This is a genomic window from Enterococcus sp. DIV1767 (assembly GCF_050542585.1).
Lineage (GTDB): Bacteria > Bacillota > Bacilli > Lactobacillales > Enterococcaceae > Enterococcus_D > Enterococcus_D innesii.
In genome coordinates, this window is record NZ_CP172936.1 from 57,672 (window position 1) to 115,342 (window position 57,671).

Here is a 57,671-nt window from a genome sequence, read left to right on the forward strand (position 1 = left end):
CCGCCGACGGTTCACGTTTGCGGGATACGCAATGCGGTCTTTTTGCTATCGGGAAAGTCTTACGCCGTTTCAAGGTACCCTTCACCTATGTCAAAAATTCTGATATTGATTCACCGGAATTTGCCCGCGGCTTGCAAGACTTTATCAAAGTCTGCAATGTCGTCAAGACCTTCAAACAAACACGAATCTTGCAAGTTGGCCCGCGCCCCTTTGATTTTTGGACCGTGATCTGCAACGAAGGCGAACTATTGGAGCGTTTCAATATCTCGCTATCACCAGTACCGATTCAAGAAGTGGTGCAGGAAATCAAGAAAGTCAAAGAACAGCAGCCAGATAAATTGCAAGTAGTCATTGATTATTTTGAAACCAATACGGAAGTCCAAATTTCGGCGAGAGATTTGGAGATGGTGGCAGCCCTCAAAGTGGCTTTGCAAAACTTATGTGAAAGCTACGGCTGCAATGCAGGGGTCATCCAGTGTTGGACGGCCTTACAAGACGAAATCGGTATTTTACCGTATGCCTCCTTGTCGCTGTTACAAGAAGAAGGCTTACCTTTTGTCTGTGAGACGGATGTCCATGGGGCGATCTCGGAACTGTTGGTCGAAGCCGCTTCGTTGGGGGAACACCGAGCAATCTTTGCGGATGTCAACTGCCGCCATCCAGAGAACGAGAATGGCGAATTGCTGCAGCACTTAGGGGTTTTTGCTTATTCCACCGCAGAGACCAAACCGATCTTGCCGCAACGACATTTTGTTTTTGACTATCCAGGATCAGTCGCTTTTCGGGCAATCAAAGACGAGTATACGCTGTGTCGCTTTGATGGGGACAACGGCGAGTACTCACTGCTGATGGGCACTGGTAAAGGGATTGATGGACCATACAATCAAGGGACCTATCTCTATCTGGAATTTGCGAATTTGAATCGCTTGGAATTCAAACTCGTTGAGGGCCCTTATATTCATCACGTTGCGGCGGTCAGAAAAAATGTGGTGCCGATCTTGTACGAAGCATGCAAATACATCGGTGTGCAGCCAGATTTTTATGATCCAATCGAAGAAGACGTCAAAGCATACTTGAGAGGGGATCAATCATGGAAATAAACGAGCTGGAAATGAAGGCTTTAACGATTCGAAAATCCGTGTTAGAGCTGATCTATCAAGCAAAAACGGGTCATACTGGTTCGGATCTTTCTTGTACCGATATTTTAGTGGCCTTGTATTATCGGATAATGAATGTCGATGCGAAAGACCCCAAAAAGCAAGATCGTGACCAGTATATCCAAAGTAAAGGACATGCGGCAGAAGTACTATGGGCCGTTTTAGCGGACAAAGGTTTTTTGCCGAAAGAAGAATTAGCCACCTTTTCGCAATTTGGTTCACGACTGATCGGTCATCCAAACAATAAAGTAGCTGGTGTTGAGATGAATACTGGTTCGCTAGGTCACGGCTTACCTGTCGCAGTAGGGATCGCCTTGGCAGGCAAACTGGATCACCGCACGTATCAAACCTATACGTTGTTGGGAGATGGCGAATTAGCAGAAGGCTCGGTATGGGAAGGAGCCATGGCGGCTGCCAACTACCAGCTGGACAATTTGACCGCCATCATTGATCGCAACGGCTTGCAGATCACTGGAGCCTCGGAAGATGTGATGGCCGTGGAGCCGCTAGATGAAAAATGGCGTGCCTTTGGTTGGGATGTGCATATCGTTGATGGCAATGATATGGCTGCCTTGGTGGCTGCATTAGAAAAACCGCATCAGCCCAATCAACCGAAGCTGATCATTGCTAAAACCATCAAAGGCAAAGGCTATTCTGCAGCCGAAAATCAAGCGCAATGGCATCATAAAGTGCCGACGGCAGAAGAGCTTGCACAAGCCATTGCCGAACTTGATCAGCAAATGGAGGTTTTGACTCATGGGAAAAAATAATATTGCCAATCGCCAAGCGATGTGCGACGTATTGATTGAAGAAGGAAAAAAGAATCCTGCGATCACGGTGTTGACCAGTGATTCTCGTGGTTCCGCTTCGTTGGCACCTTTTGCCAAGGAATTACCGACACAATTGGTGGAAGTAGGGATCGCAGAGCAAAACATCGTCAGTATTGCGGCTGGCTTAGCCCATATGGGCAAACGCCCTTTCGTTGCCTCTCCAGCTTGTTTTCTCAGCATGCGCAGTATCGAGCAGATCAAAGTCGATGTCGCGTATTCGAATAAAAATGTCAAACTCGTAGGCATCAGCGGCGGTGTCAGTTATGGGGCATTAGGCATGAGTCATCATTCCTTGCAAGACATCGCAGTGGCACGAGCGATCCCTAATTTGCAAGTGCTGTTGCCAGCAGATCGCTTTGAAACGATCCAAATGTTTAAAGCCTTAGCGGCATCAAATGAACCAGCCTATATCCGTCTCGGTCGCAATCCTGTTGAAGATTGTTATGATTCTGCAGATTATCCTTTTGAGATCGGCAAAGCCATTGAGCTGAGAAGCGGTCAAGATGTCGCATTGATCGCCACCGGCGAAACCGTGCGCCAAGCGTTGGATGCTGCTGAGCTATTGGAAAAACAAGGCATCACTGCTACCGTTTTAAATGTTCATTCCTTGAAGCCCTTTGATTCAGAAGCGGTCAAACGAGTAGCGAAAGAAACAGGCACCGTGATCACTGTGGAAGAACACAGCCGATACAACGGCTTAGGAGCTGCCGTGGCGGAAACGCTGGCAGAAGAAACGGGCATTCGACAAAAAATCATTGCTTTTCCGGATGAAGCCTTGATTACTGGTTCTTCGGCAGAACTGTTTGCCCATTATGGATTAGACGGTGCCTCCATAGCGAAAACAGCGGTTGCGTTTCTAGGAGCTTAAGATGGACAAGACCTATCAGCTTGTTTTAGATCAGAGTACATCCGGTACCAAGCTCTTACTGTTTCAAGAAGGGAAAATCCTGCAGCGTTACGATAAAAGACATCGCCAAATTTATCCAAAAGTCGGGTGGGTCGAACATGATCCCCTCGAGATTTGGCAAAATGTCCAAGAATTGCTGGCACAAGTGTTTCAAGACCAAGCGATCACTGCAGATCAAATCGTTTCCTTGTCATTGACCAATCAGCGAGAAACGATCGTTGCTTGGGATCGATTGACTGGCAATCCCCTGTACAATGCGATCGTGTGGCAATGCAACCGCAGCGCCGCGATTTGTGAAGAATTGACGGCACAAGGCTGGGAAAGGACGATCAATCAAAAGACCGGTTTGCGCTTAGACCCGTATTTTTCTGGCACCAAAGTGAAATGGTTGGCCCAAGAATTATCGGCCATCAAGGAAAAGTCGGGGACTGGCGAATTGGCGATCGGTACGATGGACAGTTGGCTCCTGTGGAATTTAACGCAAGGGACAGTATTTGCGACAGAAGCCAGCAACGCTTGCCGAACATTGTTTTACAATATTGAAGAGGGCCGTTGGGATGCAGAGCTCGTCAAACTTTTTGGCATCCATTTAGCAGACTTGCCAGCGATCCAACCTGCTGATACGGTTTTCGGTAACTATCACGGAATCCCTATCAAAGGAATCTTAGCCGATTCACAAGCGGCATTATTCGGGGAAGGTTGTCAAAGCCTAGGGGATGTAAAAATCACGATGGGCACCGGTTGTTCGATCATGATGCAAGTGCAGCAGGAGCAGACGTTGCGGGATCGCCGCATTTTGACGACGGTCGGCTGGCAAACTAGCCAGGAAACAGCGTTTGCGCTAGAAGGCATCATCCGTTCCTGTGGTGACGCCATCAACTGGTTCAGTGAGCAAGTGGCTCCGCTGCCAGATGTAGCTGAGATCTGTCAAGAAGTGCTGACCAGTGACAGTCAAGAAGACATCTATTTTATCCCAGCATTGCAAGGAATGGGTGCCCCATTTTGGGATAATACGATGACTGCCAGTTTTGTCGGCATGAAACGCACAACGACGACTCATGAGCTGTTGAAAGCCGTGTTAGAAAGCATCATTTTTCAAATCAAAGCAGTGATCGATGTGATGGAAGAAGTCGCTGAACGACTGATCAATCAGGTAATGATCGATGGCGGTGTTTCGAAAAACCGCGCCTTGATGAGCTTATTAGCGACTTTGATCAATAAACCCGTCATCGTCAGCGAAGTCGAAGAATTTTCCGCCATCGGCACGATGCTTGTTGCCAATCCAACCATGAATGAACCAGCTATTCAACAAACCACGATCGTTCCGCAAGCCGAACAGGCCGTGATCCGTTTGAAATATGAAAAATGGAAACGGTTCATTGAGAAGTCAGCTGCTTTTGGTGAAGGATAAAGGAGGAACTATATGGAGACCCAACGAATCCAATTGAATCAAACGGCTTACGTGGATACCTATTTATTGCACCAATCCAAAGAGTACAATGTCGGCAAGAAACGACCGCTAGTGATCGTCTGTCCAGGCGGCGGCTACGCATTTACCAGTGATCGAGAGGCGGAAGTCATTGCCTTGAAATTCAATAGTATCGGGCTAAATAGCGTTGTATTATGGTACACCACCGGTGACCAAGTGAAAAACGTTCCCCACAATGCCTTGATGGAAGCCGCCCAAACCGTCAAAACCATTCGTGAGCATGCTCAAGAATGGTTGGTGGATGAGGAGCAAATCATCGTTTGCGGTTTTTCAGCAGGCGGACATCTAGCGTTGCAGTTAGCGACGAGCTGGCACGATGCTGAGCTGGCAGAAGCATTGGGCGTCAGCAGTGACTTACTGAAAGTGAATTTGGCGATCGCTGGCTACCCATTGGTTTATCAAGAGCATGCCTTTCCAATCGATGAGCTAGGCTTTGCCGCTCGTCTGATCGAAACACCTTTAACTGCCAACGAACGCTTTTTTGGGAGTAAACAACCGACGGAAGAAGCCATTCAATCCATGAACATTTTGCATCATGTCGATCAGTGGACACCTCCGATGTTTCTCTGGCATACGACGGAAGACGTCTTAGTCGATGTGGCACACTCGTTGAAGCTGGCGGTCAAATTAAGAGAAGCAGAGATTCCATTTGAACTGCATATTTTTGAAAAAGGCGAACACGGACTGGCATTAGCGGATCGAACAACGGCACGCAAGCCAAGTCACCTCAATACCCATGTCGCCAAATGGTTTGAGCTGTGCGAAGGCTGGCTCAGCAGTTATATTGATTAAAAAACCGCCAGTGCACAACTTGTGCCGATGAAAGGAGAGCACCACCGTGAAAATCACCGTAAGCCAAAACAAACGCACCTTATTGCGAGACGGCCAGCATTTCTTTTATTTAGCCGATACTTGCTGGAGTGCCTTTACTAGTATTCAAGAAAATGACTGGATCACCTACTTAGACAAACGCAAAGAGCAGGGATTCAACACCCTTCAAATCAATGTGTTACCGCAATGGGATCGCAGCCGCGGTCAATTTGACTGCTTGCCGTTTCCCCTTGATGCGGGCGTCTTTGATTTTACGGTTTGGGAGGATGCCTATTTCGAACGGGCTCAGCGTCTTTGTAAAATTGCCGATGAGAAAGGCTTTACTTTAGCATTGGTTGTCTTGTGGTCAAACTATGTCGCCGGCACGTGGGCTAGCCAGTTGGACAAAGAACGCAACGTGTTGCCGGGGGATTGCCGCCAGGCCTACTATCAAAAAGTGATTAAGACGTTTGATGTCTTCCATCCGATCTACTTTATTGGTGGCGATACGGATTTCCCAACACAGCCAACCATCGATACGTATCTAGAAGCCTTTGTTTTCTTTGAAAAGCATTCGCCCAATACCCTGAAAACGATTCATATCAAGGGACGTTTTGAAGAAATCCCTGAACCTATTGTCGAACATTTGGACTTATTTTTATATCAATCAGGTCATAACAGCGCCTTTTTGAATATGCCTTATTATTTGGCAGAGCGTTTTTATCAACGAGAACCGCAACTGCCGATCATCAACTCAGAACCTTGCTATGAACAAATGGGCTATGCCCGTCACGTATACGGTCGATTTGGTCAAAAAGATGTCCGCAAAGCAGCATGGCAATCGTTGTTAGCCGGCGGCTCGGCTGGGATCACGTACGGTGCTCACGGCATCTGGAGTTGGCAAACCCCGACGGCAACCTTTGCGGAAGAAATCGGGGAAGCATTTGATCGTCCGATGATTTGGCCAGAAGCTTTGTCTTTTCCTGGGGCAGATGACTATGGCTTTATCAAGCAATTATTTGAATTATTAAATATTCAGGAGCTTGTGCCTTGCCAAGAGCGCTTGATCGATGCAGATGAACAGATTCGTATGGCAGCTATCGCAGAAAGGAAGGATGCCTTGCTTTACTTGCCAAGCAATACAACAGTTCGCCTGCAAGGAGATCTTTCTACAGCGACCGTCACATTGATCGATTTGAATACCAATCGTTTCTTGAAACCAAAACTGACAGTTACCGATGGTATCACTGTTTTCCATCCCCACAATTGTCACGAAGACGTATTGTTCGTCATCCAAATAAAGGAGTGAAAAGAAAATGGATAAATATATGGATAAGGTATTAGTATTTGCAGATAAAATCTCCAACAATCGGTATTTAAAGGCAATTTCAAACGGGTTGATGGCGACGCTGCCGATCAATATTATTGGTTCGATCGCCTTATTGTTAGCAGTTTTGCCGATTCAAGGATGGACAGACTTTATCAATTCGATCAATATTGGCGGCTATTTTTCCGTCGGTTACAGTATGACCGTCGGGGTTATCTCAGTGTACGCTTCCTTTCTGGTCGGTCACCGTTTAGCGACAGAATTTAAGCAATCGGCGGTTCCTGCCGGCATCGTTTCACTGTTTGCTTTTTTGATGATGACGCCAATGGTCACCTTGGAGGAAACAACGACCCTCGACATGAGCAAACTCGGCGCTCAAGGCTTGTTTACCGCTATGATCTGCGGCTTAGTCTTTGCTCGTTTGTACTGCTTTATTTTAGAAAAAAATATCGCCATCAAAATGCCAGCAGGCGTGCCACAATTTGTGACGGATACCTTCGCCGGTTTGATTCCAGCAATTATTTCTGGGTTTACCGCGATCGTCATTAGCTGGGCATTCAGTTTTACTTCTTATGGCTCATTCTCAGATTTCATCTATCAAATCTTGGCAATGCCGCTGCAAAGCTTGTCTTCTAGTGTAGGTTCGTTGTTATTTATTGTACTGATCCAAATGGTGCTGTGGTTCTTCGGTATCCATGGTTCGTTGGTGGTGGGTAGCTTTGTCACCGCTTTGTACTTACCAATGGATGTGGAAAATATGGATGCTTTAGCTAGCGGTGTTGCGCGTTCCGAACTGCCGAATATTTTGAGCAAGTCGTTTTATGATTTGTTTGCTGGTATTGGTGGGGCTGGAGGAACATTGTCATTGATTATCGTTATTTTGCTGTTGGCGAAATCCAAACAATCACGGACAGTCGCTAACCTGAGTGCCGTTCCTGGATTGTTCACCATTAATGAGCCGGTGATTTTTGGCTTACCGCTGATTTTGAATCCAATCATGGCGATTCCGTTCATATTAACACCATTGGTTCAAGTGCTTGTAGCATACCTAGCGATCTGGAGTGGGATCGTCCCACGACTTAGTGGCGTACAAGTTCCCTTTGGCACACCGATTTTTCTAAATGGGTTTCTAGCTGGAGGCTGGCAGGTCGCAGTTTTACAAGTCGTTTGCGTTTTGGCAGGCTGCTTGCTGTACATTCCTTTTGTCAAAATATTAGATAAAGGAAAATTAAAAACAGAAGCAGAAGCAGCGCAAGCAGAGGTTCAAACTGAAAGTATCGATCCAGCTGGAAAAACCGTCTGACTTCAGGGGAACAATGCGTAAAAGGCAGGACCTTGTTCTTCTTCAACAAGGGACAAGGTGAATTTTTGCACACTTGATTTCTTAAGACGGTGAATCCAGTCAATGATCGGCCATTCCCGAAAGCAGATAGGCTCTGATTGATCTACTTAGTAATCGAATGGTTCGGGGAAACGCCGATGATCCCAATGCAAATGTGACACCAAGAGATTTTCTGATTTTTGATTTTACTCAGTGTGGGTCTTTTAAAAAAAGACCAGCTGCTCCCCCACAATTGCTATCAAGACGTTTTATTTCTCGGACACAGATCAAAAAGGAGTGTATTATATGACTTTCGCAGAGAAGTTCACCGAAAAAGGCCAGTACTATGCAAGTAAGATTCAGCAAAATAAGTATATGCAAGCAATCTCTAATGGATTGATGTCGCTATTGCCGATCATGATCATCGGCGCATTCAGTACACTGTTGTCTTCCATGCAAATCGAAGTCTATCAATCAATGATTGCCCCGTTTCGCGATATTATCGCCTTACCGGCACAATTTACGACAAATGCATTAGCTATTTATGCCGCTTTTTCCATCGCTTACAAATTGGCAGGCTTGTATGGAAAAGAAGGCTTGATCCCTGGTTTTGTTTCCTTATTTTCCTTTTTAGTCTTAACACCAATCAGTGTTTTTGAAGATGGAGAGCTTGTGATCAATGCCTTGACCTTTGACTGGCTAGGGGCTAGAGGGTTGTTTGCGGCGATGATCGTGGGTGTCTTAACTGCCCGTTTGTATGTGTTTTTTGTCGATAAAAACTTGGTTATCACGATGCCGGAGGGTGTACCACCAACGATTGCCAAAACATTTTCGGGACTGGTTCCAGCAGTGTTAGTAGCAGTCTTATTTACGATAACAGCCGGTTTGTGGAAGATGACGGAATTCGGTAGTTTCCATCAATTTGTATACACGATTCTACAAATTCCACTGCAAAGTCTTGGAGGTTCGATCTGGTCTCTTTGTATTGCATTATTGCTGATGCAACTACTTTGGGTGTTTGGCATTCATGGCGCAGCAGTCGTTTTTGGTATTATTCAGCCAATAATGACGGTACTTAGTCTAGAAAATTTAGCTGCTTATGAAGCGGGAGAACCTATGCCCAATATAGTAACTGGTGCATTTTGGCACATCTATGCCAACTTTTCAGCGATGCTTGGTTTAATTGTTGTCCTGTTGTTTTTATCAAAAAGCAAACAATTTAAAACGATTGGTAAATTAGGAGCGCCAGGGGCAGTTTTTGGGATTCATGAGCCACTAATTTTCGGATTGCCTATCGTGATGAACCCGATTCTGGCGATCCCCTACATTTTAAGCCCAGTTGTGTGTGTTATTTTAGGCTATATCTTAACCATCACGAATATTTTACCGATTCCTATCGGGATGCAAGTGCCTTTTGGAGCTCCAGTTGTTCTTTCGGGAGTTTTACAAGGAAGTTGGAAATTTGCAGCGGCTCAATTATTGATGATTCCTTTGTGTGCCTTGATCTATTACCCATTTGTCCGCATTTTGGATAAGAAAAATGCCGAACAAGAATTGGCGCAAGAAACGCAAGAAAAAGCAGCAGAACAAAGCATGGATCGAGTGATTTCTTGATGGTTGAAGATCAAAGGGAGTTGCTTAAACGTATAGAAAGGGTCAACAGTAACTGTTAGGAAATTGTTTAATGGCTACTCATAAAAAACTCTTTAAAAGAAGCTAATTTGACAGGATTTACTGGTTAAATTTCCCCTTTTTTTAAAAGATCGCTGGTTAAAAGAAACCGATTTTATGATGACAAGCCAATGAGTTAGTGCTATAGTTAAAGAAAGAAAACCCACGTGGATTGTTACTGACTCGATCAGGCAAGACCTAAATAAGAAAGCGCTCTTCTCGTTTTAGCAGCGGCTCTTATTTAGGTTTTTTGTTTTTTATCGGGGATTTTTCAGTAATCAGCTAGGTAGGTTTATCAAAAGAAAACAAAAGGAGAACGAGCAAATGGCAAAATTTCCAGAAAATTTCTTATGGGGCGGCGCGACCGCAGCGAATCAATTAGAAGGGGCGTTTGATCGCGATGGCAAAGGCTTGTCAGTGGCGGATGCAATGCCTGGCGGCAAACAGCGTTTAGCGATTTTAGGCAGTGATACGTTTGATTGGACGATCGATGAGGACAAATACACCTACCCAAATCATCGCGGGATCGACCATTATGACCGTTTCAAAGAAGACATTGCGTTGTTTGCAGAGATGGGCTTCAAGAGCTATCGTTTTTCTATCGCTTGGACACGTATCTTTCCAAAAGGCGATGAAACGACACCAAACGAAGCTGGGCTAGCATTTTACGATGCGCTGATCGATGAATGTTTGAAATACGGGATCGAGCCAGTGGTTACGATCTCTCACTATGAAATGCCCTTGCATTTAGCCAAAGAATACGGTGGCTGGAAAAATCGAGCATTGATCGATTTCTATGAACGTTTTGCAAAAGTCGTCTTGGAACGGTTCCACAGCAAAGTCAAATACTGGATGACCTTCAATGAGATCAACTCTGCGTTCCATTTCTCCGCATTGAGTCAAGGAATGGTCAACAGCACGGGTGCCAGCGACTTTACAAACGTGATCCAAGCGTGGCACAACCAATTTGTTGCCAGCAGTAAAGCAGTCAAAATCGGCCATGAATTAAACCCAGAGTTACAGATCGGTTGTATGATCATTTATGCAACGACTTACAGCATTGATGCGAACCCGGTCAACCAAGTGGCGACGATGATCCATAATCAAGCCTTCAACTACTACTGTGCCGACGTGCAAGTACGTGGAAAATACCCATCTTTTACGGATCGTTTGTACAAAGAACACGGCGTCAATAAAGAGGATCTTGAGATTACCGAAGAAGACTTAGCCTTGATTGCTGAACATACTGTTGACTATGTTGGCTTCAGCTACTACATGTCTTCTGCCGTGGATATCACCACAGAAGAAGCCGATGAAGTGCAAGGAAACTTGTTGGGTGGTGTCCGCAATCCATTCTTAGAAGCAAGTGAATGGGGCTGGCAAATCGACCCAGAAGGGCTGCGCATCGCGTTGAATGAACTGTATGATCGTTACCAAAAACCGTTGTTTATCGTGGAAAACGGCTTAGGAGCCATTGATACCTTTAACGAAGAAGGTAAGATCGAAGATGACTATCGTATCGATTACTTGCGCCGCCACATTGAAGCAATGGGGGAAGCGATTGCTGATGGCGTAGACTTGATCGGTTATACGCCATGGGGCTGTATCGACCTTGTCAGTGCTTCAACAGGCGAAATGAGCAAACGCTATGGCTTCATCTATGTTGACTTTGATGACGAAGGCAATGGCACGATGGATCGTTCCAAGAAAAAATCCTTTGATTGGTACAAACAAGTCATTGCAACAAACGGAGAAGAGTTGGCCTAAGTGTTTCGTTAGACTCACGGATGACACAGGATCCGTTATAAAAGAAAACCGATCGACGGTGCGCCTATACAGGTGCATCGTTGATCGGTTTTTTGGTGATATTTGGTTTAACGGGTACGTTCATAGCTGTCTCGTAACAAAGATTGGAGTTGTTTTTCTGATACAGAGCCATCTAGTAATGCGGTGAGCCAATGGTTTTTATTCATGTGATAAGCGGGTAAATAACCGCGACTTTGATTGATGATCGAAACCATTTCGGGCGCTGCTTTGACATCTAAAATCTCGATCATTCCTGTTCCTTCCAGGCCTAATTTCTGCTTTTCTACAGTCATCAGCAAGCCAAACCATTTGCCGTTTTTGCGGTGTCGCAAGACTTGGTACTCAGGAAACTTTGCAAACGGATGGTCGACCTGAACATCATTGAAGGTCTGAGCGAAGGCGATCAGACGGTTTTTAAGATCCATGGGTATCCCTGCCTTTTTATTCAATCAAGTCCAGTATACCGTATTTTTGTCGATATTTCGCTGGAAAAGGAGAGTAATAAATAAGGCAAAGTAGCAGGCGGTTTATTTTCTCAATTTGACACTCAGCTTTCGGCATTACTTGTCATTACATTCGATTACAATATAATGTTCTTACAGAGTAATTACAAAAACAGAGAGAGGAGTGCAACGATGATTACGAAAACAAGAAAACAAGGGAATTCCATTATGTTGACGGTACCCAAAGACTTTGGTATTCCCAATGGTGTGGAAGTAGAAGCAAAGCTAGTAGAAAATGGAATCTTGTATGAATTTATTGAACCGGTAAAACCATTCGATGATTTCAGTGAAGATATCTTGACTGATATTATTAATGAGGGATACGAACACGAAGATATTTTATCCGAATTTAAAGCGCGTAAGAGTAAGCTGATTTCTTCATTTAAGACAATTGCAAAGGATACTGCTACCGACGGGAAAGCAATGACGAAAGAGGAGTTGGCAACTGAAGTTGGCTTATGAGGTGATTCCAGTCTTGTTATGTGGCACCCATGAGAATTTTTATGAACAGTTAAAGCAGTTAATGAAATAACTGGGGACCTGAATCGAAGAGTTGCGCGTAGGCGGACTCTTTTTTTGATTTCTATTAAAAGGTACGATAAGTGAAAGGTTCTAAGAAATGGATGCCTATGCTAAGATAGAAGAAACCGGCAGCGTAAATAAGCAAGTGAGGTGGTCGCTATGAAAACGACAAGTCAAGTATACATTCGTTTAAATGAACATCTATTTAAATGTAAAAAATACGATTTGAATTTTTTGATAACAAAACTTTTAATTGAGCGAATCGATGAATTTCCTGCAATCTATATTGAAGAAATCGCCTATGCTGCACAGACGACCCCTGCCAGTATCACTAAATATTGTAAGAAACTTGGTTATGCTAGTTTTAAAGAAATGCGTAATGACCTCACGATTTATTTTGAACAAGAATACCATTTGGCGAATACGATGTTTGAAGGGATGCTAGCGAATCTCGATACAAAGAGTGAAGTATCTGAAATGGTTGACCAATTTTTAGCCCGAGAGTACATGGTCCAAAAACAGATTTTTGACCAATTTGATCAACACCAATGCACACGGATCGCAGAAGAAATGAAACGAAAAAAACGAGTGGCGATCTTGGGTAACAGCTATTCTTTTTCGGTTGTTAATCTCCTGCGGGAACTGCTTAGTCAAATGGGCTATATCGTTTTTGAAGTGAACCGTAATGCGGAAGACCAGCTGATTGATCAAGTATTGCGGGAAACAGATATTTGTTTTGTGATCAATCTAACAGGCAGCTGGATCGATAAAAAGGCCTACTTGCTTGAAAAAACGGCCTGTCAGAAAGTTTTATTGACGTTCAGCGAGCAAGCCGCTCAAAGCAATCTGTTTGAAGAGTGTGTCTTGTTTAAAGAGGTCGTTCCATTGATGTCGTCTAATTATTACTCGCAAAAAGTGCTTCATCTATGGATGATTTTTATGATTATGAATATGAGAAAAGAGTAAACGTAAAAAGCTATTTTCCATTTTTGGAAAATAGCTTTTATTGTTTCCTTATGAGAAAGCGCTTATATTCAAGTTAAGATATATCTTAAAAAATTTAGGAGGATTTACTGATGGATAAATTAATGCAATTTATTGAAACCAAAGTGATGCCGCCAATGATGAAACTTTCTAATCAACGTCACTTGAGTGCTGTTCGCGATGGATTGATCGCAACGATTCCAATCACAGTGATTGGATCGATCTTTTTGTTGATTCCATACATTCCATGGCCTCAATCCTATGTATCGTTTATGGGCAATCATCCCGACTTAGTGGCAAAACTGATTATTCCCTTCAATATGAGTATGGGACTGCTTTCGATCTATGCAGCTTTTGGCATCGGCGCACGATTAGCGCAAAGCTACCAACTGGATAGTTTGGCAGGGGGCGTTTCTGCAATTTTTACCTTTTTTACTACATTGACCTTCACTTCTTTAGATGAAGGAACGTTTATCTCTACGCAATATCTTGGAGGAGAAGGCATGTTCGCCAGTATTTTGACCGCTATATTAGCAGTCGAGTGCATGCGCCTTTGTAAAAAATACAATATTGGGTTTAAACTGCCCGAGCAAGTCCCTACGAATGTCAGCAGCAGTTTTGAAGTGATTATTCCCGTGTTTTTTTCAATGACGATCGTTTGGATCATTGTTCACTTGATCGGCTTTGATATCAATGCCCTGATTGCAAGTTTGATCACGCCATTGTTAAGTGTTTCTTCCAACTCGTTAGCAGCACCATTGGTCTATGTAGGATTGACTTGTATCATGTGGCTATTTGGGATTCATCCGCAAATATTAGCGACGGTGATGTTGCCGATCTGGCTAGTCAATTCTGAAGCAAACATGGCAGCAGCACAAGCCGGACAAGCGATTCCCAATCTGGGGGTACAGCCGTTTATCTTTACTTTCTTATGGATCGGCGGTGGCGGAGGAACCTTAGCACTTTGCGCAATGATGTGTTTCTCCAAATCAAAATTTTTAAAACAGCTTGGTCGTCTCAGCTTTATTCCTGGGGTCTTCAACATCAATGAGCCGTTGTTGTTTGGGTTGCCGATCGTTTTAAATCCAGCACTGGCGATTCCCTTTGTCGTGGCACCAATCGTGACCACTTTCGTGACTTATTTCGCCTTTGTGTCCAATCTTGTTCCCGGAATGGCGTATCCATTAGCGGCTGTGTGGACGGTTCCGAGTATTTTTTCGGCAGTGATCGCAACAGCCAGCATTCGTGGTGCTGTCTTAGTAGTGGTGAACTTCTTGATTTATTTGGGCATTTATTATCCTTTCTTCAAGGCCTATGAGCGCAAATTAGTGCTTGAAGAAGGTCAAACCGAAGCATAAGTCTAAGAGGCGAGCAATCAAATTTTGAGAAGAGGAGCAATGACATGAAGAAAAATAAGAAGCAATTTCCTGCCGATTTTTATTGGGGAGGTGCAGTTGCCGCAAATCAATTAGAAGGGGCCTATCTTGAAGGGGGAAAAGGCTGGAGCGTGGCAGACATCAATCGCTTTCGTGATGATATCGATATAAAAAAGAAAAGCAACAAAGAAATAACGACGGCAGACGTAGAATTTGCTTTAAATGATCAAGAAGGGCGTTACCCGAAACGGGATGGGATCGATTTTTACCATACATTTCGTGAGGATCTGGCACTCTTGGCAGAAACAGGCATGAATTCGTTTCGAACATCTATTAGCTGGGCGAGGATTTTTCCAAAGGGAGACGAGCAAACGCCTAACGAAGAAGGGTTGCGCTTTTATGACGAATTGATCGATTGTATCCTTGAAAACGGCATGGAACCCTTGATCACCTTGTCTCATTATGAAATGCCGATCCATTTAGCGATGGCTTATGACGGCTGGTCAAATCGTAAACTGATTGATTTCTTTGTTCATTTCGCGCAGGTCGTATTCAAACGGTATCAAGGGAAGGTCAAATATTGGATCTTAGTCAACCAGATGAACTTGATTACTCACGAATCGTTTAACCACCTTGGTATTCCCGCTGACCGAGTCGACAATCTGAAGCAAGCTAAGTACCAAGGGGTTCACAATGAATTGGTAGCATGTGCGAGAGCGATCAAAGTAGGGAAAGAAATTGATCCTTCTTTTCAAATTGGGATGATGTCTTATTATGGCAATGTTTATCCAGCTACTTGTAAACCGTTGGATGTTCTGAGTGCTCTCAAAAATAATCAAATGGAATATTATTATTCAGATGTACTTGCGCGGGGAACTTATCCGAATTATGCCTATCGCTTTTTTGAAGAAAACGGCATCGAGATTCAATTTGGGGAAAACGATGAAGCGGACTTCAAGCATACGGTCGATTTTGTTTCTTTCTCCTATTACTACACGCGGATCATTCATAGTGAAAACTACGGGAAAGAAGACGCAGCTTCGCCTAACCCTTATTTAGAAGCCAATGACTGGGGCTGGGCGATTGATCCAATTGGGTTACGGATTGCTTTGAATGAGTATTATGATCGGTACCAATTGCCGATCATGATCACAGAAAATGGTATGGGTTTTTATGAGACATTGAATGAAGAAGGAACGATCGATGATACGTATCGCATTGATTTTCTGAAACAGCACATTGAACAAATGAAAGAAGCAATCTATGATGGCGTAGAACTGATCGGCTACTATCCTTGGGGACCGATCGATCTTGTCAGCTGCTCCTCATCAGAAATGAGCAAGCGGTATGGGTTCATTTACGTGGATCTAGATGATTGGGGTAATGGTTCAGGAAAACGGTACAAAAAAGCCAGCTTTGACTGGTATAAGAAAGTGACGGCTTCTAACGGAGAAGTCCTCGATTAAAAAATAAGCGGCAACGACGAAGCAGGAGCTTGATCGGTGCCGCTTTTTTGTTATTTATAGGGAGTCAGAAGGAAGAAGCCGGCGTCATTAGCGTAACCGTTTCTGATAAAGCATCCGTGCCAAGAACCAGCTCACCACTACGATACCGCCGCACCAGCTAAAGGCACTGATCAAGGTGGTATCTTTCAAGTTTAACAAAAGCCCTCGCAAAGAATGGATGATCGGCGACATTGGTTGGTATTCAGCAAAAATGGCTAACGGACGCGGCATGGTTTCCGTAGGGACGAAACCAGAGCTTAAGTAGGGCAAAAGGGTGATCAAGACAGTAAACAAGGTCGCTGTCTCGGGGCTTTTGGCGATGAGACCAACCAGAACGGAGACCCAAGTAAAGGCGAAGGTGAAGCAAAAGATCAATAGGAAGGCGAGTCCCCAGCCTGTAACTGTGGCTTGGGGGCGAAAACCGATGATCATGGCAACGATCAACACGACCAAGGTGCTGATCAAGCTCCGAAGGGTCGCGGCGAAGACATGCCCGTTTAAAAAGGCTGAGTTAGAGATGTTCAAGGTCATCAGCCGTTCCACCATGCCGGATTTCAAATCTTCCGTCACCGTTACCCCAACGGAGGAGGCGCTTTGGGCGATACATTGGACGAGAACACCAGGAACGACAAAATCGACATAAGAGGTATCACCGACGTTCATGGCTCCCCCAAAAACATAGACAAAGAGGATCATTAAAATCGCTGGGGTCAAAATCCCACTTAGCAAAGTCTCCATACTGCGAATCGATAGCAAGAGATTGCGTTTGAATAAGGTGTTGGTTTCTATAATTGCTTTCATTGGTTTCCTCCTTGGACAAGTGTTAGAAAAATATCTTCTAAAGAAGCATTCTTTTGATTAAAACTGGTGATGGTGATCGGTAGTTGATTGAGTTCCTGCAACAGCGTGAAGGAATGCTGGAAGTCTTGACTGACGGGAAATGTCAGAGAGAGACTGGACTCATTGACTTGCACCGGAAAATCAGACAGATGCTGTCGCACGGTCTGCAAGTGTTCTTTCGTCAATACGCTGATTTCCATCGTTTGCGAAGGGTGCAGTGCTTTGACTTCCTTTGGTGTTCCTTGCAAGATGATTTTCCCTTCATGCAAGATGGCGACTTGGTCTGCTAAAAATTCAGCTTCTTCTAGGTATTGGGTCGTCAGGAAAATCGTTCGTCCTTGAGCGGCGATCTCTTTGATCATGTGCCATGTGGCTAAGCGGTTTTGCGGGTCTAAGCCGGTCGTCGGTTCATCCAAAAAGAGCAGGTCAGGTTCGCCGATAAAACTCATGGCGATGTCTAAGCGTCGTCGCATGCCACCAGAATAATTTTTGACTAGTCGGTTGCTGGCATCCACCAAATCAAAACGCTCTAACAACTGTTGGACGATCAACGGTTTGTTTTTGACATGGCGCAAGGCAGCAATCATCAGCAAGTTTTCTCGTCCGGTTAGTTCTTGATCGACGGCGGAAAATTGCCCCGTCAGACTGATTTTCTCGCGAATCGCTGCTGGATCTTTGGTCAAGTCGATCCCATCGATCCGCGCGGTTCCTTGATCAAAAGGCAGGATAGTGGACAAAATTTTGACTAAAGTGGTTTTTCCAGCGCCGTTTGATCCTAGTAAGACAAATACTTCGCCAGGAGTGACGTCAAAAGTGACCTCTTTCAAAACGGTTTTGTCTTTGAAGCTTTTTTGTAAATGTTTCACGTGAAGCATTTTCTTTTTTATATGGGTATCCATAGCTTTTCCCTCGTTTCTATAAGATAATTCAACTATAAAGGATCTTCGGGAAAAGCAACTGCTTATTTCAATATATTGAAAAAGAAGGTGAAAAAATGAACAATTATGGTGCGACAGTGAAAGAGCTTCGCAAAAGCAAAGGCTTGCTGTTGAAGGAATTAGTGGATGAACAATTGTCGATGTCTTTGTTATCGCAATTTGAAAATGGCAAAACGACGATTTCCTGCGAACGATTTCATCGCTTGCTAGATAAATTGGAAGTGAGTTTTGCTGAATTTCAGCTGCTGCATACGGGGGAGCATCATTCGGAGGCTCAAAAGCTAATGGTCGACTATGTCCGTTCGATGGGGATCGAATCCATTGATGAAGTACCTAAATTAAAAAAGAAATATCAAAAGCTGACCGCCTACTTTCAACGACATTACTCCTTGGAGCTGGACCACTTCTTACAACTGATCCGTTTTGACTACTTGATGAAAGAGGAGCTTTTTAAAGGGGTGCCCATCCAAGAGGCTTACCTGAAACACAATTACTGTCTGGACTCTGCCAAGCATTACTTGCTGAATACCGATACATGGGGTGTTTATGAGCTGCGGCTGTTTGCCCGGATAGCAGTTTCGATGGAGCCAGCTTTGCTTTGGCGCTGCTTGACGATCGCCATCAAAAAGAGTCAGCGCTTTGCAAAAATCCCCGGCAACAAAGATATTCTATATAACACCTTTGAGACGGTGTTTTCCGTCTTTGCTGTTTTTGATGAGGTGGATTATGCGGAAAAGACCTTTCATTTATGGCGAGATCATGTTTATGAAAAAGAACACATTGAGCAAGCGGTCTTTATGCCGTTTTTTGAAGGTTGGACATGTCTATTAAAACAAAATAAGGCAAAAGCGGCGGATTTAATGCAACAAACGTTAGATCAATTGGAAAGATTAGGGATGAAGACCACATTTTCCATGTATCAGTCATTAAGCACGTTTGTTTTAAAGGAGGATTTCCCGGGAATTTTATTGAATGATCCTTTGCTTTCTGAGGGAACGCGTTACGGTTGGGAAGAGCCCTAAAAAGCTGTATTCCGCTGATGAAAGCGCCTTATGTTTAAGAATCGGAGAGGAAGTGATTAAAAATCAGTAAATGCAAGCAATTTGCTTCTTTTTTACTGATTAGAGGAGTATATTCGAAGTTGGAATTTTTCTTTCTTTAGAATTATTTTAATGCACTTTTTTATGAAATAGGAGGATGTAGGATGGATATTGTGACACTAGCGCGAATCCAGTTTGCGATGACGACGATTTTTCACTTTTTCTTTGTACCGTTTTCGATCGGAACTGGTGTCGTCGTTGCAATTATGGAGACACTTTATGTGATCAAAAAAGATGAAAAATATCGCCGGATGACGAAGTTTTGGGGAAATATTTTTCTATTAAGTTTTGCTGTCGGGGTCGTGACAGGGATCATTCAAGAATTTCAATTTGGGATGAACTGGTCAGACTATTCTCGTTTTGTCGGGGATATTTTTGGTGCGCCCTTGGCTTTGGAGGCTTTGTTGGCGTTCTTCTTAGAATCGACGTTCTTAGGATTGTGGATCTTTACATGGGATCGGGTCAGTCCGAAGCTGCACGCCACCTTTTTCTGGTTGGTGACGCTTGGTTCGATGCTATCGGCGTTTTGGATCTTAGCTGCCAATAGTTTTATGCAGCATCCAGTGGGGTATACCTTAAACAATGGCCGGGCAGAAATGACTGACTTCGGTGCATTATTGGCAAATCCACAAGTGTGGTATGAGTTTTTACACGTGATCACCGCAGCCATCACGATGGGCGGGATCATTGTTGCTGGTTTATCAGCCTTTCGTCTATTGAAGAAAGACAAAGACATTGACCGCGACTTCTTCAAAAAATCAATGCGGATCGGTTTTGCGGTGGCATTGTTCGGTTCATTCACCGTCTTACTAGCCGGGGATGAACAAATGAAATACTTGGTTGAAGAACAACCAATGAAATTTGCCGCAATGGAAGGAACTTATGAAGATACCGGGAGTCCTGCAGCTTGGACTGTCGTTGCTTGGGCGAATGAAGCGGAGCATCACCAAGTCTTCGGTATTTCGATTCCATATATGTTGAGTATCTTAGCCTTCAATGAACCCTTCGGCTCAATCGATGGGATGGATACGGTCAATCAGCAATTGATTGAAACCTACGGCGACCGTAATTACTACCCGCCGGTCAACACACTCTTTTGGAGCTTCCGGATCATGGCTGGTTTTGGTGCTTTGATGCTGTTGGTTTCTGGTCTGGGGTTGTATTTTACGCGTAAGAAGAAACCGTGGCTCTTTGAAAAACGCTGGCTGCTTTGGGTAGTGGCGATCACTTTGTTCACCCCATTTATTGCCAATACAGCTGGTTGGTTGATCACGGAGTTAGGACGTTACCCATGGACGGTTTACGGCTTGTTTACGATCGAAGATAGTGTGTCACCAAACGTTTCCGTGACCTCACTCTTGATCTCAAACATCGTTTACTTCCTCTTGTTCTCTGGCTTAGGCGGAACGATGGTCTATCTGGTGAAACGGGAAATGGATCATGGACCTGAAAAAGAAGCCTTCGGCGAAATCAGCCAAGGAGACAACCAAGAAGGGTACGAAGACCCATTTGATAAGGAGGCGTTTGAAGGATGACCGGTCTGCAATTACTATGGTTCACGTTGATTGGGCTTTTATTTTCCGGATTCTTCTTCTTAGAAGGGTTTGACTTTGGTGTGGGGATGTCTGTGCAGACATTGGCTCACAATGAGGAGGAAAAAGACCAGATCGTTAAAACGATCGGGCCTGTCTGGGATGGCAATGAAGTGTGGCTATTGACCGCTGGCGGAGCGATGTTCGCCTCGTTTCCATACTGGTATGCTTCTTTGTTCAGCGGGTTTTATTTGATTTTGTTATTGATCTTAGTCGGGTTGATCATTCGTGGTGTCTCCTTTGAGTTTCGAGCGAACTTCCCGAAAGAACACAAAAACATTTGGAACTGGACGTTGACGATCGGCAGTACGATCGTACCGTTTTTCTTCGGTCTGATGTTTGTCAGCATGATCCAAGGAATGCCTTTGGGTGAAGATGGCAACATGACGGCAACCTTTACGGATTACGTCAATCCCTTTTCAATCGTTGGCGGGATCGCGTTGACCTTGTTGTGCTACTTGCACGGATTAAACTATATCGCTTTGAAAACGGAAGGTCCGATTCGGGCACGGGCACGCAACTATGCAAGTATTTTTTATGGCATCCTATATGCAGGCTTAATCGTCTTTGCTGTGATGCTTTACTTCCAAACGGATTTCTTTGAGAATCATTTTGCGACAACGCTTGGTTTGTTGCTTGTGATCGTTGTACTGACACTGATTGCAAATATCGGCGTCTTTAAAGGCAAAGAAATGATGGCTTTCATTGCGAGCGGCTTGACGTTGATCGCTTTGGTAGCATTGATCTTCACAGGGTTATTCCCAAGAGTCTTGATCAGTTCGATCGATTCAAGCTATGACCTGTTGATCGCTGATGCGTCTTCAAGCCGCTACACATTGAAGATCATGAGTTATCTTTCACTGACGATCTTGCCTTTCGTCTTGGCCTATACGGCTTGGAGTTACTATATCTTCCGTAAGCGGATCAGTCATACGGAGGCGTTGGAGGGGTATAAATGATTGATAAACAAATCATGAAGCTCCCAGGAATGAAACAACTTTTAGGGCTGCTTGCGGGACTTTCGTTCCTGCAGGCGCTCTTCATTATTGGGCAGGCGTATGGATTGGCACGTGCCATCACTGGCTTATGGGAAGGACGACCATTAGAGGAACAGTGGGGCTGGATTCTGCTGTTCTTTTGTTCGTTTATCGCCCGACAAGCCGTTATCTATTTCCGTTCCAAAAGACTCGATGATTACAGTTACCAGCAAGCCGCCGATCTGCGGGATCAATTGTTGGAGAAATTGTTTCGGGTCGGTCCTCAGATCGCACAACAACAAGGGACGGGAAATGTAACAACGATGGTCTTGGAAGGGATCAATCAAGTCGAAAACTACTTGAAATTGATTCTTGCCAAAATCATGAATATGTCGATCATTCCTTGGGTCATTTTGGCACTCGTTTTTTATCTGGATTGGGAATCCGGCTTGGTCTTGCTGTTGGTGTTCCCCGTGATCATCATTTTTATGATCATCTTGGGCTATGCCGCCCAAAGCAAAGCGGAAAAACAATACCGGACGTTTCAATTATTGTCCAATCATTTCATCGATTCCCTGCGAGGGATCGACACGCTGAAATTGTTTGGGGTCAGTAAAAAATATGGCAAAAGTATCTTTGCTTCCAGCGAACGGTTTCGGAAAGCGACGATGGCTTCATTAAAAGTCGGTATTTTATCGACCTTCGCCTTAGACTTTTTTACGACCTTATCGATTGCCGTCGTGGCAGTCTTGCTAGGCTTGCGGCTGATCAATGAAGGGATCTTGCTGTTTCCGGCGTTAACTATCTTGATTTTAGCACCAGAATACTTCTTGCCGATCCGCGACTTTTCCAGTGATTACCATGCAACCTTAGACGGGAAAAATGCGATGACTGCGGTGACGGAGATCTTGCATCAGCCGGAAGCCCAAGTACCGGCAGTAACGGTGCCTCGTTGGCAGGAAGACGCCCAGTTAACGATCGATCAGCTGGCTTTTTCCTACGAGGAAAAAGCGGCTTTGACGGATATCAACTTGAACGTGACTGGCTTCAAAAAGATCGGGATCATCGGTCTGAGCGGTTCTGGCAAGTCTACCTTGATCAATACTTTGAGTGGTTTTCTCGTGCCAGACAGTGGCGAGATCACTCTTGGAGGGGCGAAGACCACGGCCTTTCGCCAAGCAAGCTGGCAAGAACAGCTGATCTATATTCCGCAAAATCCTTATATCTATCGGTTGACCTTGCAGGAAAATGTCGCGTTTTATCAGCCGACAGCTACCAAAGAAGCCGTACTGAAAGCCATTGAAGTGGCTGGCTTGACTGAGCTTTTGGCAGAGCTGCCGCAAGGGTTGGAGACGATGTTAGGAGAAGGAGAACGGCATCTAAGTGGTGGACAAGCCCAACGGATCGCTTTAGCCCGTGCCTTCTTAGATCAGCAACGAAAGATTCTTTTGTTTGATGAACCAACGGCTCATTTGGATATTGAAACTGAAGTTGCCTTAAAGGAACGGATGCTGCCGCTGATGGAAAACCGTCTAGTCTTTTTTGCAACCCATCGCTTGCACTGGATGGAAGAAATGGATGAAATCATCGTGATGGATCAAGGAAGAATCGTGGAACAAGGAACCTTGGCACAACTGCAGCAAAAGCAAGGTGCTTTTACAGAACTAGTCAATGGAATGAGGAGGGAACAGCTTGAATAAAATCGGCTTATTGCGCTCATTGAAAACCGATACCTGGGTCAAGCCTTTCTTGTCAAAATACAAAAACGTTTTGGCGCTGGCCTTATTCCTAGGCTTCTTGACCTTTTTCTGTGGTGGGGCACTGATGTTTAATTCTGGGTACCTGATCAGCCGCTCGGCATCGATCCCAGAAAACATTCTATTGGTTTACATCCCCATCGTACTGACCCGAGCGTTTGGGATCGGCCGTCCAGTCTTTCGCTATTTGGAACGGTTGACCAGTCATAGCTGGGTCTTGCGCATGACCTCTAATTTACGATTGAAACTGTACAACGTAGTAGAAAAAGATGCGATATTCTTTAAGCAAGCGCATCGCACGGGGGATATCTTGGGCTTATTGGCAGAAGATATCAACCATATTCAAAACCTGTATTTGCGGACGATCTTTCCTACCGTGATCGCTTGGATCTTGTATGCGTTCTTGATCATTGGACTCGGCTATTTTTCTTGGTGGTTTGCTTTGGTCATGCTGCTGCTATTAGGGATCATCGTCTTTGTCTTGCCGCTTTGGTCGGTGATCATCAACGGCGCGCGGCAAGAAAAGCAAAAACACATGAAAAACAACTTGTATACGACGCTGACGGATAATGTATTAGGGGTTTCTGATTGGGTCTTCTCTCAAAGAGGCAGCGAGTACGTGGCTGCCCATAAGGAACTGGAAACACAGTTGCGGGCGGTGGATGAACAGATGCTGTCCTTTGATCGCCGGCGTGATTTTCTTTTACAAAGCATCTTTGGGGTGATCGCTGTCGCATTGCTACTTTGGAGCAGCATTCGCTTTCCAGGTAACCACGGAGGAGCAGCCAACTGGATCGCTGCCTTTGTCCTGTGTGTCTTTCCTTTAGTTGATGCATTTGCGCCATTACCGTCAGCTGCTCAAGAAACCAATCGCTACAAAGACTCCATCGATCGCTTCAATGCATTGCCAGAAGAAAATCGCCAAGTCTCCATGGAGCAACCGTCAATACCTGAAGTGACGGGCCTCGTGTCGATCACAGTCAAGGACTTGCATTTTCAGTATCCTGAAGGCAAAGAAGTGCTTCATGGGCTAGATCTAACGATTCCTGCACATCAAAAACTAGCGATCCTTGGTCGCAGCGGTTCTGGGAAAAGTACCTTTGCCTCCTTGTTGCGAGGCGATCTGCAACCGACGCAAGGGTCGATCACCTTAAATGACGTGCCAGTGACGGCATTGAATGAGTCGATCAGTGACTTGATCGGTGTCATCAATCAAAGTCCCTATCTTTTCCATACGACCGTCTTGAATAATATTCGGCTAGGCAATGAGTCGGCTTCGGAAGAAGAAGTCTGGCGCGTACTGGAGCAAGTCGGGTTGAAAGAAATGGTGGCAGCTTTGCCTAACGGCTTGGCGACGATGGTGGATGAAGCCGGCTTGCGTTTTTCCGGCGGGGAACGGCATCGTTTGGCATTGGCGCGGATCTTGCTAAAAGACACTCCGATCATCTTATTGGATGAGCCAACCGTCGGCTTAGACCCAATCACGGAACAAGGCGTGCTCGAAACCTTTTTCAAAGTGTTGGAGAACAAAACGATCATTTGGATCACCCACCACTTGCAAGGAATTTCGATGATGGATCGTGTGCTTTTTATTGAAGATGGTCAGTTGACCATGAGCGGAACACCTGCCGAATTGGCAGCAGAAAATAAACATTTTCAACACTTATTGGCCATTGACCAGGGACGACGATAAAAAAGAGCGTCCATCAATCAGTGATGGACGCTTTTCTTCTCATTGCTATAGGGCTCAGTAATTGCGCTGCAAGAGCAGCTCAGTTAATGAACGAATTTTGGCTTTGCTAGGTGCTTCGGGCAGCAGGTCGATGTCGTCTAAGGCTTTTTGCGTGTAGGTGACCGCGAAAGCGCGCGCTTTTTCGACACCACCGTAACGGACGACAAGATCCGCAACTTCTTGGGCTTCTGCCAAGGAGAGTGCTGCTTTTTTATTCAAATAAGGAGCGAATGCTGCAGGTGCCTGTTCTTTGGCAAAGAGCAGCGGTAAGGTATAGACCCCTTGCGCCAAATCTTCTAGAATCGGTTTTTTCAAGGTGCCGCTATCAGAGGTGTAGTCGAGAATATCGTCGAATACTTGAAAGGCGATCCCGATGTTGCGACCGATCTCACCAGCTCGTTCTTGGTTTTCTGTGTCGAGGCCGCCAAAATGAGCGCCTTCGAGACAAGCGAGCCAAAACAGTTCAGCGGTTTTGCCGTTAATGCTTTGCAGATAGTCGTCAATCGATTCATGGATGTTGTAGCGAGTGTGCATTTGATCAAGTTCACCTAAAAGGAGCCGTTTCATGGCTTGTGCGTTGGTTTTTAAAAACGGGGAGCCATTCATGCTTTCGATCAAAAGCTCAAAAAATTGGGTGAACAAAAGATCACCCGTGTAGACCGCGATATCCTTGCCATATTTGGCTTGAACAGTGACTTGACTACGCCGCAGCGGCGAATCGTCAATAATGTCGTCATGGATCAAAGTGGCCATGTGTAAAATTTCTAGAGAAGCAGCAATTTTTGTTAATTGGTCGGTTTTTTTATAATGGGGATCACCTAAGTCAGCAAACAAAAAAAAGAGCGCTGGCCGCAGCATTTTTCCACCTGAATAAGTAAAGTCGATCAAAACATCTTGTATCTCTTTGTTACGAACAGTAACGTGTTCTTCAATGATGGAACATACGGTTTTCAATCGTTGTTCGATCGTCGGATAATCGATCCAAAAGTCAAACATAGTATAACCCTTTCTAACAGTCATTCAGCCCTTATTCTAGCGTAAAGGGGCGTGATTGACTAGTTTAATGCACTCACTAAAGGAGGTGAAGTTGTGACGCTACCTGTATTTTTAGAACTTGTCGAATTTAAAGCAAAAACCGCCAGTATTTTGCCATTTTTTATTGGTGTCTGCTACAGCTGGTACAATTATCAAACGATTCATCTTGGCTATGTCTTATTGTATTTCATTGCCATGCTGATCTTCAATATGGCGGTGGATATTTTAGATAACTACAACGATTACCATCATGCCACAGAAGGGCATGACTACAAAGAAAAAACCAATATCATTGGTCGGGAACAGTTGTCTGTCAAATTGGTTTTTTGGTTGATGGTCTCCATGATCATCGTTTCCGCCGCCATGGGGATCGCCTTGGCAATGGTGGTTGGCTGGCCGCTCTTTTGGATGGGGCTGTATTGTTACCTAGTCGGGATCTTTTATTCCTCTGGTCCACGGCCGCTTTCTAGTTTGCCTTTAGGCGAGTTCTTTTCCGGCTTTACGATGGGCTTTATGATCTCATTGATCTGTGTCTATCTCAATGCCTATCAAACCTTTGAATGGAACGTTGCCACGATTGGTAGTATTTTCTTGATCTCATTACCCAACACATTATGGATCGCCAACTTGATGCTGGCAAATAATATTTGTGATCTGGAAGAGGATGAAAAAAATGAGCGCTATACGCTGGTGCATTACCTTGGTAAAGCCCGTGCGTTGAAATTATTTATCGCGATGAACGTCTTGGCGTTTGTTGCGATCATTGCCTCAGTTGCCCTCAACATTGCGCCTTGGTCACTGGTTCTGACCTTTTTCGCGGCGCCCTTTGTCTGGCAACAGACAAAACGATTTATGCAAAAACAAATCAAAAGAGAGACCTTCATTTGTGCTGTTCGGATCCTTGCGGTCGGAGCATGCGTACAAGTGCTGAGTTTTGCGATTGGTTTGATTTTATAATTTTTACAGCAAAGAAAGGAAGTAAGGAAACATGAAGGAAGTTGTCATTTTAGGAGCAGGGTATGCTGGATTGCGAGCATTGCACGTACTGCAAGGAGCAAAAGAAGCGTTTCACATCACATTGATCGACAAAAACGATTATCATTATGAGGCAACCGATCTTCATGAAGTTGCGGCTGGTACGCAACCAAGAGACCGCATTTGCTATCCCATCAATGATGTCGTTCGTCCCCAAAAGACCACCTTTGTTCAAAAGGAAGTGGCGTCGATCGATCGTAACCAGCAAGTGATCGTTTTTAAAGATCAATCCACGTGCACGTATGATTATTTGATCGTGGCGTTAGGCTTTGAATCAGAATCATTTGGGATCCCTGGTGTCGAGGAGCATGCGTTGGAAATGGTGGATGTCGACTCCGCAGAAAACATCTATCATCATTTGTTGAAACAAATGAAGGCATACAAAGAAACACAAAATCCTGACTACCTAAAAATCGTTGTCTGCGGTGCTGGTTTCACCGGAATCGAATTGCTAGGTTCATTGGTGGAAAACCGTAAAACCTTTGCGAAAGCAGCAGGCGTCAAACCAGAAGACATCAAACTGTATTGTGTCGAAGCAGTGACTCGTTTATTACCGATGTTTGATGAAAAACTATCGGATTACGGGATCAAAAATCTCGTTAAATGGGGCGTAAACTTCCTGACTGGTAAACCCATCAAAGCAATCAAACCGGGTGTCGTTGTCTATCAAGATGATGCCGATACAGGAGCAACAGCTGAATTATCAGCCAAAACCATCGTTTGGACCACAGGCGTCAGCGGTAGCCATGTGATGGCTGAATCAGACTTTTCTGCTCGTCGGGGTCGCGTGATGGTCAATCAAGACCTAACTGACCCTGACCATAGTAACGTCTATGTTGTCGGTGATGTTTCAGCAGTCATGGACCCAGCGACCAATCGCCCGTATCCAACAACGGCTCAAATCGCTTTGAAGATGGGGCAGCATGCGGGTAAAAATATCTTACGTCAAATGAATGGGGAAAAACCAACAGATTTCCACTTTGAATCATTAGGTTCAGTGGCGTCTATCGGCAATACCCATGCCTTTGGCTTAGTAGGGAAAATGGGCATCAAAGGCTATCCCGCTTCCGTGGTGAAAAAAGCCATTATGGACCGTTCCTTGTACCAAACTGGTGGGGTCAAAGAAGTATTGGCGAAAGGCCGCTTTGACTTTTATCATTGAGCAATAGAAACAGCAGACTGCGAGGGAGACCTCGCAGTTTTTTTCAAAAAAAGCAGTGGCGGCATCCCGCAGACTACTTTTTTCTCCCAGAAACTGCTATGATAGCCAAAAGAAGAGGACAAAGGAGCAAGGACAATGCCAGAAGGCCAACGAGTGTTACAGGGAATGGGAACGGTGATCACGATTTGGGTGCAGCATGAAACCCCAGAAGTGATCTTAGAGGAAGCTGCTCAAAGAGCTGCGGCCTTTGAACAGCGATTTAGTGCCAATGACCCGACGTCTGAGTTGATGCAGATCAATCAGCAGGCAGGACAAGGAGCGATCGCCACCGCACCGGAATTGTTTGAATTGATCGCACTAGGGAAAACCCATAGCTTGCCCAAAGATAGCTACTTAAATATTGCCATCGGTCCTTTGGTGCAGGAATGGCGGATCGGGTTCCAAGATGCCCATCTACCAACGCCTGAGAAAATTGCGGAGCTGCTGCCAAAAACTGATCCTGCCAAAATTGTTTTGGATGAAACGTTGCAAACCGTCGGGTTAGCTGCCGGCATGAAGCTTGATCTAGGGGCTGTGGCAAAAGGATATTTTGCTGATTTGTTGATGGCGCATTTCAAGCAGGTCGGTGTCACAGCCGCTTTGATCGATCTTGGGGGCAATGTGGTGACTTACGGCGATGCCCCGAGCCATGCTGATGGCTATTGGCGGATCGGGATCCAAAACCCTTTCTTACCGAGAGGGAATTTTGTCGCCGCGTTGAAGGTGCGCAATCAATCAGTTGTTACATCAGGGATCTATGAACGAACCTATCAGGTAGCGGGCAAGACCTATCATCATATTTTTGATCGAGAAACGGGCTATCCGTTAGAGTCAGCCATTGTCAGTGTCACGATTCTATCCGACAGATCGGTTGATGGAGAGATTTGGACGACCCGCTTATTCGGCAAAGAGCCACAAGCCATCTTGCAGGAGCTGGCGCCGTTAGAAGGGATTACTGGATTAGTCATTACCAAACAAGGACAACTGATCTATCCGCAAGAATTAGCACGTTCGATCGAAACGCCAACAGCAGAATGAAAACAAGCAGCGACTACCTAGGAATATAGGTGATCGCTGCTTGTTTTTGGTAAAAAAGGAAAGCTAGACGTGTTGCAAAAAGGTCTCGATCAAGGCGGCTTCGCTGTTTGACAATGCCCGTTCGGCTTGATGGGCAATAAAATAGGTGAGGGACAAGAGTTCCTCTGGCATTGGATAAAGATTAAAAGGGGTCGCGGTCGCTGCTTGTAGCACGCTTTCTGGTACGATCGCAATCCCAAGGTTGTTTTCTGCCAATGCCGCTGCTGTATAAATATTGCTGCTTTCTATGAGAACGTTCGCCTCTACTTTGTATTTTTGCAGCAATTGATCGATTTGGCGCCGAATCGCCGAGCCGCTGGCGGTCAAAATCAACGGACTTTGCAACAAGTCTTTGACGGCCAATGAATCAGGCGCTAAATACCGCTTCTCTGGTTGATACAGGGGAGAGCAAGGCGGAATGATCGCTAGATACCGTTCTTGATTGGTGCTGTGGACCGTTAGATTTGGTGCAATCGTCTCAGGATTTTGTCCGATAAAAAAGTCCAGCTGCCCATTCAACAGGCGTTTTTCATTGTGCTTCGGCAGGTCTTCCCGCAAGAAAAAGTGCACGTTGGGGTAGTGTTCATAATATGCAGGCAAAAAGAGCGGCAGCAGATAGGAACCAAGGCTGGGCAAGATGCCTAAGCGCAAAGAACGCTTCTCGGTCGCTGTATACCAAGACAGCCGACTTTTCAATTTGGCAGATTCTGTTTCCAAGGTTTCTAGATATTGATAATAGATTTTACCAGCTTCCGTCAGTTGAAAATGTCCCGGCAGCCGATTGATGATGGGCGTTCCCAGCTCTTGTTCGGCACGTTTCACGGTTTGCGTCAAGTAAGGCTGTGAAATGTAGAGATCTTTGGCGGCTTTGGTGTAGTTGCTATGCTTTAGCAAGGTATCGAGGTATTGCAACATCAGATGGGAATCTTTAAGTACCATTGCGTTGTCCTCCTAATCATTTTTTCATTATAACAAATTTGTTATCGATGAATAATTAAATAAATATTTCACAAATGAAGAATTCAGTCGTACACTAAATGGGTACTTGGGGAAGATTTTTTTGTTTAGGAAGAAGCCTTTCATCTCAGTAGGTCGTAAAAACAAACTTGAGAAACGATTGAAAAAAAGAAATCAAAGCCAATGGTCAAAAACTTTTTATTTATTGTTAAATGTTAAATTATTCACAATTAGGAGAGATGATAATGAAATTGATTGGAATCGTAGGAACCAACTCGACGCGTTCGACCAACCGTCGCTTACTGCAATTTATTCAAAGCCATTTTAGTGACCAAGCGGAGATCGAACTTTGCGAAATCAGTGATCTGCCGGCATTTAATGAACCAGAAGATCGGACGGCACCAGCGGCAGTCCAAGCCTTGTCAGAGAAGATCGAAGCAGCCGACGGGGTGATCATCAGTACACCAGAATACGATCACTCGATCCCAGCGGTGTTAAAAAGCATGATTGAATGGCTTTCTTATACGACGCGCCCTTTGATCGATAAACCAGTGATGATCACGGGTGCTTCTCTTGGTGCATTAGGTTCATCGAGAGCCCAAGCCCACTTGCGTCAGATCTTGGATGCACCAGAAGTAAAAGCCCGAATCATGCCGAGTGCAGAATTTTTATTAGGACACTCCATGCAAGCCTTCGATGAACAAGGAAACTTGATCGATAGCGAAAAAGTTGCCGAACTAGAAGATTGTTTCAATGAATTTGTCTTGTTTGTCGAAATCACGAACCGTCTGGTCAGTGAATATTCAACGGCTAAAGAACGAGCAAAGAAATTTTCGTGGGAACAAGCATAAGAAAGAGAGGAACCAGTCATGAAATTTGTCGGCCTAATCGGAACGAACGCCAAAAAATCCACCAATCGCCAATTAGTGGCGTTTATGCAGCGGGAATTTGCTGCCCTAGCAGAAATTGAACTGCTGGAAATCAAGGATGTCCCAATGTTCAATGAAACACAAGATCAAACCAATAGTGAAGTGATTCAACGGTTAAATAGCAAGATTTTAGCAGCCGATGGGGTGATCATTGCGACACCAGAGCATAACCATTCGATTCCTTCCGCATTGAAAAGCGTCTTGGAATGGCTCTCCTTCAATCTCCATCCCTTTGATGGCAAACCGGTGATGATCGTCGGTGCATCCTACGATGTACAAGGCTCTTCGCGAGCACAGCTGCATTTGCGCCAGATCCTTGATGCACCGGGTGTCAATGCAACAGTTATGCCAGGAAATGAGTTCTTGTTGGGACGTGCGCATCAAGCCTTTGATGAACAAGGCAATTTAAAAGATCAACGAACGATCGACTTTTTGGAAAGCTGTTTCCGCAAGTTCGTTCGGTTTACGGAAGTCGCTAATTTGTTGAATGTACCAGAAGAAGTCATTTATGAGCCTGGCGAATACACCGTCACAGCACCAGGACATAACGGGGATCTGCCAATGGTCGTCAAATTGAGCGAAGAACGGATCGAAGCTATCGATATCGATACGTCTGGTGAATCCGAAGGGATCGCTGATGTCGTTTTCGTACGGATTCCTCAAGAAATCATTGAAGGGCAAACCTTGAATGTCGATGCGATATCTGGTGCTTCGGTTACTAGTAACGGTGTCGTCGATGGGGTAGCAAAAGCCGTGAAAATGGCTGGTGCGAACCCAGATGTCTTGCGCAAACGTCCAAAAGCCGCTAGTGCTTTACAAACAGAAGATGAAACGTATACCACCGATGTCGTTGTCGTAGGTGGCGGCGGCGCAGGTCTGAGTGCAGCTGCCAGTGTGCTGCAAGCCAATAAAGACGTGATCTTAGTAGAAAAATTCCCAGCGATCGGCGGCAATACCGTACGTACTGGCGGACCGATGAATGCTGCGGATCCAAAATGGCAAAACGGCTTCTCCGCATTGCCTGGCGAACGCAGTGCTTTAGAAGAAGTGCTGACGATCGATGAACAAGAGATCGATGCAGAATACTTGCCAGACTTCAAAGCTTTGAAGGCACAAATCACTGCGTATCTTTCAGAAACGACGCCAGAAAAAGAATACTTGTTTGATTCTGCTTTGTGGCATCGAATTCAAACCTATTTAGGCGGAAAACGCAAAGATTTGAATGGGCAACCGATCTATGGGAAATACGAGCTAGTGAAGATCTTAACGGATCAAGCATTGGATTCAGTGAAATGGCTAGAAGAAATCGGCGTAGAATTTGATATGAACAATGTCGATATGCCAGTAGGAGCGAAATGGCGCCGAGGACATAAACCAGTCAAAAACGAAGGGTATGCCTTTGTCTCTGCTTTGCATCAATTCGTGAAAGAGCATGGGGGAACGATCTTAACTGATACGCCTGTCAAAGAATTATTGATCGAAGATGGCAAGGTTACTGGAATCATCGGGGAAGGCCGTAATGGTCAAAAAGTCACGATCCATGCCAAAGCAGTGATTTTAGCTTCCGGCGGGTTCGGAGCGAACACCAAAATGTTGAAACAATACAATACCTATTGGACAGAGATCGAAGACGATATCAAAACGTCAAATTCACCAGCGATCACTGGTGACGGGATCAAGCTAGGAGAAAGTGCTGGGGCGGACCTTGTTGGCATGGGCTTTTCGCAAATGATGCCCGTATCTGATCCAAACACAGGGGCTTTATTCAGTGGGCTGCAAGTGCCACCAGCTAACTTTGTGATGGTCAATCAAAAGGGTGAGCGCTTTGTCAATGAGTACGAAAGCCGCGATGTATTGACCCAAGCGGCGATCGATAATGGCGGATTGTTCTATTTGATCGCGGATGAAGAAATCAAGAAAACCGCTTATAACACGAGCCAAGAAAAAATCGATAAGCAAGTAGCTGCTGGTACGCTGTTCCGCAGTGAGACCTTGGCTGGCCTGGCAGAGCAGATCAATGTTGATCCAGCCGTCTTAGAGGCGACCGTTGCGAAATACAACAGCTATGTGGATGCTGGGAAAGACCCAGAGTTTGGCAAAGATGTCTTCGACTTGAAAGTGGAAAAAGCGCCTTTCTATGCCACACCAAGAAAACCAGCGGTTCACCACACGATGGGGGGATTGAAGATCGATCCGCAAACCCACGTGTTGACGAAGGAAGATCAAATCATTGAAGGGCTGTATGCAGCAGGGGAAGTTGCTGGGGGGATCCATGCCGGCAATCGCTTAGGCGGCAACTCGTTGACAGACATCTTTACTTTTGGCCGGATTGCTGGAAAGACAGCAGTCGCAGAACATCTCGAATAAAAAGCCTTGCGCGTTGTGAATCGTCACGCGCGCTAGCTTTTGAAATAATATGTGAATAAAGTAACATGCTTAAAACAAAGGAGAGAAAAAATGGAAACAAAAATCAATCGTTGGCTGATTCTGATCGCTTCGACCGCTGTATTATTGTGTACGGGCGCTGTTTACGCCTTTAGTGTTTTTGCAGGACCTCTTAGTCAATTAAAAGGTTGGTCCATGGAAGAGATCATGCTAGCCTTTACCATCAATGCCGCAGTTGGCCCGATTACCATGATTTTGGGTGGTTTGCTGACAGACCGAGGAGCTGCTAGATGGGTCATCGCTGGTGGAGGCGTTTTGTTCGGAGCGGGCTTCTTCCTGACGGGTTTGGTCAACTCACCCGCCATGCTGTACCTGACTTATGGAGTTTTTGCTGGTTTAGGGCAAGGCTTTGCCTATTCGGCTTGTTTAAGCAATACGATTCGGCTATTCCCGGATAAACGGGGACTGGCTTCGGGCTTGATCACAGCAGGCATGGGTGGAGCAGCGATTATTGCCGCACCAATTGCGAATCGTTTGATCGAATCACAAGATGTCTTAGCAGCCTTTCGGATTTTAGGAATTGCCTATATCGTGATCGTCTTGGTGGCTAGTCTATTTATTCGTAAAGCACCAGAAAATTACCGTCCAGCGGGTTGGCAACCAGCGAATCAAGGAAAAAATGGTCCTCAAATCAATCTGAATTGGCTGGACATGCTGAAGACACCAACTTTTTACTTGATTATTGTTATGTTAGGGGTAGGGGCTTTTTCAGGTTTGATGATTGCTTCTAACGCCTCAGTGATCGGGCAAAGTATGTTTGGTTTGACGGCGGCTGCCGCTGCTTTTTATGTCAGCTTGTACTCATTGAGCAACTGTTTTGGTCGTGTCCTTTGGGGCACCGTTTCTGATAAAATTGGTCGGACGAATACGTTGATGATCATCTATGGTGTGGTGGCATTGTCCTTATTCCTATTGACGCTTGGTCAAACAACTGTGATCTTCACTGTCGGGATCATCGGTTTAGGACTGTGCTTCGGGGGCGTGATGGGGGTTTTCCCATCGATCGTTATGGAAAATTACGGACCGATCAATCAAGGGGTCAACTATGGAATCGTCTTTGTTGGTTATTCTACGGCGGCATTCTTTGGTCCTAGAGTGGCAGCAGCAATCGCAGAAAGTAACCAAGGAGATTATACAAAAGCCTTCTATACGGCAATTTTCTTGGCCGTTTTTGGGCTTGTTCTCAACATAGGCTATGCGATGCTAAAAAAAGCCCAAAAGCCCGCACCTGTTATTAAATAACAATTCACCAAAAGCAGTCTTTTTGATAAAGGCTGCTTTTTTGGTGCCAAAACCACTCTTTTTTCTTTTTTTAGAACAGAGTATTGGCAGATGAAGCAAAAGAGAAAACTGTTTCATAGCAAGAATTTATCTCGTTGATTTCACTGTTTTTTCATCTTAACCCCCCATTTTTTAATAAATCGTGTTACAATAAAAAAAGGCTAATACGACGGAGGGATTAAATGACAATTCGTAAAGAACGACGCCGCTTAGAAAAGCGCTTGAAGCGCACACAATATACCCAAAAAAGTATTACGATGGCTACTACTTTAGTAGCGGGATCAACGTTTATCCCGACCTTAGGGCATGCGGCTGAAACGGCAACGGCAGAAACTAGCAACGACCTTAAAGTCGTTGAACAAACAACAATCAGCAGTACACCTGAAACCGACAGCACGCCAGTTGAGGAAACCACAGAATCGACGCCAGCACCTGTTGTGACCGAAGAAACTTCGGAAACGACGGAGGAGTCAGGGACGGAAGCAGTTACTGAGGGATCAGAAACAGCGACGACAGAAAGCACAACAGTCGCTAGTGATGAAGTCTTAGAAGCAGATGAAGTACCATCAGCCCTTTCTGATTTGACTAGTCGGGCATTATTTTCACGGGCAACGATCGATCCGGCTGCCTTTATCAGTCAGATTTGCGGCTATGCAACGGAAGTGGCGGCAGCAAACGATCTGTATGCCTCTGTTATGATGGCACAAGCGATTTTGGAATCTGGTTGGGGCGCCTCGACTTTGACGACCACGGCCAACAATATGTTTGGGATCAAAGGTAGCTACAACGGCCAATATGTGACAATGGATACCTATGAAGATGATGGTTCCGGCAATTATTATTTGATCAGCGCTAAGTTTCGGAAATACCCATCATTAAAAGAGTCTTTTGAAGACAATGCATATGTGTTGCGCAACACGAGTTTTTCTAGCGGCAACTACTATTACAGCGGTGCGTGGAAAAGCAATACGACCTCTTACACACAAGCGACCGCTTGGCTACAAGGGCGTTATGCAACCGATACTTCTTATGCCAGCAAATTAAACAATTTGATCAGTACGTATAATTTAACGCAATATGATACCGGCAGCTCAAACACAGGTGGCGGCAATAGCAATGAAACGATCGTCAGTGATGAAACAGCGATCAATCAGCAAATGAAAACCACGGCCTCTATGAATATTCGTTCCGATGCTTCCACCAGTGCCTCTATTACTGGTTCGTTAGCAGCTAATACGACGTTTACGGCAACGGCGACCAAAACCGGCACCAGCGTCAATGGCAACACCACGTGGTATAAGATTTCTGGCAAAGGTTGGGTCAGCGGCGCGTATTTGACGAAGGTTTCGACCGACTCTTCAAACAACAATAGCGGATCAGGCAACACCGGTTCTGACAATAGCAATTCTGGTACGACGATCAACAAAAAAATGAAGACGACGGAAGCGATGAATATTCGTTCTAGCGCGTCCACTAGCGGATCAGTGGTGGGCTCGCTTAGCAAAGGCACGACCTTTACTGCCACTTCTATGAAAACCGGTACATCAGTCAACGGCAATAAAAATTGGTACTATGTCTCTGGCAAAGGTTGGGTCAGCGGCGCCTACCTTACTGAAGTGACCAACAATAATGCTTCTGAAGCGGAAAAAGAAGACAATGGTTCAAGCATCAATCAACAAATGAAAACGACGGCCGCATTGAATGTTCGCTCCGATGCTTCTACTAGCAGCCGTGTCGTGACAACGCTTGGTCAAGGGGTGACCGTTACCGTGACAGCGAAAAAGAACGGCACTTCAGTGGAAGGCAATAAAACGTGGTACTACGTTTCTGGCAAAGGTTGGGTCAGTGGTGCCTACTTGACAACAACCAGCAGCTCTTCCAATAATAACGGTTCAACAACCACAAATCAGCAAATGAAAACCACCGAGATTTTAAATGTTCGTTCCGATGCTTCTACCAGCAGCAGTATTACTGGTTCTTTAAGCAAAGGGGCAACCGTCACGGTTACCGCAACAAAAACCGGGACGACCGTCAATGGCACGAACAAATGGTATTATGTTTCTGGCAAAGGTTGGGTCAGCGGTGCCTACTTAACAGCTGCTAGCAGTGGGTCTTCTAATACGAATACCAGCAGCAGTAGTTCAACGAAGACGCATACGGTGAAATCAGGTGACAGCTTATGGTCACTGGCACAAAAATACAACACCAGTATCAGTCAACTCGCATCATGGAACAACATCAACAGCAGCTATACGATCTTTGTCGGACAAAAACTGATCGTTTCCAAGTAACAAGCAAAAAAACCGCGTGCAAGCCATTGGCTCACGCGGTTTTTTTATGCTGGATCAAGCTTTTACTAAGCTATTAGCGGTTTTTCAAGAAACTACTTGTTTTTCGTAAGCGCAATCAAACTATTTGGTCAATCATAGAACCCTGCGTTAGAATGAAAGAAGCAATAGAAATTGCTAGTTTTAAAGGAATTGCTTCAGAACCAGAACGATCGAAGCGTACACAAAATAAGGAGGATTTCACATGCACAACAGAAACCTAACGATTATTGGCAGTTACGACACTCGAACAGAAGTATTACCGGTTATTGAGCAATTGACAAACGAAGGCTATGGCAAAGAGGATATCGTGCTGTTTGCGAATCAAACAGTCATCGATCAATTTGGGTTAGAATCCATCGATGATGTGGAAGTGGAGCAGGCAGCTAGTGAGGATGAAGATCTTTCGCTTTGGGAAAAAATCAAAGATGCTTTTTCTTTCGGCGATTCCGATCATAGGCATGATGAGCATGATCCGTTATATGGTTATCGTGATGACCTTGAACGAGACAAACTCGTTGTCGGCGTCTACGATTATCAGCCGATGGACAAAATAATCGATCGTGATGCAGATACTGGTCCGATCATCGATCAACCGTTACCAGGTGAAACAGCGATGCCTGATGAGTCCGTTCATCCAACGCCGCGCATGGGAGACAGTGATATTGAAGCACCGATTCATGACCCGAATCATCTGCGTAACTTATAAGTAGAAGGATTTCTTAAGTAAAGGAACCATTAAAGCCAGAGGAACAAGCATCCGTCGTATCTGTCAACCCTTAGTGAAGGGATGGGCCCGCAGGTGATCGGCAGTTGTCCTCGGGTTTTTTTGTGCAACGGACAATCATGTCTTTGTCATCTTTGAAAATAAAACTTAATTTGTTGACGGTTGCTTTTTTTTGTATAATATAAGAATGAGATAGATCGTTGTCGGAAGGTCCAACCACTTTTTTGGGGAAAGGATGGGGAGTGCGATGAAATTCAAGTTCAATATGCAGTCGGCATTAGTCAGTTGTTTTGTTGCGGTTTTTTTGAGTGTGGCGATCAATCAAGACGCCAATGCCTTTGTTGCCGCGCCCTTTGTACGAGATTCTTCCAGTAGTTCCTCTGAGCCACCTTACCAGACAGCAAGCAGCAGTATCGAAGAAACCTCTGATTCCAGTCAGACTTTTTATGAAGCCAGTGTTAGTTCGTATACACCGTCTTCAACGACTAGTCGCTCGATCGAAGCGTCGACAAATGAAGGCACGTCTGTTTCCGTAAGTGAAGCAGAGACAGAGCCTAGCGTCAGCACTTCAGCAAGTAGCGAAAGCAGTTCGAGTACCGCGCCCAGTGGCGGATCAACCACCACCAGCGATACTTCTAGCAGTAGCGCTAGTAGCAGTTCTTCAAGCTCTTCCAGTACGAGTTCGACCAGTACTACAACAAGCAGCTCCAGCAGTGAAACGACTGAGCCGTCTTCAGAAACCTCCAATAGCGACGAGGAAGCCGCGGAAGATACGAGTGAAAATGTTGATCTAACAGTCGAAGGGGCTCACTGAGCCTGACTGTAAAAATCAATCTCATCTTAAAGGGACCATTTCAGCTAGGCCTTGTGCCTAGCTTTTTTATTTGCTTATGTTCAGAGCCATGAACACACCAAGTGAACGAAAGATGCGCGATTTCTCACTCTGAGACATCAAAAAATAGCAAAGAGGAAGGTTTTGTTGGCGGATTGCTGGAACAGAAAAGAGCCGTCTTACGTTTTTATTCACTGCCTCCATAAAAAAAGCTGGACTTGCAAGCATATCGTAAAGTGATTTTGAACAGTTTCGCTATAATAAGTGCGAGGAGGGGTGTTATGGGAAAGTATTTTAAGCACTTCGAAAAAATGATTAGTGTGATTGTTGATATTATGTTAGGACTGTTGGTTCTGTTGGTTTTGGTGGTGATGGCGGAAGCGATCTATAAAATTGTCATCCATGTGATCCCACTGCATGAAGTTAGCGATCTTTCTTTATTGATCGAAGAGATCGCAACATTGTTTATTTTACTGGAAATTATTTTGATGTTATTGCGTTACGTAAAAGAAGGTCACCATATTCCGGTGCGCTACTTGATTTTGATCAGTATCACAGCGATTTTAAGGGAGTTGCTTTTAGCGCAGGGAAAAGGGTTAGAAACGCTCTTTTTAGCCTTAGCGATCTTGGTCTTGATCATTGTGCTGCAGGCGTTGGAAAAACTCAAAGCCTTTCATAGTTCCAAAGGACTGTAAAAAAAATCATCCGATTGGTTGACGAATGACTCGTCAAGGGATCGGATGATTTTTTAATTCTTCAAAAAGCACGCGGCTTTCTTGCTGCAGCCGCTTGCCGATATCTGTTTGCCCTACCGTTGTTCTTTCCGTTTGCCGCACGACGATTTTTTTCTGAGTGACGATGTCACGTCGCTGCTGGATGGCTTGCTGGCGATCTGTAAAGGGTTGATGGGCTGCTAAGGTCATGCCGAAGGAATTTGACAACAGCGTGTAACCAGCAATGCCTGTGACGGATTGGTAGGAGCGGGAAAGTCCGCCATCAATTACCAATAAACGACCATTTGCCTTGATGGGCGTCTCGCCTTTACGCACTTTGACAGGGGTGTGGCCATTGATGATGTGGCCTGTCGGCGGCAGACCGAAGGCAGCTAGGACACGGCAGCAGAAGTCTTCGTTTTCCCTTAAAGAATAATAGGCATTTTTTTGTTCTTTATGGGTGTTGCGATCTGCTATAAAGTAGCGCTCAAAGGTTTTCATGGCTTTTTTGCCGAAGAGGGAAGAACCTTCGCCACACCAAAGATACCAGATCATATCGGTGGCAAGGTCTGTTTGCTTTTCTGGGTGGGCAAAGCTTTCCTGCAAACATTGCTGAAAAAAGTCCATCAACGCTTTGCCTGCTAAGGGCTGCTGCTGGAAAGTAAAGGCCAGGAAATCGCCGTTTTCCTGACAAGGTAGGCAGCCGTGATACAGCAGGTTGTCGTTGAAGCGCTGGTACAATGTGCCATGCTCGACCAAAAAGCGCATATGCGCAGCTAAGCGGGGCGAGCGTTGAAATTGGCTCAGCAAATCTTGCAGTACCTCATGTTCTTCGGCTGTCAAACGGTAAGGATCATCGGGATCTACTAGTTGAAAACAGCCGTTGATCAAAGGATAGGTCTGGTCTAGCTGGATTTGTTGCCGATCTTGAGACAAGCGATGCAACAAGCAGCGCTCTGCCATCGCAAATGCTGGACGCCGCTGGATCACGGCTGCTTCGACTTTGAATTGGATGATGGCAAATGCCTGCTGCAAAAGCATGGCGGCTTTTTTTTGTTGGCTTGATAAAGGATCCACTGTTTTTTGCGGATAAAAGCCTTCATTTTCTGTGTAATATTTTTGGCTAAAAGCCAGTGCTTTTGATAGATCGATCCCATAACCATCTTGTAATAATGCCAGATTGCCGTAGCGAGCAGCGATGCGAATCGTATTGGCCAAACAGGGCAGCGAGCCGCAAAAGCTACCGATCCACAAGATATCATGGTTGCCTAGCTGAATATCCAGTGAAGGCAAAGTCATCAAGCGATCGACGATTTTGTCTGGCGCCGGTCCTCGATCATAGATATCGCCTAAGACATGGAGATGGTCCACTACGAAGCGTTGAATCAAGTACGCCAACTCTTGGCAAAAAAGCGAGGATGCCTCTAATTCGATGATCTTATCAAAAATCGCCTGATAGTAAGCTTCTTTATTGAAGTCGGCATCATATTGGTACAACAGTTCTTCTAAGATGTAAGCAAAAGAAGTCGGTAATGCTTTGCGTACCTTGGAGCGTGTGTATTTACTGGAAGTAAAGCGGGCAACTTTCACTAGCTGTGCCATCTTCAAGCGCCAATCGGCAGGGGTCCAGGCCTGTTCTTGTAATAGCTCCTCTGGATAATAAATGACAAAACAAAGTTCGGTCTGTTCTTCTTTCGTCAAGACGCCAGTAAACAAAATCTCGACTTTTTCTCGGATACTGCCAGAACCATTCCGCAAAATATGGTCAAAGGCATCGTATTCGCCATGCAGATCGCTGACAAAGTGCTCGGTGGCTTTCGGCAGCTGCTGGATGGCTTCCAAGTTGATGATCTCGGTCAGGTTTGCCAAGGCGTCTTTATTGAACATGGGCCTGTTCTTTGGCTTGTTCTTCAATCAGCATCGCGCTTTCTTCAATGGAGCGTTTGCTGACATCGATCACCGGAATGTTCAGCTTTTTGAACCATTCATTCGCGTAGGCTAATTCTGCTTCGATTCGTTCACAATTGGTGTAATGGGTCTCTTCTTTCAAGCCCAATGAATGCATCCGGGACCGCCGAATCTCGGTCAGGGATTCTGGATTCGTAGTCAAACCGACCATTTTCCGTGGGTCTACTTGGTGCACTTCGGCTGGCAAAGCGACTTCAGGAATCAAAGGCAGATTCGCCACTTTGTAGCCACGATTTGCCATGTATAGGCTCAATGGGGTTTTTGAGGTTCGCGAAACCCCTAAGAGGACAAAGTCAGCATCGAGAAATCCCCGTGGGTCTTTGCCGTCGTCGTATTTTACGGCAAATTCCATCGCTGCCACCCGGCTGAAATATGCTTGGTTCAAGCGATGCAAGGCACCAGGCTCTTGGACGGCTTCTACACCGAATGTTTTTTCTAGCATCGTGGTCAAAGGCGACATAAAATCGACATACTGCAAACCAGTCCGTTTGGCAAAGGCATCAACAAAAGCGACTAATTCTTTATTAACTAAGGTGGTAACGACGATCGATTTGTCTAGCAAGGCATCTTTGAGGATCTCGCCTAAGCTCTCTTCATCATTAGTAAAGGGAAAGAGCTGGATATCTGAAAGGTCGATCGTGGGAAACTGCGCGGAAACGGCGGCGATCAGCTTTTGTGCCGTTTCGCCTACGGAATCTGAAATCAAATATATTCGAACGTTCTTCATTGTTTTTGCCCCCTAAAAGTGTGTGTTGTCACTGTCATTGCCTGCTTGAATAAAGTAATTCATCAGCCGTGTCTTCGTGATTTTGCCGATGACTTTTTTTGGTTCCTGCGGATCGACCACAGGCAAGGTATCGACTTCATGTCGTCCTAACAACGTACCAGCCGTCAAGATCGTTTCTGCCGGTGTGATGGTCACGATGTTTGGCATGCGAGTCATGATCATCGCTACGGGTGTTTTTTCTGGTGCGGCATTGCTGATCGCAAAGCGCAGCAAATCTTTGCGGGAGAGTACCCCGATCAGTTCGTCTTGGTCATTTTTGACATAGAGGGAACCGACATCGTACATAAACAAAGTCGTGACTGCTTCATAAACGGAGACCGTTTGTGAGATCAGCAACGGTGGGATCATGACTTCTGCAACTTTGGTATGGTAGAGTTTTTCGAAAAGCAAAGGCTCAACGGTTTGTCCTGTGTAGAAATAGCCGACTTTCGGTCGGGCGTCTAATAAACCGGTCATGGTTAAAATCGATAAGTCATTCCGCAAGGTTGCGCGGCTCAAACCTAACTGCTTCGCAATGGTCTCCCCACTGATTGGCTGATGCTCTTTGACGATCTCAATGATTTTCATTTGTCTTTGGCTTAATTCCAATGTGTCACCTTCTTTCTTTTATGTGCTATGCTATTGATTATATGATTTTCCGAATGAAAAGGCAATCCTTCTCTTTTAAAAAGGATAAATCCCTTAAAAGTTTTCTTTTTTTGGCTTGACGATTAAATGTGTCATACTATATACTGCTAATTAATCGAAATAGTATATAACATTTAAAAGGAGGAACATGATGGAAAAAGCAGTCGTATGGTTTTCAGAAGGCACGAAAGAGCAAAAAGCACTATTAGGCGGGAAAGGGGCAAATCTTGCGGAGATGACCAATTTGGGTTTGCCTGTTCCTCAAGGATTTATCGTCCCGGCCACCATTTGCCTGACCTATTTAGAAGAACAGGTTCTTCCTGAGGCGATCATCAAGCAAGTCAAAGCTGCCATCGAAGAATTGGCAGTCCGCAGGAACAAAACATTTGGCGGACTGCAGTCGCCGTTATTGGTTTCTGTCCGCAGTGGTGCCAAGTTTTCCATGCCAGGGATGATGGATACGATCTTAAACCTTGGGTTGAATGATGAAACCGTCCAAGGGTTGGCTCAGCAGACGGGGGACCCCGTCTTTGCTTATGATTGTTACCGCCGCTTGATCCAGATGTATGGGGATGTGGTGAAAGGTGTAGCAAAAGAGCACTTTGAAGCCTACTTGACAGATTATAAGAAACAGCAGAATTATGCGTCAGACCAAATGATGACCGGCAATGATTGGCAAATGATCTGCCGCGTGTTTCAAAGTATTTATATGGAACATACTCAAGAAGCGTTTCCCCAAGACCCGTTTCAGCAATTATTGGCAGCCATCACGGCAGTTTTTCGCTCATGGAACAACCCACGGGCCAAGACCTACCGATCTCTCCATCGGATCCCTGACGATCTAGGGACTGCCGTAACGATTCAAGAAATGGTTTTTGGCAACAGTGGGATAAATAGTGGGACGGGTGTCGCCTTTACCCGCAATCCAGCAACCGGGGAACCGGGACTTTTCGGCGAATTTCTAGTGTGTGCCCAAGGGGAAGATGTGGTTGCTGGCATTCGTACACCACAACCGATCCAAGCGTTGGCACAGCAGCATCCCATGATCTATCAGGAACTAAAGCAACTGGCTGAGGGTTTGGAGGATCACTATCAAGACATGCAAGACATTGAATTTACCATCGATGACGGCCAGTTGTTTGTCTTGCAAACAAGAAACGGCAAACGAACCGCCGCTGCGGCAGCACAAATTGCAACGGATATGGTCGCAGAAGGTCGGATCACTATCAGGCAGGCACTAGATCGCATCACACCAGAAATGATCGATCAATTGCTGCACCCGTTATTTGCCCCCGAAGCCTTACAGCAAGCCGAAGCCTTTGCGCAGGGCTTGCCGGCTAGTCCAGGGGCAGCTTCAGGACATGTCTATTTCACTGCAGAGGCAGCGGAAAAAGCCAGCCGCACAGGAGAAAAAGTCCTGCTGCTGCGGCAGGAAACCTCACCTGAAGATATTGAAGGTATGGTGGTGAGTGAAGCGATCATTACCGCTCGTGGGGGGATGACTTCGCATGCGGCGGTGGTCGCCCGTGGTCTGGGGGTCTGCTGTGTGGTAGGGTGCGAGGCATTAAGTGTCGATGTATTTTTGAAGCAGGCTCGCTGTGGTGAGTTGCTGATTGAAGAAGGTGACGTGCTTTCGGTAGACGGCAGTACTGGCAAACTGTATCAAGGGAAGCTGCCTATGACCAGTGTCCAGGAGCGAGTCTTATTGGATCAGCTTTTGACGTGGGCACAAGCCCAGGCAGATCTAAAGGTTTACGCAAATGCGGAAACGAAAAATGACATTGAGGCTGCGCTGGCCTTTGGTGCAGCGGGCATCGGCTTAGCACGGACGGAGCATATGTTTTTTGGGGAAGCGCGTTTGTGGAAAATGCGGGAAGTCATCTTGGCAGAAACAAAGGCGGAACGATTGGCGGCGTTGGCTGAGATCAAGGCGTATCAAAAAGCCGATTTCCAAGAAATGCTGCAGGCCGCGCAAGGAAAGAAGTGCACGATTCGTTTATTAGATCCGCCACTCCATGAATTCTTGCCCCATGAGCATGAACGCCTTGAAATGGCTCGCCGTAGTCAAAAATCATTGGCGGAGATCGAGCGGCGAATTGACGAACTGCAAGAGGTCAATCCCATGATGGGGCATCGCGGCAGCCGCTTAGGACTGAGCTATCCAGAAATTTATGAAATGCAAACAGCGGCGATTTGTGAAGCGGCTGTGGAGTTGCGGCAGCAAGGAGTCGAGGTAGAGGCGGCGATCTTATTGCCCCTGATCAGTTTGCCTGCAGAGCTGCAGGTGTTGAAAGAGACGTTGACACAGGTGATCGCTCAAGCAGAAGCCACCCTGCAGCAACCGTTGCGCATCGAGATCGGCATGATGATCGAGACACCTAGAGCGTGCTTGATTGCTGGGGAGTGTGCTGAAGATGCGGCGTTCTTTAGTTTTGGTACCAATGACTTGACCCAAATGACCTTTGGCTTTTCGCGGGATGATGCCGGCAGCTTTATTCAAGCCTATTTGCAGTCGGGGATCTTACAAGAAGATCCTTACCAGCACTTAGATCAGGCGGGCGTTGGCACATTGATGCGTCAAGCGATCGCTGGCGTAAGAGATTGTCAGCCAGAGCACTCGATCGGTGTTTGTGGCGAAGTCGGCAGCGATCCCTATTCTATTGCATTTTTGCGAGAGATCGGCATCGACTATGTTTCTTGTTCCCCATACCGAATTCCTGCTGCTTGGTTAGCGATCGCCCAATCAGCCCCCATCATCGAAGAGGCGTCAGTGGGCTCCTGCTAAAATAGGAGAAAAAAATACACCGCAGTCCACTAGCAAGGCTCGCCTGCTTGGTGGATTACGGTGTGTTCGTGCAGCTTCACCTTACAGGGGTTGATCCGTTTTTTGAATCGCGGGTTTGCGTCCTTTTAAATACCAAGTAATCCCAATGACATGGGCGAGGTAGATGGCAGCGAGGACGAAACGTACCAGCAGATTGGGGATCAATAGTGCAGGAATGGCAAAGACTACCAGCATCATGGCAAACATCCGAACCATTGCCTTGGTGCTCAGCTGTTTTTGTACGAGTGGTTTTTCAATGTATTTTTGATAATTTTCTGATTGAACCAAGCGTTGATAATAGGTATCGGAACTCCGCAGCCAGAAATAAGCCGTCAGCAAGTAAAAGACCGTTGTAGGTAAGAAAGGCAAGAAGATTCCTAAAGTACCTAAACCGAATGTCAGTGATCCACAAAGAAAAAACAGTGTTTTTTTCAAAAGTAACCCTCCTTATTTGGGTGTTTCGTGTCTTAACCTCAGTATAACGGAGGAGGGGCAGCTTGAACATGCGTTTTGTGCTTTTCCCCGTTTTTTAGCGGCAATAAGAGTTTTTCTTCCCCTTACTCCTGCTTTTTTGATAGACTAGAAACAACACAAAGGGGGAAGCAGCATGGAAACGATTGAATTGAATACCGGCATTCAGATTCCAGTGATCGGCAGTGGGACGAATACATTTGGGAAAGAAAACCGAGAATACCAAGGTGCGATCAATGATGATACGACAGAGCTATTGACTGCCATCAAGCTTGGGTATCGGCATTTTGATACGGCGATTTCTTATCGCAACGAAGCCGTGGTAGGCAAAGCCATCAAGGAAAGCGGGATCGACCGCAGCGAATTTTTCCTGACTTCTAAGATTCCTGGCAAACCGGAGTATACGCAAGATGCAGCTGCCGTGAAAGCGTCTGTTGAAGCGAGTTTAGCAGCCTTGCAGACGGAATCGATCGATCTTTATTTGATCCATCATCCGTGGGACAACTTGGCAGAGATTGCCGCTGTCTGGGCGGTTCTTGAGGCTTATGTCGATAAAGGAGTCTTAAAAGCGATCGGGGTGTCCAATTTCCAAGAAGAAGAACTTAGCTATTTATTGGCAAACAGTCGGATCAAACCAGCGGTCAATCAGATCGAATCGCATCCAGGCAAGTGGAATGATGCGATCATCGCCTATTCCTTAGCCAATCAGGTAGTGCCAGAAGCCTGGGGTCCACTTTCCCGGATTTCAGAAGCGGCACGGGAAACCTTGACCCAAATCGGTGAAGCGTATCAAAAAACCTGGAGCCAAGTGGTCTTGCGTTACCAAATCGAGCGTGGGGTGATCGTGATTCCGAAATCCCATTCAGAAAAACATCAAGCCGAAAATTTAGCGCTCTTTGATTTCGCTTTGACGGCGGAAGAAAAAGCCATCATCAAAGAATTATAGGCAATAGAAGCGGTCCTATTAAAGGGACCCTACAGCCAGTGCGGAAACTTCCGTGCTGGCTATTTTTATGCAGTCGCAACGCTCCTTGATCACTGAGGAGCTTTTCTATTCGTTACAACAGCAACCGTAAGACTTAGCAAAAAAGAAAATGCGCTTGCAGCCGTTTCTGCCAATGAACCCTCTTAATCATTCAAAGAAATAACCGATTATCCTTACTAAGGGTCGTCTATGGACGAGTCTTCATTGGATCGTGTGAAAATGGAAATGAAGGAGTGGCACAGTTGTGAAAAAAAGAAAAAAGACGATAGGAATTTATGTGATGATCACCTTGATGCTGGTTGCGGGGATCCCGATCATTGTCATGCTGACAAGTTCCTATTTAACCACCAAGAACTTATTGATTGAACGAAATGATTTGAACAAAGAAAGTGCCGTCAATTTGATCTTGGCGGAAGAAAAGAGTTTGCGCCGATCGACGGAAAGCAAATTGAAATCAATGGCTGAACTGCCAGCGATGAAAACAGAATTCAGCATGGGGCGCATCCGTTCAGATCTTTCTTTAGCGATTGCTGGAAGCAACAGCTTCTTAGCGGTGACTTTTGGGACAGAAGATGATGAATATGTGACCTTCAACCCCTTACCAGATGATTATAAGCCTACGATTCGGCCATGGTACAAAGGGGCCGTAAAAGCCGAAGGAGAAGTGTATTGGACAGCACCTTATTTAGATACGGTGTCGAATCAATTTGTGACGTCGGCTTCGATCAGGGTCAAAAATTCCCATAATCAAGTGGGGGTTTTAAGCGTCGATGTTTCCTATGAAAGCATTCAAAACATCTTGTCTTCCTTTACCGTAGGGCGGACTGGGAATGTCACCTTAGTTTCAGAATCTGGGGTCATCGTGACCTCAAAAAACACCAAACAAATCGGTAAGAATATCAAAGAAGAAGAAGTATTCCAAAAAATCAAAGAAGCTAAAAACCCGACAGGCATGGTTGGCTTAGGCGACTCGAATAAAGTCAACGATGTGTTGTATGACAAGTCTGCTGATTCCAATGTTTGGGCGTACTCCGAAGTCAAAGCTAGTGATCTAGACAAAGAATTAGGAGCGTTAGTCCGCACCACCATTATCGTTACGATCTTGATGTTGCTCTTTGTAGGACTGGTTTCTTATGCTGCGATCAAAGTAGTCGCAGCGATCATCGATTGCTTCAATCGTTACTTTAGAAAAGTCGGTGAAGGCAAACTAGAGAAGATGAGCAAAACCAAAAGAGCCAAAGGCGAAAAATGGACATGGGATCAACTGGCACGCCGAGTTGTTTATCCAGACAAAGCAGGCAATGAGATCCAGCAAATGGCGGACAATTACAATGTGATGATCGAAGGCACGGGTGCATTGATCCAAAAAGTACAAAAAGAAAGCAACAGTGTCGCAGGAATGTCGGATTCTTTATTAGAATTGTCAAAACAAACCAATATTGCGACAGAAGAAGTCTCTCAAACCATTACGGGTATTGCTGAAGTGACCGGTGCTCAAGCCCAAGAAACAGAATACAGCGTGTCCCAAATGCAAAATCTGTCGCAGGTCGTGAAAGAATTACGAGAAAATGTTGGCGGCATGAGCAGCAAGTCGCAAGAATCTACGAAGATCAATCAAGAAAACTTAACGATCATGGATCAAGTCGATGACAGCTGGCGACAAGAGTTGGCACAGATGGAGCGCTTGATGTCGAACATGACGGGAATGAATGATAGTATCCAAAACATCAACTCGATCATTGGGGTCATCAACGATATTTCTTACCAAACCAACTTGCTAGCCTTGAATGCATCGATCGAAGCCGCAAGTGCAGGTGAGTCGGGCAAAGGCTTTGCCGTCGTGGCTGCTGAGATCCGAAAATTGGCGGAACAAAGCAAAGCCTCTACCAAAGAGATCGAAGCGATCATTGAAGAAATTCGTGAGCAATCTAGTCAAATGGTTAAACAAACGTCGGCGTCTGTCAAAGGTGGCGTTCGCCAAACCAACTTGATCAAAGAAGCGATCTCGTCTTCAAAAGAAGTTTTCCAACGCAGCAGCTATATGATCGAAGGCATCCATCATATTGAAGCAGCCAGTGCCCGTATCGAAAATATTCAAAACAGTGTACTGGAAAACTTAGAAAACATTTCCGCATCAACGGAAGAAAATGCCGCTGGTACACAAGAAGTTTCCGCAAATGCAGAAGAAGTCTTGGCAACCATGGATGAATTTACCAACCATGTGGCAGACCTCAGAGACATTGCAGAAGAGTTGAAGCGATTGACCAATCGTTTTGAAGTGGAAAAATAAACCAAGCAAAAAAATCACTCATCAGCTATTCGCAAGAATGGCTCGTGGGTGATTTTTGTTTAGTGAATAGGAGACTACAAAAAAGCCAAGACGGATATTGGTCGTCTTGGCTATTCATAATGATATTTATAAAACCTTATTACGGACTATTGTGCCGTTTCAGTCCGCTGAATGATCATCTCCACGCGGCGGTTTTCCGAGCGGCCTTGGGGGGTGTTGTTATCGGCTTTCGGTTCGGTATCGGCAAAGGCTTGAATGGCAGCATTTTTTTCTAAAACAGCGCCTTTGCTGATGAAGTATTCCATAACGGTAATGGCACGAGCGGAACTAAGATCCCAGTTAGATTGGTAGCGGCCATTGCCTTTTTCCGGTACGTTATCGGTATGCCCGGCGATCACGATTTTGTTAGCTTTTAGTTTTTTCAGTGAGTCCGAGAGTAGATCCAGTGACTGACGAGTGGTGTCCGTGATCTCGGCGCTGCCAGAGGCAAACAAAATACTGCTAGCTAACGTGATATGCAAGCCATCAGATTCCAAGCGAACTTCTGTCTGGTCTTTTAAGCCAGAAGCGGCGAGTTCTTGTGACAGCTGGTCGCTGATTTTTTCTAGCTGTTGATTTTCCAGTTGGGTCCGAACTGCTGCTTCTTGCGCTTGTGCTTCGGCAGAAGTGGCGGCTTTTTTTCGCGGCGTGGTCTCGCCCATATCGATCACTGACCCGATGACGGAGGCATTGCTGTGGTGGCTGGAAAGGATGGTGCCAAATTCGCTTTTGATTTCTTGGAACTTCTCATCATCGACTTTCGCCATGGCAAACATGACGATGAACAAAGCCAGCAGTAAGGTCAACATATCCGAGTAAGGCAAAAGCCACGCTTCGTCTACATGTTCTTCATGTTTCTTTTTTCGTTTCATGTCGCTTCACCCTTTATAATTGTTCTTGCCGTTTTTTCGGATCGATCAAGCTGTATAATTTTTTCTCAATGCTTTTCGGTGATTGTCCGGCTTGGATCGCTAAGACCCCTTCAACGATGATCGACATCATTTGGACCTCTTGCTCCGATTTTAAGGTCAGTCGTGAACTAAAGGGAATGAACAGGACATAGCCGAAGAAAATACCGTAAAGGGTCGCCACGAAAGCCGCCGAGATCATATGACCCAGTGCCTCTACATCCTCTAAATTACCTAGCGCCCCAATCAGCCCGATCACGGCTCCTAACACCCCTAAGGTCGGGGAACTCGTGCCGGCGGTTTTAAAAATAGCCGAGCCGATGCGATGTCGTTCTTCGATCCCATAGATCTCATTCTCCATGATTTCTTGGATCTGTTCGGCAGCGATGCCATCAACCACCATTTCCAAGCCCTTTTTTAAAAAAGGATCTTCTAAGTTTTGGATAGCACCTTCAAGAGATAGTAGGCCATCGCGCCGAGCTTGGTTAGCTAATTCAACGATGGTATTGATGGTTGTTTTTAAGTCGTATTCTTTATTTTTCAGCAGAACGCCGAAGATCTTCGGGATTTTTTTGATATCACTGCTGGGAAATGAATTGATAACGGCTGCGATCACACCGACGAAAATGATGATCGCGGCTGCTGGATTGATCAAAACGGCCACATTGGCACCTTTTACAATCATCCCAACCACCACAGATATCAATCCTAAAATAATACCGATCAGCAAGAAAAAATCCATTTGTTGCGTCCTCCTAAATTCTATTTCCAGGTTTTAAACCCTCATTTATTTTATCGGTGAATTAAAATCATTCTTAATAGCAAAAAAAAATAATCCAAAAAATAACTAAAATAAATTTTCTGCTTCTCTTTTTTTTGTTCTTTTTTTGACAAGTTTCGTCAAATTTTTAAAATGGTACAGCTTGCAATTTTTGTGAATATTTATAGATGGTACCGTTTTTTTTCGTGAAGTATTTCTCAGGGTTTGTCATACCATCAAACACAAATGAAAATGTTTTAATCAATTTTTCGAATAATGCTTGTTTTTTTATCAAAAAAATGATTTTGATCAAAAAGTATAGATATGCTTGTAAAACGCTTTATATCGATCGTTTACTTTTTATAACTGGGAACGAAATTGCGATGAAACAGTGTTTAACAAATAACATAACATACCTGTAACTTAAATGTCATATCCGTAAAGTTGCAAAAATCAAATTGTAAAATAAAAACAATTCTACTATAATGACATCACGTCTTCTTGTTTTTTTAATCTATAACAAAAAAATCAATAAATATATTTGTTTCTGTTCCATCGATGAAAAAAACGTTTGGTACAGAAGGTGGAAGGAGCAATTATTGTTGGATACCTATGATTTATTAAAAACAGCCATGAACGTTTCTGCCCAACGCGCAGAATTGATTTCGTCTAATATCGCCAATGTCAACACGGATGGGTACAAAGCAAAACGCATCGTGTTTGAAAGCGAATTAAAGCAGGCACTCGCTTCGTCAGGGACCGAAGCTGCAACCGAAGCGTCAGTTTCTCAAGTAAAACCGAAAATCACTGAAAATGCAACTACCAGCATCAAAGACAACGGCAATAACGTGGATCTTGAAGTGGAGATGTTGGATCAAGCAGCCAATGGGTTATATTACAGTGCATTGACCGCACAAGTCAACGGACGCTTGCAAATGATGAACCTTGTATTGAGTAATTGATAGAAAGCGCAGGAAAAACAAATGGGTATGTTTAATGGACTAACGATCAACGCGAGCGGTCTAGCATTGGAACGGTTAAAACTAGATACGATCTCCAGCAATATCGCAAATGTAAATACGAATCAAACACAAACAACCGCTGCTTATCAAAAAAAGAGTATTCTTTTTTCAGAAAATTTAAAAAATAGCCGTGAAGGTACACCGGCTACATACGGTGTCAAAGTGACGGGGATCGCTGCCGATGAGACAGAAAAGCTGACCTATGATCCTACAAATCCCGCTGCCAACGACGAGGGATATGTCGGTCAATCAAATGTGGATATTGCCGATGAAATGGTGGCAATGTTGCAAGCGGTTCGAACGTACGAAGCCAATGTTTCTGCTTCAGAAATGAACAAAACGATCTTGAAAAAAGCATTAGAAATATCAAAGGGGTAACGAGAAAATGGATGGACTTTTAACGACAGGATTAACAGACTACCAAAACGTTTTGCGGACACTAGGCACGGGGGCTGCTTCAAACGAGACCAGTGTTGCAGGCGCCAAGGAAAATCAGTTTTCTTCTTACTTGACCCATGCGGTCGATCAGTTGAATCAAAAAACGGCGGTCATGGATCAAGATACTGTAAATTTGATCACCGGCGATGAAAGCGATCTAGGCAATGTGATGATTCGCATGACGGAGGCGCAACTGGCGCTACAAACAGCCGTTCAAGTACGAAACAAGTGTTTAGAAGCTTACAATGACGTGAAAAATATGCAGTTTTAGCAGTGGGTGAGGGAATAAGGATAAATGATGGATAAAGTGAAAGAATGGACAGAACAACTCAAAGACCGTTGGCAAATGCAAAGCTCTTTAAAGAAAATGATCGTTGTTCTTTCCGTTATCAGCGTTCTCGGAATCACAGCAGCTGTTTATTATTTAAATACGCGAATTGAATACGGTATCTTGTTTACGGATCTAAGCGATGCCGATGCGGGAACGATCAGCAAGGATTTGGAGGAACAGCAGATTGCCTACAAATTAGCCGACAATGGGACGACGATTTTGATCGATAAAGACCAAGTCGATGAATACCGCATCAATCTTGCCGTGGACAATAAGTTACCAAATACCAGTACAGGCTTTGAATTATTTGATGATGCCAACATGATGACAACGGATGAAGACCGCAAGATCATGTATCAGCGGGCAGTAACGGGCGAACTACAGCGAGCAATCGAGTCGATCGATGCGGTCAAATCCGCCAAAGTTTTACTCGTGATGCCAGAAGAAAGTGTCTTTTCTTCGGAGGAAAGTGCGCCAACCGCCTCCATCGTGTTGACCTTGAAAAATCAGCAGATCTCAGACGAGTCCGTGCAAGGAATCGTTACCTTGACTTCAGGGGCAGTGGAAAAGCTGAAGCCAGAAAATGTAAAAGTCGTTGATAGCGCGGGCAATACCTTGACGAGAACCGAAGAAGAAGCCAGTCAATTAAGTGGCCTGAACAATAAATACATTGCCATCAAAGATTCCTATGAAAAAATGCTAGAAGAAAAAGTAGCGAAGTTGCTGACACCGATCTATGGTGCAGACAAATTCCAAGTGTCGATCAATTTAGACTTGAATTTTGATTCGATCGAGCGGAAGAAAGTCACTTATGATGACCCAGAGATCAAGAGTGAGACAGTGCAGGCTGCTGGTTCGCAAGGGACCGTCCAAGAAGCCCAAACAGGGACGGTGGATGACAATGTCTCCAATGTGACGGGCACGGATGGAGAAGGAAACAATTCCTACAGTCGCTCCGTTGAAAATGAATTGGATACCGAGACCACCACGACCATTACAGCCCCTGGCATGATCGAACGAATGACCAGCTCGATCGTGATCAATGCGAACCTTTCGCAAGCAGATCAAGCAGAATTGCAGCAGTTGATTGCTAGTGCCGTCGGCTATGACAATGATCGTGGCGATCAAATCGCGATCCAAGGATTTGACTTTGCCCAAGCAGAGGTTGATCCAGCCGCTGATCCGCAAGGGAATGAACCGATTGCAGCTGCCAAAGGTTATCTCAAGTACGCCATCATCGGCGGTATCGTGTTGACCTTGTTCTTGGTGATCTTAATGATCGTTGGCGTGATCCGACGCCGACGCAAAGAAGACGAGCTGGAAGTCGATGTGACGGAGGAGATGGTCTCCTTTGCACAACCGTCCGCAGTCAGCACCGGAGCGAGTAACCCAGTTGCACAAGAAGTCGTTTTTGGCGGTGTCGGCAATCGGTCTGCTGAAACGAAACCAGCGGTGCCAGAAGCATCCACACAAGAAGCCGCAGCAGAACATTCAGGAGAACCAACATTGGATCAAACGGCTAGAAATTATGCCGAAAGCAATCCTGAAGTAGCGGCGGAATTGATCAAAGCTTGGATGAAAGAAAAATAAGGGGGCAGCCATGGATACAATAGACGGGGTAAAAAAAGCAGCGATTCTTCTGATCTCTCTAGGATCAGATACCTCTGCAAAGATCATGAAGCTGCTGCCAGAATCATTTATACAAAAGGTGAGCTATGAGATCGCCAATATCGACTTTGTCAGTCCCGAAGAGCGGGATCAAGTGTTGGAGGAATTTTCTCATACCGCAACGGCCCGCAAATATGTCTTAGACGGCGGGATCGATTATGCCAAAAATTTGCTGAACCAAGCATTAGGCCCTCAAAAAGCCAAAGAAGTCATTGACGTATTGACTCAGATCCAGCTGCGGGAACGGCCCTTTAATATCGCTCGCAAAGCCGATGTTCAACAGTTGACCAATCTGTTGATCGGCGAACATCCACAAACGGTAGCGTTGATTTTGTGCTACATGCAGCCGGACAAAGCGGCCAGCGTCTTGTCACAGTTTCCCGATCATTTGCAAGTGGAGATCGCTGAACGGATCGGAACGATCTCCAGTACGTCGCCTTTGGTGATCGAACGGATCGAAAAAGTGATCGAGAACAAATTCTCGAATTACATTGAGAACGATACGGAAAATGTCGGTGGTGTGCACACACTGGTAGAAATCTTGAACTCAGTCAGCCGCAGCACCGAAAAGAACATTTTGAACGACTTAGAAAAGCGGCAACCGGAACTATCCAACGAAGTGAAATCCAGCTTGTTTACTTTCGAGGATATCGTGACCCTCGATCGCTTGGATGTTCAAAAAGTCTTACGAGATGTTCAAAACGATGTGTTAGTCTTAGCGCTTAAAGGCACGACCGATGACATCAAGAACTTTATTTTCTCCAACCTCTCATCACGGGCGGTGGAAAATCTGCAAGAAGAAATTCAATTTATGGGTCCTACCCGCTTGTCTGCTGTAGAAGAAGCCCAACAAAGTGTGGTGGCTGTGATTCGACGGCTAGATGAAACCGGTGAGATCTACATCGGAAGGGGCGACCAAGATGCAGTGGTCAAATAGCAGTTTATTGAAGCAGCAGGCGGTCAAAACGACTGAAGCTGCGCGCAGTATTTTGACGGATACGACCATCAAAGCGCCGATTGAGAAACCGAGCTTGGATCCAGAACTGCAAGCGGCTAGACGTGCACGCCAGTTGGAGCAGGAACGGCATCTGCAGCAAATGGAAGCCTTGAAGCAGCAGATTTTGACCGATGCACAAGCGCAAGCAGCTCAAATTCTAGCAGAAGCGAGAACGGAAGGCTTTCAAGCAGGACAAGCAGATGGCTTTCAGCAAGGCTATCAAGAAGGACTCAATGCCAGCAAAGAAGCCGCGCAAGCATTGATGACACAAGCCCAAGCCAATGTCGCTGAAGCCGTGTCTGAGATCAACACCTTTCGCTCAGAGAAAAAGCAAGAAATGATCGCTTACGGCACGGCAATCGCCGAAGCCTTGATCAATCAACGTTTTACAGACGAGCAAGCAGGCTTCCTGCCTTTTGTGGAGTCTGTGCTATGGCAATTTGAACAACCCGATCAATTTGTGACTGTTCGCAGCCAAGAGCAGCATCTTGCAGGGTTGCGAGAATTGTTGGAAACCAAAAAGCAGACGATCAGCGGGTTTCGCTATTTACTCATGGCAGATGACAGCTTGGCGGAACATGATTTTTGTATCGAATCTGAAAATGCCTTGGTGGTTTTTGAACTGAGGAAAGAAATCGCTCGCTTTTTGAGCCAATTTCTAGAAAGCAGTGTGAAGGAATGACGTTTGAATTACCGATCACAGCGCTGCGCAAAACAGCGCAAGCACAGCCGTTTTTTACCACCTACGGCAAAGTCAGCGAAGTCGTAGGTCTGCTGATCAAAGTCGAAGGGCTGGCGGTTTTCATAGGAGAAATCTGTGAAGTCGCACTGCAAAACAAGACACATACAGCCTTAGCCGAAGTCGTGGGCTTTGTGAAAAAAAACGTGCTCCTGATGCCCCTTGATCAGCTAGAAGGCATCGGACCGGGCTGTTTGGTGCGGCCAACTGGCAAATCGTTGACGGTAAAAATCGATGATACGCTGCTAGGGCACACCTTAGATGGACTAGGGCGACCGTTAGATATGGCGCTGGAGCTGGAAAGTGCGCCAGAATATCCAGTTAGTCAAGATTCTCCTGACCCCTTTCGTCGTCAAAAAATCGCTGAGATCATGCCGACAGGTGTCCGGGCGATCGATGGTCTCTTGACCGTCGGCCTTGGCCAACGGATCGGCATTTTTGCCGGCAGCGGGGTCGGTAAGAGTACCTTATTGGGGATGCTGGCTCGTTATTGCGAAGCCGATGTCATCGTGATCGGCCTGATCGGCGAGCGAGGACGAGAAGTCAAAGAATTTATTGAAAATGATCTAGGACCAGAAGGCTACCGCAAGTCGGTCGTTGTCTGTGCTACCTCCGATATGCCACCCCTCGTACGACTAAAAGGGGCTCATGTGGCAACGGCGATCGCTGAGTATTACCGCGATCAAGGCAAGAAAGTCGTATTGATGATGGATTCGGTGACCCGTTTTGCGATGGCGCAGCGGGAGATCGGTCTATCGACAGGTGAGCCGCCGACGACCAAAGGTTATACCCCTTCTGTGTTTACAGCTTTACCGAAGTTGTTAGAACGCAGTGGGATGTCGGACAAAGGTTCGATCACGGCCTTTTATACCGTCTTGGTAGAAGGGGATGACATGAATGAACCGATCGCTGATGCGGTGCGGGGGATTCTTGACGGTCATATTCTGTTGTCCCGAAAAATCGCCGCTCAAAATCATTATCCTGCCATCGATATTCAAAACAGCCTCAGCCGTTTGATGAAGACCCTCGTTTCTGAGGAGCAGCATAAACATGCGGGGGAACTAAAAGAAAACATGGCCGTTTATGCAGAGGCCAAGGATTTGATCGATATCGG

The 57,671-nt window shown here is 45.4% G+C and carries 49 protein-coding genes and 1 pseudogene (2 of these 50 cut by a window edge); 39 read left to right on the top strand and 11 right to left on the bottom strand.

Features of this window, described 5'->3' with window-relative positions; genetic code table 11:
- The 9 genes from IGI78_RS00270 to IGI78_RS00310 all read left to right on the top strand — a co-directional run.
- On the top strand, nt 1-1,100 hold the 3' portion of the coding sequence (locus IGI78_RS00270) for an L-fucose/L-arabinose isomerase family protein (RefSeq protein ID WP_195265628.1). Its footprint begins 319 nt before the window's first position; the window shows 1,100 of its 1,419 coding nt (coding positions 320-1,419); the start codon falls outside the window, past its left edge; it ends in the stop codon at nt 1,098-1,100.
- Nucleotides 1,091-1,927 carry a transketolase gene (locus IGI78_RS00275; protein WP_086293508.1) on the top strand — a complete coding sequence of 279 codons (837 nt, stop codon included), beginning with the start codon at nt 1,091-1,093 and terminating at the stop codon, nt 1,925-1,927. The genes IGI78_RS00270 and IGI78_RS00275 overlap by 10 nt, the downstream gene beginning before the upstream one ends.
- Nucleotides 1,914-2,855, top strand: coding sequence for a transketolase family protein (locus IGI78_RS00280; protein WP_140966442.1), 942 nt, complete (start codon nt 1,914-1,916; stop codon nt 2,853-2,855). Before IGI78_RS00275 ends, IGI78_RS00280 begins: the two co-directional genes overlap by 14 nt.
- Before the next feature lies 1 nt (nt 2,856).
- Nucleotides 2,857-4,305, top strand: coding sequence for an FGGY-family carbohydrate kinase (locus tag IGI78_RS00285; protein ID WP_195265626.1), 1,449 nt, complete (start codon nt 2,857-2,859; stop codon nt 4,303-4,305).
- A gap of 12 nt (nt 4,306-4,317) precedes the next feature.
- Complete coding sequence (locus tag IGI78_RS00290; protein WP_195265624.1) at nt 4,318-5,175, top strand: alpha/beta hydrolase; 858 nt, start codon at nt 4,318-4,320, stop codon at nt 5,173-5,175.
- 46 nt (nt 5,176-5,221) lie between these two features.
- A complete protein-coding gene (locus IGI78_RS00295; protein ID WP_195265622.1) occupies nt 5,222-6,502 on the top strand; it encodes a DUF4038 domain-containing protein in 1,281 nt (426 codons plus the stop codon).
- A gap of 7 nt (nt 6,503-6,509) precedes the next feature.
- Entirely contained in the window at nt 6,510-7,823 is a 1,314-nt protein-coding gene (locus IGI78_RS00300; RefSeq protein ID WP_195265620.1) for a PTS sugar transporter subunit IIC, read from the top strand.
- Between the two features lie 324 nt (nt 7,824-8,147).
- Nucleotides 8,148-9,455, top strand: a complete 1,308-nt coding sequence (locus IGI78_RS00305) for a PTS sugar transporter subunit IIC (RefSeq protein WP_195265618.1) — start codon at nt 8,148-8,150, stop codon at nt 9,453-9,455.
- Nucleotides 9,456-9,836: 381 nt separating this feature from the next.
- On the top strand, nt 9,837-11,279 hold the full coding sequence (locus IGI78_RS00310; RefSeq protein ID WP_005226517.1) for a glycoside hydrolase family 1 protein: 1,443 nt from the start codon (nt 9,837-9,839) through the stop codon (nt 11,277-11,279).
- Nucleotides 11,280-11,386: 107 nt separating this feature from the next.
- Here IGI78_RS00310 and IGI78_RS00315 read toward each other — a convergent pair whose 3' ends face one another.
- Nucleotides 11,387-11,743, bottom strand: a complete 357-nt coding sequence (locus IGI78_RS00315; protein ID WP_142965156.1) for an MmcQ/YjbR family DNA-binding protein — start codon at nt 11,741-11,743, stop codon at nt 11,387-11,389.
- 210 nt (nt 11,744-11,953) lie between these two features.
- Here IGI78_RS00315 and IGI78_RS00320 point away from each other — a divergent pair, with 210 nt between their 5' ends.
- The 5 genes and pseudogenes from IGI78_RS00320 (at nt 11,954) to IGI78_RS00340 (ending at nt 16,169) form a co-directional block, all read left to right on the top strand.
- On the top strand, nt 11,954-12,283 hold the full coding sequence (locus IGI78_RS00320; protein WP_195265616.1) for an AbrB/MazE/SpoVT family DNA-binding domain-containing protein: 330 nt from the start codon (nt 11,954-11,956) through the stop codon (nt 12,281-12,283).
- A pseudogene (locus IGI78_RS00325) lies at nt 12,282-12,353 on the top strand (type II toxin-antitoxin system RelE/ParE family toxin); the annotation flags it as partial. The gene IGI78_RS00320 and the pseudogene IGI78_RS00325, both read left to right, overlap by 2 nt.
- A 149-nt stretch (nt 12,354-12,502) precedes the next feature.
- Nucleotides 12,503-13,309 carry a MurR/RpiR family transcriptional regulator gene (locus tag IGI78_RS00330; RefSeq protein WP_142424515.1) on the top strand — a complete coding sequence of 269 codons (807 nt, stop codon included), beginning with the start codon at nt 12,503-12,505 and terminating at the stop codon, nt 13,307-13,309.
- 110 nt (nt 13,310-13,419) lie between these two features.
- Nucleotides 13,420-14,685: a PTS sugar transporter subunit IIC gene (locus IGI78_RS00335; protein WP_008376678.1), complete on the top strand. Its 1,266-nt coding sequence runs from the start codon at nt 13,420-13,422 to the stop codon at nt 14,683-14,685.
- 44 nt (nt 14,686-14,729) lie between these two features.
- Nucleotides 14,730-16,169 (top strand): glycoside hydrolase family 1 protein, encoded by a 1,440-nt coding sequence (locus tag IGI78_RS00340; protein ID WP_081116684.1) that lies wholly within the window; start codon nt 14,730-14,732, stop codon nt 16,167-16,169.
- A gap of 87 nt (nt 16,170-16,256) precedes the next feature.
- Here IGI78_RS00340 and IGI78_RS00345 read toward each other — a convergent pair whose 3' ends face one another.
- The gene (locus tag IGI78_RS00345; RefSeq protein ID WP_086338870.1) at nt 16,257-17,009 is read right to left on the bottom strand and encodes an ABC transporter permease; all 753 of its coding nucleotides are present in this window, start codon (nt 17,007-17,009) and stop codon (nt 16,257-16,259) included.
- Nucleotides 17,006-17,947: an ABC transporter ATP-binding protein gene (locus IGI78_RS00350; RefSeq protein ID WP_195265612.1), complete on the bottom strand. Its 942-nt coding sequence runs from the start codon at nt 17,945-17,947 to the stop codon at nt 17,006-17,008. The genes IGI78_RS00345 and IGI78_RS00350 overlap by 4 nt, the downstream gene beginning before the upstream one ends.
- Nucleotides 17,948-18,042: 95 nt before the next feature.
- On the opposite strand from IGI78_RS00350, the gene IGI78_RS00355 reads away from it, so the two are divergent.
- The 5 genes from IGI78_RS00355 to cydC all read left to right on the top strand — a co-directional run bounded on the left by IGI78_RS00355 (nt 18,043) and on the right by cydC (nt 25,105).
- Complete coding sequence (locus IGI78_RS00355; protein ID WP_195265610.1) at nt 18,043-19,008, top strand: helix-turn-helix domain-containing protein; 966 nt, start codon at nt 18,043-18,045, stop codon at nt 19,006-19,008.
- 182 nt (nt 19,009-19,190) lie between these two features.
- The gene (locus tag IGI78_RS00360; protein ID WP_005226527.1) at nt 19,191-20,621 is read left to right on the top strand and encodes a cytochrome ubiquinol oxidase subunit I; all 1,431 of its coding nucleotides are present in this window, start codon (nt 19,191-19,193) and stop codon (nt 20,619-20,621) included.
- Nucleotides 20,618-21,637, top strand: coding sequence for a cytochrome d ubiquinol oxidase subunit II (gene cydB, locus IGI78_RS00365; protein ID WP_005232836.1), 1,020 nt, complete (start codon nt 20,618-20,620; stop codon nt 21,635-21,637). The genes IGI78_RS00360 and cydB overlap by 4 nt, the downstream gene beginning before the upstream one ends.
- On the top strand, nt 21,634-23,355 hold the full coding sequence (gene cydD, locus IGI78_RS00370) for a thiol reductant ABC exporter subunit CydD (protein WP_430618184.1): 1,722 nt from the start codon (nt 21,634-21,636) through the stop codon (nt 23,353-23,355). The genes cydB and cydD overlap by 4 nt, the downstream gene beginning before the upstream one ends.
- Complete coding sequence (gene cydC / locus IGI78_RS00375) at nt 23,348-25,105, top strand: thiol reductant ABC exporter subunit CydC (RefSeq protein WP_195265608.1); 1,758 nt, start codon at nt 23,348-23,350, stop codon at nt 25,103-25,105. The genes cydD and cydC overlap by 8 nt, the downstream gene beginning before the upstream one ends.
- 54 nt (nt 25,106-25,159) lie before the next feature.
- On the opposite strand, the gene IGI78_RS00380 is transcribed toward cydC, so the two are convergent.
- Nucleotides 25,160-26,140, bottom strand: a complete 981-nt coding sequence (locus tag IGI78_RS00380) for a polyprenyl synthetase family protein (protein WP_005226544.1) — start codon at nt 26,138-26,140, stop codon at nt 25,160-25,162.
- Nucleotides 26,141-26,233: 93 nt separating this feature from the next.
- On the opposite strand from IGI78_RS00380, the gene IGI78_RS00385 reads away from it, so the two are divergent.
- The 3 genes from IGI78_RS00385 (at nt 26,234) to IGI78_RS00395 (ending at nt 29,453) form a co-directional block, all read left to right on the top strand.
- Nucleotides 26,234-27,136: a prenyltransferase gene (locus IGI78_RS00385; RefSeq protein ID WP_142424509.1), complete on the top strand. Its 903-nt coding sequence runs from the start codon at nt 26,234-26,236 to the stop codon at nt 27,134-27,136.
- 31 nt (nt 27,137-27,167) lie between these two features.
- Nucleotides 27,168-28,376: an NAD(P)/FAD-dependent oxidoreductase gene (locus IGI78_RS00390; protein WP_081117634.1), complete on the top strand. Its 1,209-nt coding sequence runs from the start codon at nt 27,168-27,170 to the stop codon at nt 28,374-28,376.
- Between the two features lie 135 nt (nt 28,377-28,511).
- Entirely contained in the window at nt 28,512-29,453 is a 942-nt protein-coding gene (locus tag IGI78_RS00395) for an FAD:protein FMN transferase (protein ID WP_430618186.1), read from the top strand.
- A gap of 63 nt (nt 29,454-29,516) precedes the next feature.
- Here the strand turns inward: IGI78_RS00395 and IGI78_RS00400 are convergent, their stop codons facing one another.
- Nucleotides 29,517-30,431: a LysR family transcriptional regulator gene (locus IGI78_RS00400; protein ID WP_081117636.1), complete on the bottom strand. Its 915-nt coding sequence runs from the start codon at nt 30,429-30,431 to the stop codon at nt 29,517-29,519.
- 263 nt (nt 30,432-30,694) lie between these two features.
- Here IGI78_RS00400 and IGI78_RS00405 point away from each other — a divergent pair, with 263 nt between their 5' ends.
- The 7 genes from IGI78_RS00405 (at nt 30,695) to IGI78_RS00435 (ending at nt 39,685) form a co-directional block, all read left to right on the top strand.
- A complete protein-coding gene (locus IGI78_RS00405; protein WP_005226550.1) occupies nt 30,695-31,300 on the top strand; it encodes an NADPH-dependent FMN reductase in 606 nt (201 codons plus the stop codon).
- 18 nt (nt 31,301-31,318) lie between these two features.
- The gene (locus IGI78_RS00410) at nt 31,319-33,745 is read left to right on the top strand and encodes a flavocytochrome c (protein ID WP_195265604.1); all 2,427 of its coding nucleotides are present in this window, start codon (nt 31,319-31,321) and stop codon (nt 33,743-33,745) included.
- A gap of 90 nt (nt 33,746-33,835) precedes the next feature.
- Entirely contained in the window at nt 33,836-35,065 is a 1,230-nt protein-coding gene (locus IGI78_RS00415; RefSeq protein ID WP_096742031.1) for an L-lactate MFS transporter, read from the top strand.
- A gap of 221 nt (nt 35,066-35,286) precedes the next feature.
- The gene (locus IGI78_RS00420; protein ID WP_195265602.1) at nt 35,287-37,395 is read left to right on the top strand and encodes an SH3 domain-containing protein; all 2,109 of its coding nucleotides are present in this window, start codon (nt 35,287-35,289) and stop codon (nt 37,393-37,395) included.
- A gap of 241 nt (nt 37,396-37,636) precedes the next feature.
- Nucleotides 37,637-38,140, top strand: a complete 504-nt coding sequence (locus IGI78_RS00425; protein WP_195265600.1) for a general stress protein — start codon at nt 37,637-37,639, stop codon at nt 38,138-38,140.
- Nucleotides 38,141-38,405: 265 nt separating this feature from the next.
- Nucleotides 38,406-38,972, top strand: coding sequence for a hypothetical protein (locus IGI78_RS00430; protein ID WP_195265598.1), 567 nt, complete (start codon nt 38,406-38,408; stop codon nt 38,970-38,972).
- A gap of 299 nt (nt 38,973-39,271) precedes the next feature.
- Nucleotides 39,272-39,685 carry a phosphate-starvation-inducible PsiE family protein gene (locus IGI78_RS00435; protein WP_195265596.1) on the top strand — a complete coding sequence of 138 codons (414 nt, stop codon included), beginning with the start codon at nt 39,272-39,274 and terminating at the stop codon, nt 39,683-39,685.
- A gap of 33 nt (nt 39,686-39,718) precedes the next feature.
- Here the strand turns inward: IGI78_RS00435 and IGI78_RS00440 are convergent, their stop codons facing one another.
- The 3 genes from IGI78_RS00440 to IGI78_RS00450 are packed head-to-tail and all read right to left on the bottom strand — an operon-like array spanning nt 39,719 to nt 43,046.
- A complete protein-coding gene (locus IGI78_RS00440) occupies nt 39,719-41,590 on the bottom strand; it encodes a fructose-1,6-bisphosphatase (protein ID WP_195265594.1) in 1,872 nt (623 codons plus the stop codon).
- Nucleotides 41,580-42,398 carry a pyruvate, water dikinase regulatory protein gene (locus tag IGI78_RS00445; protein WP_005226564.1) on the bottom strand — a complete coding sequence of 273 codons (819 nt, stop codon included), beginning with the start codon at nt 42,396-42,398 and terminating at the stop codon, nt 41,580-41,582. The genes IGI78_RS00440 and IGI78_RS00445 overlap by 11 nt, the downstream gene beginning before the upstream one ends.
- 12 nt (nt 42,399-42,410) lie before the next feature.
- A complete protein-coding gene (locus IGI78_RS00450) occupies nt 42,411-43,046 on the bottom strand; it encodes a helix-turn-helix transcriptional regulator (RefSeq protein ID WP_077453152.1) in 636 nt (211 codons plus the stop codon).
- Between the two features lie 190 nt (nt 43,047-43,236).
- Here IGI78_RS00450 and ppdK point away from each other — a divergent pair, with 190 nt between their 5' ends.
- Nucleotides 43,237-45,870, top strand: coding sequence for a pyruvate, phosphate dikinase (gene ppdK / locus IGI78_RS00455; protein ID WP_195265592.1), 2,634 nt, complete (start codon nt 43,237-43,239; stop codon nt 45,868-45,870).
- 81 nt (nt 45,871-45,951) lie between these two features.
- Here ppdK and IGI78_RS00460 read toward each other — a convergent pair whose 3' ends face one another.
- Nucleotides 45,952-46,344 (bottom strand): YbaN family protein, encoded by a 393-nt coding sequence (locus IGI78_RS00460; RefSeq protein ID WP_005232815.1) that lies wholly within the window; start codon nt 46,342-46,344, stop codon nt 45,952-45,954.
- Between the two features lie 172 nt (nt 46,345-46,516).
- On the opposite strand from IGI78_RS00460, the gene IGI78_RS00465 reads away from it, so the two are divergent.
- Both IGI78_RS00465 and IGI78_RS00470 read left to right on the top strand, forming a co-directional pair.
- Entirely contained in the window at nt 46,517-47,326 is an 810-nt protein-coding gene (locus IGI78_RS00465; RefSeq protein WP_140966424.1) for an aldo/keto reductase family protein, read from the top strand.
- 283 nt (nt 47,327-47,609) lie between these two features.
- Nucleotides 47,610-49,655 carry a methyl-accepting chemotaxis protein gene (locus IGI78_RS00470; protein WP_005226571.1) on the top strand — a complete coding sequence of 682 codons (2,046 nt, stop codon included), beginning with the start codon at nt 47,610-47,612 and terminating at the stop codon, nt 49,653-49,655.
- Between the two features lie 146 nt (nt 49,656-49,801).
- Here the strand turns inward: IGI78_RS00470 and IGI78_RS00475 are convergent, their stop codons facing one another.
- Together IGI78_RS00475 and motA are read right to left on the bottom strand one after the other, a co-directional pair.
- A complete protein-coding gene (locus IGI78_RS00475) occupies nt 49,802-50,566 on the bottom strand; it encodes an OmpA family protein (RefSeq protein WP_195265590.1) in 765 nt (254 codons plus the stop codon).
- Between the two features lie 13 nt (nt 50,567-50,579).
- A complete protein-coding gene (gene motA / locus IGI78_RS00480; protein ID WP_005232810.1) occupies nt 50,580-51,344 on the bottom strand; it encodes a flagellar motor stator protein MotA in 765 nt (254 codons plus the stop codon).
- A gap of 620 nt (nt 51,345-51,964) precedes the next feature.
- Here motA and flgB point away from each other — a divergent pair.
- The 7 genes in view from flgB to fliI are tightly spaced (at most 27 nt apart) and all read left to right on the top strand, a layout consistent with a single transcriptional unit that may run on beyond the window.
- The gene (gene flgB / locus IGI78_RS00485; protein ID WP_369907728.1) at nt 51,965-52,324 is read left to right on the top strand and encodes a flagellar basal body rod protein FlgB; all 360 of its coding nucleotides are present in this window, start codon (nt 51,965-51,967) and stop codon (nt 52,322-52,324) included.
- Nucleotides 52,325-52,345: 21 nt separating this feature from the next.
- Nucleotides 52,346-52,762 (top strand): flagellar basal body rod protein FlgC, encoded by a 417-nt coding sequence (gene flgC / locus IGI78_RS00490; RefSeq protein WP_003129038.1) that lies wholly within the window; start codon nt 52,346-52,348, stop codon nt 52,760-52,762.
- Between the two features lie 7 nt (nt 52,763-52,769).
- On the top strand, nt 52,770-53,093 hold the full coding sequence (gene fliE / locus IGI78_RS00495; RefSeq protein WP_081117647.1) for a flagellar hook-basal body complex protein FliE: 324 nt from the start codon (nt 52,770-52,772) through the stop codon (nt 53,091-53,093).
- Nucleotides 53,094-53,120: 27 nt separating this feature from the next.
- Nucleotides 53,121-54,743 carry a flagellar basal-body MS-ring/collar protein FliF gene (gene fliF / locus IGI78_RS00500; protein ID WP_195265689.1) on the top strand — a complete coding sequence of 541 codons (1,623 nt, stop codon included), beginning with the start codon at nt 53,121-53,123 and terminating at the stop codon, nt 54,741-54,743.
- A gap of 10 nt (nt 54,744-54,753) precedes the next feature.
- Complete coding sequence (fliG, locus tag IGI78_RS00505; protein WP_005226586.1) at nt 54,754-55,758, top strand: flagellar motor switch protein FliG; 1,005 nt, start codon at nt 54,754-54,756, stop codon at nt 55,756-55,758.
- A complete protein-coding gene (locus tag IGI78_RS00510; RefSeq protein WP_081117649.1) occupies nt 55,742-56,500 on the top strand; it encodes a hypothetical protein in 759 nt (252 codons plus the stop codon). The genes fliG and IGI78_RS00510 overlap by 17 nt, the downstream gene beginning before the upstream one ends.
- Nucleotides 56,497-57,671: the 5' portion of a flagellar protein export ATPase FliI gene (fliI, locus tag IGI78_RS00515; protein ID WP_195265588.1), read on the top strand. Its footprint extends 178 nt past the window's final position; only the first 1,175 of its 1,353 coding nucleotides appear in the window; the start codon lies at nt 56,497-56,499; its stop codon lies off the right edge, out of view. Before IGI78_RS00510 ends, fliI begins: the two co-directional genes overlap by 4 nt.

Coding starts and splice junctions, on each gene's coding strand:
- IGI78_RS00410 (WP_195265604.1), top strand. CDS start 31,319: ATGAAATTTGTCGGCCTAATCGGAACGAACGCCAAAAAATCCACCAAT.
- cydB (WP_005232836.1), top strand. CDS start 20,618: ATGACCGGTCTGCAATTACTATGGTTCACGTTGATTGGGCTTTTATTT.
- IGI78_RS00510 (WP_081117649.1), top strand. CDS start 55,742: ATGCAGTGGTCAAATAGCAGTTTATTGAAGCAGCAGGCGGTCAAAACG.
- IGI78_RS00400 (WP_081117636.1), bottom strand. CDS start 30,431: ATGGTACTTAAAGATTCCCATCTGATGTTGCAATACCTCGATACCTTG.
- IGI78_RS00280 (WP_140966442.1), top strand. CDS start 1,914: ATGGGAAAAAATAATATTGCCAATCGCCAAGCGATGTGCGACGTATTG.
- IGI78_RS00390 (WP_081117634.1), top strand. CDS start 27,168: ATGAAGGAAGTTGTCATTTTAGGAGCAGGGTATGCTGGATTGCGAGCA.
- IGI78_RS00275 (WP_086293508.1), top strand. CDS start 1,091: ATGGAAATAAACGAGCTGGAAATGAAGGCTTTAACGATTCGAAAATCC.
- flgC (WP_003129038.1), top strand. CDS start 52,346: ATGGGTATGTTTAATGGACTAACGATCAACGCGAGCGGTCTAGCATTG.
- IGI78_RS00315 (WP_142965156.1), bottom strand. CDS start 11,743: ATGGATCTTAAAAACCGTCTGATCGCCTTCGCTCAGACCTTCAATGAT.
- ppdK (WP_195265592.1), top strand. CDS start 43,237: ATGGAAAAAGCAGTCGTATGGTTTTCAGAAGGCACGAAAGAGCAAAAA.
- IGI78_RS00420 (WP_195265602.1), top strand. CDS start 35,287: ATGACAATTCGTAAAGAACGACGCCGCTTAGAAAAGCGCTTGAAGCGC.
- fliE (WP_081117647.1), top strand. CDS start 52,770: ATGGATGGACTTTTAACGACAGGATTAACAGACTACCAAAACGTTTTG.
- IGI78_RS00405 (WP_005226550.1), top strand. CDS start 30,695: ATGAAATTGATTGGAATCGTAGGAACCAACTCGACGCGTTCGACCAAC.
- IGI78_RS00290 (WP_195265624.1), top strand. CDS start 4,318: ATGGAGACCCAACGAATCCAATTGAATCAAACGGCTTACGTGGATACC.
- IGI78_RS00305 (WP_195265618.1), top strand. CDS start 8,148: ATGACTTTCGCAGAGAAGTTCACCGAAAAAGGCCAGTACTATGCAAGT.
- IGI78_RS00430 (WP_195265598.1), top strand. CDS start 38,406: ATGAAATTCAAGTTCAATATGCAGTCGGCATTAGTCAGTTGTTTTGTT.
- IGI78_RS00415 (WP_096742031.1), top strand. CDS start 33,836: ATGGAAACAAAAATCAATCGTTGGCTGATTCTGATCGCTTCGACCGCT.
- IGI78_RS00445 (WP_005226564.1), bottom strand. CDS start 42,398: ATGAAGAACGTTCGAATATATTTGATTTCAGATTCCGTAGGCGAAACG.
- IGI78_RS00395 (WP_430618186.1), top strand. CDS start 28,512: ATGCCAGAAGGCCAACGAGTGTTACAGGGAATGGGAACGGTGATCACG.
- IGI78_RS00435 (WP_195265596.1), top strand. CDS start 39,272: ATGGGAAAGTATTTTAAGCACTTCGAAAAAATGATTAGTGTGATTGTT.
- fliG (WP_005226586.1), top strand. CDS start 54,754: ATGGATACAATAGACGGGGTAAAAAAAGCAGCGATTCTTCTGATCTCT.
- IGI78_RS00330 (WP_142424515.1), top strand. CDS start 12,503: ATGAAAACGACAAGTCAAGTATACATTCGTTTAAATGAACATCTATTT.
- IGI78_RS00425 (WP_195265600.1), top strand. CDS start 37,637: ATGCACAACAGAAACCTAACGATTATTGGCAGTTACGACACTCGAACA.
- IGI78_RS00340 (WP_081116684.1), top strand. CDS start 14,730: ATGAAGAAAAATAAGAAGCAATTTCCTGCCGATTTTTATTGGGGAGGT.
- IGI78_RS00350 (WP_195265612.1), bottom strand. CDS start 17,947: ATGGATACCCATATAAAAAAGAAAATGCTTCACGTGAAACATTTACAA.
- IGI78_RS00320 (WP_195265616.1), top strand. CDS start 11,954: ATGATTACGAAAACAAGAAAACAAGGGAATTCCATTATGTTGACGGTA.
- IGI78_RS00380 (WP_005226544.1), bottom strand. CDS start 26,140: ATGTTTGACTTTTGGATCGATTATCCGACGATCGAACAACGATTGAAA.
- IGI78_RS00475 (WP_195265590.1), bottom strand. CDS start 50,566: ATGAAACGAAAAAAGAAACATGAAGAACATGTAGACGAAGCGTGGCTT.
- IGI78_RS00360 (WP_005226527.1), top strand. CDS start 19,191: ATGGATATTGTGACACTAGCGCGAATCCAGTTTGCGATGACGACGATT.
- IGI78_RS00335 (WP_008376678.1), top strand. CDS start 13,420: ATGGATAAATTAATGCAATTTATTGAAACCAAAGTGATGCCGCCAATG.
- motA (WP_005232810.1), bottom strand. CDS start 51,344: ATGGATTTTTTCTTGCTGATCGGTATTATTTTAGGATTGATATCTGTG.
- IGI78_RS00300 (WP_195265620.1), top strand. CDS start 6,510: ATGGATAAATATATGGATAAGGTATTAGTATTTGCAGATAAAATCTCC.
- IGI78_RS00310 (WP_005226517.1), top strand. CDS start 9,837: ATGGCAAAATTTCCAGAAAATTTCTTATGGGGCGGCGCGACCGCAGCG.
- IGI78_RS00345 (WP_086338870.1), bottom strand. CDS start 17,009: ATGAAAGCAATTATAGAAACCAACACCTTATTCAAACGCAATCTCTTG.
- IGI78_RS00285 (WP_195265626.1), top strand. CDS start 2,857: ATGGACAAGACCTATCAGCTTGTTTTAGATCAGAGTACATCCGGTACC.
- cydD (WP_430618184.1), top strand. CDS start 21,634: ATGATTGATAAACAAATCATGAAGCTCCCAGGAATGAAACAACTTTTA.
- fliF (WP_195265689.1), top strand. CDS start 53,121: ATGGATAAAGTGAAAGAATGGACAGAACAACTCAAAGACCGTTGGCAA.
- IGI78_RS00440 (WP_195265594.1), bottom strand. CDS start 41,590: ATGTTCAATAAAGACGCCTTGGCAAACCTGACCGAGATCATCAACTTG.
- IGI78_RS00465 (WP_140966424.1), top strand. CDS start 46,517: ATGGAAACGATTGAATTGAATACCGGCATTCAGATTCCAGTGATCGGC.
- IGI78_RS00355 (WP_195265610.1), top strand. CDS start 18,043: ATGAACAATTATGGTGCGACAGTGAAAGAGCTTCGCAAAAGCAAAGGC.